This window comes from Catellatospora sichuanensis, from assembly GCF_007483665.1.
GTDB classification, from domain to species: domain Bacteria; phylum Actinomycetota; class Actinomycetes; order Mycobacteriales; family Micromonosporaceae; genus Catellatospora; species Catellatospora sichuanensis.
Map to the genome: position 1 here is coordinate 57672 of NZ_ML660186.1, position 56020 is coordinate 113691.

At 72.1% G+C, this 56020-nt stretch carries 58 protein-coding genes and 1 riboswitch (2 of these 59 only partly in view); of the genes, 33 read left to right on the top strand and 25 right to left on the bottom strand.

Translation table 11 applies throughout. The features are described 5' to 3' along the window. A protein-coding gene (locus FLL47_RS05940; RefSeq protein ID WP_144119424.1) for a DUF4870 domain-containing protein crosses the window boundary here: on the bottom strand, window positions 1-495 show its 5' portion. The gene continues 24 nt to the left of window position 1, outside the view; the window shows 495 of its 519 coding nt (coding positions 1-495); the start codon lies at window positions 493-495; its stop codon lies beyond the left edge, outside the window. Between the two features lie 229 nt (window positions 496-724). On the opposite strand from FLL47_RS05940, the gene hrcA reads away from it, so the two are divergent. The 3 genes from hrcA (at window position 725) to FLL47_RS05955 (ending at window position 3750) form a co-directional block, all read left to right on the top strand. Further along, the gene (gene hrcA, locus FLL47_RS05945; RefSeq protein WP_144119425.1) at window positions 725-1747 is read left to right on the top strand and encodes a heat-inducible transcriptional repressor HrcA; all 1023 of its coding nucleotides are present in this window, start codon (window positions 725-727) and stop codon (window positions 1745-1747) included. 42 nt (window positions 1748-1789) lie between these two features. Continuing rightward, window positions 1790-2920, top strand: coding sequence for a molecular chaperone DnaJ (gene dnaJ / locus FLL47_RS05950; RefSeq protein WP_144119426.1), 1131 nt, complete (start codon window positions 1790-1792; stop codon window positions 2918-2920). A gap of 95 nt (window positions 2921-3015) precedes the next feature. Continuing rightward, entirely contained in the window at window positions 3016-3750 is a 735-nt protein-coding gene (locus FLL47_RS05955; RefSeq protein WP_144119427.1) for a 16S rRNA (uracil(1498)-N(3))-methyltransferase, read from the top strand. Between the two features lie 319 nt (window positions 3751-4069). On the opposite strand, the gene FLL47_RS05960 is transcribed toward FLL47_RS05955, so the two are convergent. Further along, the gene (locus FLL47_RS05960) at window positions 4070-4834 is read right to left on the bottom strand and encodes an SDR family NAD(P)-dependent oxidoreductase (protein WP_144119428.1); all 765 of its coding nucleotides are present in this window, start codon (window positions 4832-4834) and stop codon (window positions 4070-4072) included. Between the two features lie 24 nt (window positions 4835-4858). Between FLL47_RS05960 and FLL47_RS05965 the strand changes: the two genes are divergently transcribed. From FLL47_RS05965 to FLL47_RS05990, 6 genes are all read left to right on the top strand, one after another. Then, window positions 4859-5212, top strand: coding sequence for a histidine triad nucleotide-binding protein (locus tag FLL47_RS05965; protein WP_144119429.1), 354 nt, complete (start codon window positions 4859-4861; stop codon window positions 5210-5212). A 10-nt stretch (window positions 5213-5222) separates the two neighbouring features. Further along, window positions 5223-6599, top strand: a complete 1377-nt coding sequence (locus tag FLL47_RS05970) for a serine hydrolase domain-containing protein (RefSeq protein WP_144119430.1) — start codon at window positions 5223-5225, stop codon at window positions 6597-6599. A 146-nt stretch (window positions 6600-6745) separates the two neighbouring features. Then, window positions 6746-7789, top strand: a complete 1044-nt coding sequence (locus FLL47_RS05975; protein ID WP_144119431.1) for a PhoH family protein — start codon at window positions 6746-6748, stop codon at window positions 7787-7789. A gap of 16 nt (window positions 7790-7805) precedes the next feature. Continuing rightward, a complete protein-coding gene (ybeY, locus tag FLL47_RS05980) occupies window positions 7806-8357 on the top strand; it encodes an rRNA maturation RNase YbeY (protein ID WP_144119432.1) in 552 nt (183 codons plus the stop codon). 55 nt (window positions 8358-8412) lie between these two features. Then, complete coding sequence (locus tag FLL47_RS05985) at window positions 8413-9729, top strand: CNNM domain-containing protein (protein WP_144119433.1); 1317 nt, start codon at window positions 8413-8415, stop codon at window positions 9727-9729. Then, entirely contained in the window at window positions 9722-10075 is a 354-nt protein-coding gene (locus FLL47_RS05990) for a cytidine deaminase (protein WP_144119434.1), read from the top strand. The genes FLL47_RS05985 and FLL47_RS05990 overlap by 8 nt, the downstream gene beginning before the upstream one ends. 83 nt (window positions 10076-10158) lie before the next feature. Here FLL47_RS05990 and FLL47_RS05995 read toward each other — a convergent pair whose 3' ends face one another. Genes FLL47_RS05995 through FLL47_RS06005 form a run of 3 tightly spaced genes read right to left on the bottom strand, consistent with a single transcriptional unit; the run spans window position 10159 to window position 13177 of the window. Continuing rightward, window positions 10159-10968 (bottom strand): sugar phosphate isomerase/epimerase family protein, encoded by an 810-nt coding sequence (locus FLL47_RS05995; protein WP_144119435.1) that lies wholly within the window; start codon window positions 10966-10968, stop codon window positions 10159-10161. Continuing rightward, window positions 10965-12035, bottom strand: coding sequence for a dihydrodipicolinate synthase family protein (locus FLL47_RS06000; RefSeq protein ID WP_144119436.1), 1071 nt, complete (start codon window positions 12033-12035; stop codon window positions 10965-10967). The genes FLL47_RS05995 and FLL47_RS06000 overlap by 4 nt, the downstream gene beginning before the upstream one ends. Further along, window positions 12032-13177 carry a Gfo/Idh/MocA family protein gene (locus tag FLL47_RS06005; protein WP_144119437.1) on the bottom strand — a complete coding sequence of 382 codons (1146 nt, stop codon included), beginning with the start codon at window positions 13175-13177 and terminating at the stop codon, window positions 12032-12034. The genes FLL47_RS06000 and FLL47_RS06005 overlap by 4 nt, the downstream gene beginning before the upstream one ends. A 137-nt stretch (window positions 13178-13314) precedes the next feature. On the opposite strand from FLL47_RS06005, the gene FLL47_RS06010 reads away from it, so the two are divergent. After that, a complete protein-coding gene (locus tag FLL47_RS06010; protein WP_144119438.1) occupies window positions 13315-14340 on the top strand; it encodes a LacI family DNA-binding transcriptional regulator in 1026 nt (341 codons plus the stop codon). A gap of 93 nt (window positions 14341-14433) precedes the next feature. After that, window positions 14434-15756 carry a hypothetical protein gene (locus FLL47_RS06015; protein ID WP_144119439.1) on the top strand — a complete coding sequence of 441 codons (1323 nt, stop codon included), beginning with the start codon at window positions 14434-14436 and terminating at the stop codon, window positions 15754-15756. A gap of 131 nt (window positions 15757-15887) precedes the next feature. Here the strand turns inward: FLL47_RS06015 and FLL47_RS06020 are convergent, their stop codons facing one another. The 4 genes from FLL47_RS06020 to FLL47_RS06035 form a co-directional block, all read right to left on the bottom strand. Then, the gene (locus FLL47_RS06020; protein ID WP_144119440.1) at window positions 15888-17177 is read right to left on the bottom strand and encodes a delta-60 repeat domain-containing protein; all 1290 of its coding nucleotides are present in this window, start codon (window positions 17175-17177) and stop codon (window positions 15888-15890) included. A 69-nt stretch (window positions 17178-17246) separates the two neighbouring features. Next, window positions 17247-17633, bottom strand: a complete 387-nt coding sequence (locus FLL47_RS06025; protein ID WP_144119441.1) for a type II toxin-antitoxin system VapC family toxin — start codon at window positions 17631-17633, stop codon at window positions 17247-17249. After that, entirely contained in the window at window positions 17630-17818 is a 189-nt protein-coding gene (locus tag FLL47_RS06030; RefSeq protein ID WP_144119442.1) for a hypothetical protein, read from the bottom strand. Before FLL47_RS06030 ends, FLL47_RS06025 begins: the two co-directional genes overlap by 4 nt. Window positions 17819-17865: 47 nt before the next feature. Beyond that, window positions 17866-18699 (bottom strand): phosphoribosylaminoimidazolesuccinocarboxamide synthase, encoded by an 834-nt coding sequence (locus FLL47_RS06035; protein ID WP_144119443.1) that lies wholly within the window; start codon window positions 18697-18699, stop codon window positions 17866-17868. Window positions 18700-18810: 111 nt separating this feature from the next. Between FLL47_RS06035 and FLL47_RS06040 the strand changes: the two genes are divergently transcribed. The 4 genes from FLL47_RS06040 (at window position 18811) to FLL47_RS06055 (ending at window position 22672) form a co-directional block, all read left to right on the top strand. Further along, window positions 18811-20028 carry an ImmA/IrrE family metallo-endopeptidase gene (locus FLL47_RS06040; RefSeq protein WP_144119444.1) on the top strand — a complete coding sequence of 406 codons (1218 nt, stop codon included), beginning with the start codon at window positions 18811-18813 and terminating at the stop codon, window positions 20026-20028. A 15-nt stretch (window positions 20029-20043) separates the two neighbouring features. Beyond that, window positions 20044-20931 carry a GTPase Era gene (gene era / locus FLL47_RS06045; RefSeq protein ID WP_144119445.1) on the top strand — a complete coding sequence of 296 codons (888 nt, stop codon included), beginning with the start codon at window positions 20044-20046 and terminating at the stop codon, window positions 20929-20931. Between the two features lie 141 nt (window positions 20932-21072). Further along, on the top strand, window positions 21073-21828 hold the full coding sequence (recO, locus tag FLL47_RS06050) for a DNA repair protein RecO (RefSeq protein ID WP_144119446.1): 756 nt from the start codon (window positions 21073-21075) through the stop codon (window positions 21826-21828). 34 nt (window positions 21829-21862) lie between these two features. Continuing rightward, entirely contained in the window at window positions 21863-22672 is an 810-nt protein-coding gene (locus tag FLL47_RS06055; protein ID WP_144119447.1) for an isoprenyl transferase, read from the top strand. A 142-nt stretch (window positions 22673-22814) separates the two neighbouring features. On the opposite strand, the gene FLL47_RS06060 is transcribed toward FLL47_RS06055, so the two are convergent. The 3 genes from FLL47_RS06060 to FLL47_RS06070 form a co-directional block, all read right to left on the bottom strand. Beyond that, window positions 22815-23606: an energy-coupling factor transporter transmembrane component T family protein gene (locus FLL47_RS06060; RefSeq protein ID WP_246157593.1), complete on the bottom strand. Its 792-nt coding sequence runs from the start codon at window positions 23604-23606 to the stop codon at window positions 22815-22817. Between the two features lie 376 nt (window positions 23607-23982). Beyond that, the gene (locus tag FLL47_RS06065) at window positions 23983-25320 is read right to left on the bottom strand and encodes an ABC transporter ATP-binding protein (RefSeq protein ID WP_144119448.1); all 1338 of its coding nucleotides are present in this window, start codon (window positions 25318-25320) and stop codon (window positions 23983-23985) included. Further along, window positions 25320-25904 carry an ECF transporter S component gene (locus FLL47_RS06070; RefSeq protein WP_144119449.1) on the bottom strand — a complete coding sequence of 195 codons (585 nt, stop codon included), beginning with the start codon at window positions 25902-25904 and terminating at the stop codon, window positions 25320-25322. Before FLL47_RS06070 ends, FLL47_RS06065 begins: the two co-directional genes overlap by 1 nt. 98 nt (window positions 25905-26002) lie before the next feature. Beyond that, a riboswitch (TPP riboswitch) is annotated at window positions 26003-26108 on the bottom strand. A 109-nt stretch (window positions 26109-26217) separates the two neighbouring features. Between FLL47_RS06070 and FLL47_RS06075 the strand changes: the two genes are divergently transcribed. The 3 genes from FLL47_RS06075 to FLL47_RS06085 all read left to right on the top strand — a co-directional run bounded on the left by FLL47_RS06075 (window position 26218) and on the right by FLL47_RS06085 (window position 30131). Further along, window positions 26218-27246 carry a permease gene (locus FLL47_RS06075; RefSeq protein WP_222105985.1) on the top strand — a complete coding sequence of 343 codons (1029 nt, stop codon included), beginning with the start codon at window positions 26218-26220 and terminating at the stop codon, window positions 27244-27246. After that, the gene (locus FLL47_RS06080) at window positions 27243-28079 is read left to right on the top strand and encodes a TIGR03943 family putative permease subunit (protein ID WP_144119450.1); all 837 of its coding nucleotides are present in this window, start codon (window positions 27243-27245) and stop codon (window positions 28077-28079) included. Before FLL47_RS06075 ends, FLL47_RS06080 begins: the two co-directional genes overlap by 4 nt. Before the next feature lie 153 nt (window positions 28080-28232). Then, window positions 28233-30131 carry an acyl-CoA dehydrogenase family protein gene (locus FLL47_RS06085; protein WP_144119451.1) on the top strand — a complete coding sequence of 633 codons (1899 nt, stop codon included), beginning with the start codon at window positions 28233-28235 and terminating at the stop codon, window positions 30129-30131. A 189-nt stretch (window positions 30132-30320) separates the two neighbouring features. On the opposite strand, the gene FLL47_RS06090 is transcribed toward FLL47_RS06085, so the two are convergent. The 7 genes from FLL47_RS06090 to FLL47_RS06120 all read right to left on the bottom strand — a co-directional run bounded on the left by FLL47_RS06090 (window position 30321) and on the right by FLL47_RS06120 (window position 34947). Continuing rightward, complete coding sequence (locus tag FLL47_RS06090) at window positions 30321-30932, bottom strand: hypothetical protein (protein ID WP_144119452.1); 612 nt, start codon at window positions 30930-30932, stop codon at window positions 30321-30323. A gap of 43 nt (window positions 30933-30975) precedes the next feature. Further along, window positions 30976-31386: a Fur family transcriptional regulator gene (locus FLL47_RS06095; RefSeq protein WP_120316472.1), complete on the bottom strand. Its 411-nt coding sequence runs from the start codon at window positions 31384-31386 to the stop codon at window positions 30976-30978. A 164-nt stretch (window positions 31387-31550) separates the two neighbouring features. After that, window positions 31551-31889, bottom strand: coding sequence for an ArsR/SmtB family transcription factor (locus tag FLL47_RS06100; protein WP_144119453.1), 339 nt, complete (start codon window positions 31887-31889; stop codon window positions 31551-31553). After that, window positions 31886-32755, bottom strand: a complete 870-nt coding sequence (locus FLL47_RS06105) for a metal ABC transporter permease (protein WP_144119651.1) — start codon at window positions 32753-32755, stop codon at window positions 31886-31888. The genes FLL47_RS06100 and FLL47_RS06105 overlap by 4 nt, the downstream gene beginning before the upstream one ends. Window positions 32756-32766: 11 nt before the next feature. Further along, on the bottom strand, window positions 32767-33528 hold the full coding sequence (locus FLL47_RS06110; RefSeq protein WP_144119454.1) for a metal ABC transporter ATP-binding protein: 762 nt from the start codon (window positions 33526-33528) through the stop codon (window positions 32767-32769). A gap of 58 nt (window positions 33529-33586) precedes the next feature. Continuing rightward, complete coding sequence (locus tag FLL47_RS06115) at window positions 33587-34510, bottom strand: metal ABC transporter substrate-binding protein (RefSeq protein WP_144119455.1); 924 nt, start codon at window positions 34508-34510, stop codon at window positions 33587-33589. 173 nt (window positions 34511-34683) lie between these two features. Continuing rightward, window positions 34684-34947 carry a DUF6703 family protein gene (locus tag FLL47_RS06120; protein ID WP_144119456.1) on the bottom strand — a complete coding sequence of 88 codons (264 nt, stop codon included), beginning with the start codon at window positions 34945-34947 and terminating at the stop codon, window positions 34684-34686. A gap of 86 nt (window positions 34948-35033) precedes the next feature. Between FLL47_RS06120 and FLL47_RS06125 the strand changes: the two genes are divergently transcribed. The 11 genes from FLL47_RS06125 (at window position 35034) to FLL47_RS06170 (ending at window position 45718) form a co-directional block, all read left to right on the top strand. Further along, window positions 35034-35357 (top strand): antibiotic biosynthesis monooxygenase family protein, encoded by a 324-nt coding sequence (locus tag FLL47_RS06125; protein ID WP_144119457.1) that lies wholly within the window; start codon window positions 35034-35036, stop codon window positions 35355-35357. A 94-nt stretch (window positions 35358-35451) separates the two neighbouring features. Continuing rightward, window positions 35452-35955, top strand: coding sequence for a hypothetical protein (locus tag FLL47_RS06130; protein ID WP_144119458.1), 504 nt, complete (start codon window positions 35452-35454; stop codon window positions 35953-35955). 174 nt (window positions 35956-36129) lie between these two features. After that, entirely contained in the window at window positions 36130-37509 is a 1380-nt protein-coding gene (locus FLL47_RS06135) for a glycine--tRNA ligase (protein ID WP_144119459.1), read from the top strand. 111 nt (window positions 37510-37620) lie between these two features. Continuing rightward, window positions 37621-38580 carry an endonuclease/exonuclease/phosphatase family protein gene (locus FLL47_RS06140; RefSeq protein WP_246157595.1) on the top strand — a complete coding sequence of 320 codons (960 nt, stop codon included), beginning with the start codon at window positions 37621-37623 and terminating at the stop codon, window positions 38578-38580. Between the two features lie 221 nt (window positions 38581-38801). Continuing rightward, the gene (locus FLL47_RS06145; RefSeq protein WP_144119460.1) at window positions 38802-39620 is read left to right on the top strand and encodes a SigB/SigF/SigG family RNA polymerase sigma factor; all 819 of its coding nucleotides are present in this window, start codon (window positions 38802-38804) and stop codon (window positions 39618-39620) included. A 55-nt stretch (window positions 39621-39675) separates the two neighbouring features. Further along, entirely contained in the window at window positions 39676-39819 is a 144-nt protein-coding gene (locus FLL47_RS42715; protein ID WP_186315580.1) for a GPGG-motif small membrane protein, read from the top strand. A 131-nt stretch (window positions 39820-39950) separates the two neighbouring features. Then, the gene (locus FLL47_RS06150) at window positions 39951-41018 is read left to right on the top strand and encodes an NADH:flavin oxidoreductase/NADH oxidase (RefSeq protein ID WP_144119461.1); all 1068 of its coding nucleotides are present in this window, start codon (window positions 39951-39953) and stop codon (window positions 41016-41018) included. A 202-nt stretch (window positions 41019-41220) separates the two neighbouring features. Beyond that, window positions 41221-41943 carry an alpha/beta fold hydrolase gene (locus FLL47_RS06155; RefSeq protein ID WP_144119462.1) on the top strand — a complete coding sequence of 241 codons (723 nt, stop codon included), beginning with the start codon at window positions 41221-41223 and terminating at the stop codon, window positions 41941-41943. A gap of 180 nt (window positions 41944-42123) precedes the next feature. Then, a complete protein-coding gene (locus tag FLL47_RS06160; protein ID WP_246157597.1) occupies window positions 42124-42639 on the top strand; it encodes a GNAT family N-acetyltransferase in 516 nt (171 codons plus the stop codon). Window positions 42640-42860: 221 nt separating this feature from the next. After that, the gene (locus FLL47_RS06165) at window positions 42861-45206 is read left to right on the top strand and encodes a polyprenyl synthetase family protein (RefSeq protein WP_144119463.1); all 2346 of its coding nucleotides are present in this window, start codon (window positions 42861-42863) and stop codon (window positions 45204-45206) included. A 98-nt stretch (window positions 45207-45304) separates the two neighbouring features. Next, a complete protein-coding gene (locus FLL47_RS06170) occupies window positions 45305-45718 on the top strand; it encodes a DoxX family protein (protein ID WP_144119464.1) in 414 nt (137 codons plus the stop codon). A 209-nt stretch (window positions 45719-45927) separates the two neighbouring features. On the opposite strand, the gene dusB is transcribed toward FLL47_RS06170, so the two are convergent. The 3 genes from dusB to FLL47_RS06185 form a co-directional block, all read right to left on the bottom strand. After that, window positions 45928-47040, bottom strand: a complete 1113-nt coding sequence (gene dusB, locus FLL47_RS06175) for a tRNA dihydrouridine synthase DusB (RefSeq protein ID WP_144119654.1) — start codon at window positions 47038-47040, stop codon at window positions 45928-45930. Window positions 47041-47220: 180 nt separating this feature from the next. Continuing rightward, entirely contained in the window at window positions 47221-47493 is a 273-nt protein-coding gene (locus FLL47_RS06180) for a DUF6158 family protein (protein ID WP_222105986.1), read from the bottom strand. Between the two features lie 73 nt (window positions 47494-47566). Next, window positions 47567-48241, bottom strand: a complete 675-nt coding sequence (locus tag FLL47_RS06185) for a hypothetical protein (protein WP_144119465.1) — start codon at window positions 48239-48241, stop codon at window positions 47567-47569. A gap of 118 nt (window positions 48242-48359) precedes the next feature. On the opposite strand from FLL47_RS06185, the gene FLL47_RS06190 reads away from it, so the two are divergent. After that, a complete protein-coding gene (locus FLL47_RS06190; protein WP_246157598.1) occupies window positions 48360-49712 on the top strand; it encodes an FAD-dependent oxidoreductase in 1353 nt (450 codons plus the stop codon). Between the two features lie 115 nt (window positions 49713-49827). On the opposite strand, the gene FLL47_RS06195 is transcribed toward FLL47_RS06190, so the two are convergent. Next, the gene (locus FLL47_RS06195; RefSeq protein WP_144119466.1) at window positions 49828-50787 is read right to left on the bottom strand and encodes a TIGR03557 family F420-dependent LLM class oxidoreductase; all 960 of its coding nucleotides are present in this window, start codon (window positions 50785-50787) and stop codon (window positions 49828-49830) included. A 57-nt stretch (window positions 50788-50844) separates the two neighbouring features. Between FLL47_RS06195 and FLL47_RS06200 the strand changes: the two genes are divergently transcribed. Continuing rightward, window positions 50845-52980 (top strand): RecQ family ATP-dependent DNA helicase, encoded by a 2136-nt coding sequence (locus FLL47_RS06200; RefSeq protein ID WP_144119467.1) that lies wholly within the window; start codon window positions 50845-50847, stop codon window positions 52978-52980. A 103-nt stretch (window positions 52981-53083) separates the two neighbouring features. Here the strand turns inward: FLL47_RS06200 and FLL47_RS06205 are convergent, their stop codons facing one another. Next, complete coding sequence (locus FLL47_RS06205; protein WP_144119468.1) at window positions 53084-53359, bottom strand: dsRBD fold-containing protein; 276 nt, start codon at window positions 53357-53359, stop codon at window positions 53084-53086. 97 nt (window positions 53360-53456) lie between these two features. Here FLL47_RS06205 and FLL47_RS06210 point away from each other — a divergent pair, with 97 nt between their 5' ends. Beyond that, window positions 53457-54428, top strand: coding sequence for a quinone oxidoreductase family protein (locus FLL47_RS06210; RefSeq protein ID WP_144119469.1), 972 nt, complete (start codon window positions 53457-53459; stop codon window positions 54426-54428). A 1-nt stretch (window position 54429) separates the two neighbouring features. Here the strand turns inward: FLL47_RS06210 and FLL47_RS06215 are convergent, their stop codons facing one another. Continuing rightward, a complete protein-coding gene (locus FLL47_RS06215) occupies window positions 54430-55143 on the bottom strand; it encodes a carbohydrate-binding protein (RefSeq protein WP_144119470.1) in 714 nt (237 codons plus the stop codon). 206 nt (window positions 55144-55349) lie between these two features. Between FLL47_RS06215 and FLL47_RS06220 the strand changes: the two genes are divergently transcribed. Further along, window positions 55350-56020: the 5' portion of a YncE family protein gene (locus tag FLL47_RS06220; RefSeq protein ID WP_144119471.1), read on the top strand. It continues 553 nt past the right edge of the window; 671 of the gene's 1224 nt are visible here — the first part of the coding sequence; its start codon is at window positions 55350-55352; the stop codon falls past the right edge of the window.

Here is a 56020-nt window from a genome sequence, read left to right on the forward strand (position 1 = left end):
CATCGGGTACGTGTAGAACTGGCCCTCGTTGGCCTTGATGCCGGCCAGGATGCCGAAGATCACGCCGACCGCGGTCGCGGCGAGCGCGATGAAGATCGGGATGATGAGGCAGCTGAGGATCCAGCAGACGATCGAGACGATCGAGATGCCGATCTGGAAGTTCAGCGCCTCGACCGCGTGCGCGCGGGTCGCGGGCGACTTCGGGCCCTGCACGAGCAGCGCGATCAGCGGGGCGACCCAGCCGCCGCCGCCCGCGCCGAGCAGCGCGCCGGCCGCGCCGCCGAAGTGGGCGACCAGGGCCCAGGTCTTGTCGTCGTTGTTGGCGAAACCGGCCGGCGCGACGTTGCCGACGACCGGCGGCGGGGTGTAGCCGCCGGGGGCGGACGGCGGGGGGGACGAGGGGGCCGACGGCGGCGCTGCCGGGGCCGGCGGCTCGTAGGAGGGTGCGGAAGGAACCGGCGGCTCGGAGGAGCCGGGCGGGGTGGGTTCACTCATGCCCGCCAGGCTAGGTCTGTGGATCAATCGGCGCCAGTCAACACCCGTGACCGATAGGCGACACTGTGCGAACCGAATGGACGAGTTTACCGGGCATCCACTTTGCCGATGGTTGCGACCACTGTCGGGATCGGTGCAGTGTCGACCCCGTCACCACGCCTATGCCGTCCGGGTGACGGCCCACGTAGACTGGCACTCGCTGACGACGAGTGCCAGCCGGGAGGTGCGTATGGGTCTGGATGACCGCAAGCTCGAAGTGCTGCGTGCCATCGTCGAGGACTACGTCGCGACGCAGGAGCCCGTCGGGAGCAAGGCACTGGTCGAACGGCACGCGCTGGGCGTGTCGTCGGCGACCGTGCGCAACGACATGGCCGTCCTCGAGGAGGAGGGCTACATCCGGCAGCCGCACACCTCGGCCGGCCGGGTGCCGACCGATCGCGGCTACCGCCTGTTCGTCGACCGGCTGTCGCGCGTCAAGCCGCTCTCCCCGGCGGAGCGCCGGGCGATCGAGCGCTTCCTGGTCGGCGCGGTCGACCTCGACGACGTCGTGCACCGCGCGGTGCGGCTGCTGGCGCAGCTGACCCGCCAGGTCGCCGTCGTGCAGTACCCGAGCCTGACCCGCTCCGCCGTACGCCACCTGGAGCTGGTCCCGGTCTCCACCACCCGGCTGCTGCTCGTCATGATCACCGACACCGGGCGGGTGGAGCAGCGGGTCGTCGAGATGCCCGGCCCGGTCGAGCCGGAAGAGATCACCGAGCTGCGCCGCACCCTCAACGCGACCCTGGTCGGCGTGAAGCTGGTGGACACCCCGCCGCTGGTGCAGGGCCTGGTGGAGCGGGCCGAGCCGCAGGCGAAGGCAACCATGAGCACGTTGGTCAGCGTCCTGCTGGAGACCCTCGTCGAGCGGCACGAGGAGCGCCTCGCGCTGGCCGGCACGTCGAACCTGGCCCGGATGGGCCCGCTGGACCTGACCACCGGCGCGCTGCGCCCCATCCTGGAGGCGCTCGAGGAGGAGGTCATCCTGCTCAAGCTCTTCGACGAGGTGAAGTCGGGCGCGGCCCGGGTGCGCATCGGCGACGAGAACGAGGTCGTCGACCTGCGGGCCACCTCGGTGGTCAGCACGGGCTACGGCCCGGGCGCGACCGTCGTGGGCGGGATGGGCATCGTCGGCCCGACCCGCATGGACTATCCCGGCACCATCGCCACCGTTCGCGCCGTCGCGCGTTACGTCGGCGAGATGCTGGGACATTGATTCCGAATTTCCTGTTGTTGCTGAACGAGGCTTGAGGACAGCGTGGCCAAGGACTACTACGGCATTCTCGGCGTTCCCAAGGACGCCGACGCCGACGACATCAAGCGGGCTTACCGCAAGCTGGCCCGTCAGTATCACCCGGACGTCAATCCGGACCCGGCCGCGTCGGAGAAGTTCAAGGACATCAACAACGCGTACGAGGTCCTCTCCGACGACCAGAAGCGCCGCATGGTCGACCTGGGCGGCGACCCGCTCGCGCCGGGCGGAGGCGGCGCGGGTCCGGGCGGTCCCGGCGGCGGCCCGTTCGTCGGCTTCCAGGACATCATGGACGCCTTCTTCGGCGGCAGCGGCTCGCGCGGCCCGCGCCCGCGCACCCGGCCCGGCGCCGACGCGATCCTGCGGCTGGACCTCGACCTGTTCGAGACCGCGTTCGGCGTCGAGGCGCCGATCACCGTGGACACCGCGGTGCTGTGCACCACCTGTTCCGGCGCCGGCACCGCCGCGGGTACCCACCCGCAGACCTGCGACACCTGCGGCGGGCGCGGCGAGGTGCAGTCGGTGCAGCGCACCTTCCTGGGCCAGGTCGTGTCGTCGCGTCCGTGCAACGCCTGCCAGGGTTTCGGCACCACGCTGCCGCACCCGTGCCCGACCTGTGCCGGCGACGGCCGCGTGCGCACCCGGCGCAGCCTGACCGTGAAGATCCCGGCCGGGGTCGAGGACGGCATGCGCATCCGGCTGGCCAACCAGGGCGAGGTCGGCCCCGGCGGCGGCCCGTCCGGCGACCTGTACGTGGAGATCCACGAGCGGGCTCACGACGTGTACGCGCGCAAGGGCGACGACCTGCACTGCAAGGTCACCGTCCCGATGACCGCCGCCGCACTGGGCACCCGCCTCACCATCAAGACCCTGGACTCCGAAGAGCAGGTCGAGGTCAAGCCCGGCACCCAGCCCAACTCGACCCTGCGCATCCGCGCCAAGGGCGTGCCGCACCTGCGCGGCGCCGGGCGCGGCGACCTCTTCGTCCACCTCGACGTCCGCACCCCCACCCGCCTCGACGGCGAGCAGGAGCGCATGCTCCGCGAATTCGCCCGCCTGCGCGGCGAGGAGGTCGCCGAACTCTCCAAACAGGGCGGCTTCTTCTCCCGGGTCCGCGACGCCTTCAACGGCCACTGAGGGTTTCTGTTTCCCGCGTTGATCATGAACTTATGGCACGGGTCGACGGCGTGTCGGTGCCATAAGTTCATGATCACCAGTGGAGGGTGTCTGCCGTGAGCGCGCCGCTGTTCCTTGTAGACGACCTGCCCTCGGGGCGCCGTTACACGCTCGGCGGGGCGGAGGGCCACCACGCCGCGACCGTGCAGCGGTTGCGGGTGGGCGAGGCGCTGCTGCTCGCCGACGGGCGGGGCGGCGTGGCGTCCGCGGTGGTCCAGGCCGTCGGCAAAGGCACGCTCGACGTCACGGTCAACGAGCTGCGGTACGCCCACGCGCCCGACCCGCGCCTGATCGTCGCCCAGGGCATCGCCAAAGGTGACCGGGGCGAGCTGGCCGTGCAGGCGATGACCGAGGTCGGCGTGGACGAGATCCTGCCCTGGGCCGCGGCCCGCAGCGTCGCCCAGTGGCGCGGCGACCGGGGCGCGAAGTCCCGCGAGAAGTGGGCCGCGGTGGCCCGCGAGGCCGCCAAGCAGGCCCGCCGCACCTGGCTGCCCGTCGTCGGCGGCGACCCCGACCTGTCCACGAAGCAGCTCACCCAGCGCCTCTCCGCCGCCTCTGCCGCGTTCGTGCTGCACGAGGAGGCGACCGAGCGGCTGTCCCAGGTCGAGCTGCCCGCCGTCGGGGAGATCGTGCTGGTCGTCGGGCCCGAGGGCGGCATCGACGACGCCGAACTGAAGGCGTTCACCGCGGCCGGCGCGGTCGCGGTGTGCCTGGGCGAGAACGTGCTGCGTACCTCGACCGCCGGCGTCGCCGCCCTCAGCGTCCTCGCCACCCGCCTGAACCGCTGGTGATCCACCCGCTTTCCGGATGAGAGATCGCTGTTTCATGCCGGAAGGTCAGGTCTCGGCACACCAAGTGACACGAAACGGCGATCTTCGTGCCGGGTCGGCGGCGAGACCTGTAGCCCGTCGGCGACTTTGCTCTGCACCCATTCCCTTGCTCTGCACCCATTCCCTTGCTCTGCACCCACCGGCGCAACGGCAGGTTCCGGTGCGACTCGAGCGTCAGGCGCAGCGCGCTCGCCGCGGGTCGCGACTCTGAAGGAGTTGCGGCCTCGCGCATGGGCTGAGGCCGCGAGTCGTCAAGAGTTGCGGCAAGGGCGGGGCGGGGTCAGCGCAGGTGGGAGGCGCCGTTGAGGTCGAGGACGGCGCCGGAGGCCCATTCGGCGGCGGGGTCGGCGAGCCAGAGGACGGCGGCGGCGATCTCCTCGGGGCGGGCGACCCGGCCGAACGGGCTCTGGGCGGCGTGCTCGGCCCCGCGGGGGACCTTGTAGGAGGCGTTGGTCTCGTCCTCGAGCACGTATCCGGGCGCGACGGTGGCGACGGCGATGCGGTACGGGGCCAGCGCGACCGCGAGGGACTGGCCCATCGCGTGCAGGCCCGCCTTGGCGGCGCCGTACGCGGGCTGGCCGGGCTCGCCGCGGTAGGCCCCGCGGGAGCCGACGTTGACGATCCGGGCGGGCGGCGAACCGGGTGGGCGGCCCAGCATGTGCCGGACCGCGCACCAGGTGACGTTCGCGGGGCCGGTCAGGTTCACCGCGAGCGTGCGCGCCCACAGCTCCTGCCACTCCTGGTAGGAGACCCCGGTGATCGGGTGCGGGTACGCCTGCCCGGCGTTGTTGACGAGCACGTCGAGCCCGCCCAGCGCCTCGGCGGCGGCGTCGACCATCCGGGCGACGGCGTCAGGGTCGGCCAGGTCCGCCTGTACGACCGCATGCCCTTCGCCGGGCAGTTCGGCCCGCAGCGACTCGGCGAGGTCGGCGGAGTCGCGGTGGTGGATCGCGACCCGGTCACCGCGGGCCGCGAACGCGGCGGCGACGGCCCGGCCGACGCCGCGCGACGCTCCGGTCACCAGCACCGCACGTGGCTTTGACATGAGGGTGAGCCTACGATCTGTCTCGTGACCGTTGCCGACTGCCTGTTCTGCCGCATCGTGGCGGGGGAGATCCCCGCGACGGTGGTCGCCGAGACGGAGCGCACCCTCGCGTTCCGTGACATCGCCCCGAAGGCCCCCACGCACGTGCTGGTGATCCCCAAGGAGCACTACGCGGACGTCGCGTCGCTGGCCACGGACGATCCGGCGCTGGCCGGCGAGGTGCTGGGCACCGTGGCCGACGTGGCCACCGCCGAGGGCCTGGCCGGCGAGGGTTTCCGCGTGATCTTCAATACCGGTGCGTCGGTGGGGCAGACCGTGTTCCACGCGCACGCCCACGTGCTCGGCGGTGTGGAGATGGACGGCGACCTCACCGGGTAGTCTCGCCGCCGTGGCTGACCTGAACCGCACTCTCGAACGCCTGGTCCGCGCCGTACAGGCCGAGGCCCGGGTGCCCGCCCTCAGCGTGGCGCTGCGCCGCGACGACCGTCCGTTGTGGACCTTCCAGGTGGGCGGGTCCGGCAATCCCGGCGCGCCCCTGGATGCCGACACCCCGTTCCGCATCGGGTCGATCACGAAGACCTTCACCGCGGTGCTGGTGCTGCAGTGCCGCGACGCGGGCCTGCTCGACCTCGACGACCCGATCGGCGGGCACCTCGACGTGCCCGCGCACGGCGAGCTGACGATCCGCCGGCTGCTGTCGCACACCGCGGGCCTGCAGCGCGAGCCGGTCGGCGACGTGTGGGACACCCTGTCTCCGCCGGACCTGCCCGGCCTGCTCGAGGACCTGGCCCGCACCGAGGCGATCCACCCCCCGGCACGCCGCTTCCACTACTCCAACCTGGGCTTCGCGCTGCTCGGCCACCTGGCCGCGCGGCGGCTCGGCGGCGACTGGTGGGACCTGGTCGACGACCGGATCTGCCGCCCGCTGGGGTTGCGCGACACCACGTACGGCGCACCGGCGCACGCCGCGACCGGTTATCTCGTCGACGAGTACTCCGACCATGCCCGGCCGGAGCCGCCGACCGACTTCGGCGCGGTCGGCCCGGCCGCGCAGCTGTGGAGCACCGCCGCCGACCAGGCCCGCTGGGCGGCGTTCCTGACCGACCCGGGCTCGGTGGACCCGGCCGGCACGGTGCTGGCGGCGGACACGCTGGCGGAGGCGCGCTGGCCGCTGACGCCGCGCAACGAGACGCTCTGGGGCTCCGGCGTCGGCCTGGGCCTGATGCTGTGGCCCCGCGAGGGCCGCGTGCTGCACGTGGGCCACAACGGCGCGATGCCCGGCTTCCTGGCCGCCGCCTGCGGCCGGCACGGCGGTCCGGGCAATCCCGGGGGTATGGCCGCAGCCGTGCTGGCCTCCTCGGGCACCGCCTCGGCGATCATCGACCTGCCGCACCGGCTGATCGAGGAGTCGCTGGCCGCCGACCCGGTCGACGTCGCGCCGTGGACCCCGGCCGAGCCCGCCCCCGAGCACCTGCGCAGCGTGCTGGGCCGCTGGTGGGGCGAGGGCTACGAGTACGTGTTCCGCTGGGCCGACGGCGTACTGACCGGCCGCGGCGCGGACGACCCGGTCGACGCGCCCCCGGCGGTCTTCGGGGCGCTGCCCGGCGAGCCGGACGTGCTGCGTACCGTCTCGGGCCGGGAGGTGGGCGAGCGGCTGCGGCTGACCCGCGACACGTCCGGCGAAGTGGTCCGGATGCACTGGGCGACCTACCGCTTCACCCGCCGCCAGGAGACCTTCGACGGGGTTTGGGTCAGCCGTCCCTGAGGTATGCCCCGCATGCCGAACCCACCACGCCGTCTTAACCACTGGCGGCGATGGTGGGATCGGTGACTACGATAGGACCAGCGGGCGGCGACCTGAGCCGGTCCGGTGAGCACAGAGAGCGGGTGCGGAAGGCCGTCGGCCACCTTATGAGCGTTGGTTCCTCTCCGAACGCGGTGCAGACGAAGATCACCGTGTCTGACCCGAGTGTCATGGTCCAGTTGCTGGGCACCGGCGACCGCGTGCTCAAACTCATCGAGAAGGCCCTGTCCAGCGACATCCTGGTCCGGGGCAACGAGATCACCATCACCGGCCCGGCGGCCGAGAACGCGCTTGCCGAGCGCGTCTTCGGTGAGCTGCTGGAACTTATCGAGAAGGGCGAGACGCTGACCGAGGACGCCGTCCGACGCACCGTCGGCATGCTGACCGATGAGGGCACCACCGAACGCCCGGCCGAGGTGCTCACCCTCAACATCCTCTCCCGCCGCGGGCGCACCATCCGCCCCAAGACCCTCGGCCAGAAGAAGTACGTGGACGCGATCGACGCGAACACGATCGTCTTCGGCATCGGGCCCGCCGGCACCGGTAAGACCTACCTGGCCATGGCCAAGGCGGTCCAGGCGCTGCAGGCCAAGGAGGTCACCCGGATCGTCCTGACCCGGCCCGCGGTCGAGGCGGGCGAGCGGCTGGGCTTCCTGCCCGGCACGCTCAACGAGAAGATCGACCCGTACCTGCGCCCGCTCTACGACGCGTTGCACGACATGATGGACCCCGAGTCGATCCCGCGCCTGATGACGCAGGGCACGATCGAGGTGGCTCCGCTGGCGTACATGCGCGGCCGCACCCTCAACGACGCCTTCATCATCCTGGACGAGGCCCAGAACACCACGCCCGAGCAGATGAAGATGTTCCTGACCCGGCTCGGCTTCAACTCCAAGGTCGTCGTCACCGGTGACGTCACGCAGGTCGACCTGCCCGGTGACCAGCGCAGCGGCCTGCGGGTCGTGCAGGAGATCCTGGACGGTCTGGACGACGTGCACTTCTCCCGGCTCACCAGCGCCGACGTCGTGCGGCACCGGCTGGTCGGGGAGATCGTCGACGCATACGAAAAGTGGGACGAGAACCAGCAGCGCGAGTCGCTGCCGGCGAACGTTCACCCCGTGCCGCGGCGCGGTGCGGGGCGACGCCGCTGACGACTAGGGAATCAGAGTGTCTATCGAGATCGCCAACGAGTCCGGGTTCGACGTCGACGCTGACAACATCGTCGCCGTCGCCCGGCACGCCCTGGTCCAGATGGGGGTCAACCCGCTCGCCGAGCTGTCGGTGCTGCTGGTCGACTCCGACTACATGGCGGAGCTGAACCACCGCTGGATGGACAAGGACGGCCCCACGGACGTGCTGGCCTTCCCGATGGACGAGGACACCATCGACCACGGCCCGTCGGAGTCCTCCGGCGGGCAGCCGTCGCTGCTCGGCGACATCGTGCTGTGCCCGGAGGTGGCGGCGTCGCAGGCGGCGCGGTACGGCTCCGCGGATCCCCGCATGCGCACCGGTGATAGCGTGCCGGAGGCGCCCGCCCCCGGGCTGCACGGCGACTACAGCACCGCGGACGAGCTGAGCATGCTCACCATCCACGGCGTGCTGCATCTGCTCGGCTACGACCACGCCGAGCCGGAGGAGGAGCGGGAGATGTTCGCCCTGCAGGGCAAACTCCTGGACAGCTGGCAGGCTCGAACAGCGGGCGGGGCGAGCGGATCATGAATCCTGCCCATACCGACCCGGCTCCGCTGACGGCTCGTCCCGGCGGGGCAGTGCGGTGACCGAGCTGGGCAGCCTGCCCGACGTGCCGCTGCTGTGGTCGGCGGCCGGTCTGGTGGTGCTGGCGGGGCTGTTCGCGATGACCGAATCGGCCCTCGCCGTGATCTCTCCCGCCCGCGCGGCGGAGCTGAACCGCGAAGGGCTGCGGGGCGCGGCGGCGCTGCAGGCGGTGGCGGCCGACGCGGTGCGCCACATCAACCTGCTCCTGCTGTTGCGGCTGCTGTGCGAGCTGACCGCCACCACGCTGGTGGCCCTGGTCGCCGTCGACACGTTCGGACCCGGCTGGACGGCCGCGCTGGTCACCGCCGGTGCGATGAGCGTGATCAGCTTCGTGGTGGTGGGCGTGGCCCCGCGCACCATCGGCCGCCAGCACGCGTACGAGGTGGGTCGGTACACCGCCCCCGTGCTGCGCTGGCTGGGCCGGGTGCTCGGCCCGCTGGCCAGCCTGCTGATCATCATCGGTAACGCGGTCACCCCCGGCAAGGGCTTCCGCGAGGGGCCGTTCGCCAGCACCCAGGTCGAGCTGCGCGAGCTGGTCGACCTCGCCGAGCAGCGCGGCGTCGTCGAGCACGGCGAGCGCGAGATGATCCACTCCGTGTTCGCGCTGGGCGACACCATCGCCCGCGAGGTCATGGTGCCCCGCACCGAGATGGTGTGGGTCGAATCGAGCAAGACCGCCGAGCAGGCGCTCGCGCTGGCCCTGCGCTCGGGCTTCTCCCGGGTGCCGGTCATCGGCGAGTCCGTCGACGACGTGCTGGGCGTGGTCTACCTCAAGGACATGGCCCGCCAGGTGCAGGAGGGCGGCGCCGAGACGCCGGTCGAGCACCTGATGCGGGTGGCGGCGTTCGTGCCGGAGTTCAAGCCCGTCGACGACCTGCTGTCGGAGATGCAGGCGGCCCGCACCCACCTCGCCATCGTCATCGACGAGTACGGCGGCACCGCCGGCCTGATCACCATCGAGGACATCCTCGAGGAGATCGTCGGCGAGATCACCGACGAGTACGACGTCGAGCGTCCCCCGGTCGAGCGGCTGGCGGACGGCGCGGTGCGGGTGACCGGGCGGCTGCCGATCGAGGACCTCGGCGAGCTGTTCGACGTCGAGCTGCCCGCCGACGAGGTGGAGACCGTCGCCGGGCTGCTCGCCCAGGCGCTGGGCAGGGTGCCGATCCCCGGCGCGCGGGTGTCCGTGGGCGGGCTGACCCTGGTCGCCGAGGGCACCACCGGCCGGCGTAACCACATCGACACGGTGCTGGTGAAGCGGGAGGAGCCCGCCGACCAGACCACCTCCTCCGAAAGGCACATGGCAGATGTCTGACGTCACCCTCGAATCCGTCTCGGCCGAGGACCGCAAGCTGCTCACCATGGCCCGCTCGGCCCGCGCCCGGATCGGCGCGATCGAGGGCGCGGCGGTGCGCGACGGCGACGGGCGCACGTACACCGGGGTCAGCATCAGCCTGCCGTCGTTCTCGGTGTCGGCGCTGCGGCTCGCGGTGGCCTCGGCGGTCGCCGCGGGTGCGAGCTCGCTGGAGGCGGCACTGGTGGTTACCGAGGCGTCGATGGTCGACGGGCAGGACCTGGCCGCCGTACGCGACGTGACCACCGGCATCCCGGTCTACCTGGCGACTCCCGACGGCAGCATCGCCGCGGCCGGCACGGCCTGATTCCGCGCCTGGTCACCGCCTCGCAGAGTTAAGAAGGGCACCTTCTACAACGCATAGCGTTGTGAAGGTGCCCTTCCTTCGCCTCAGACGGGGCCGAGGTGGGTGAGGTGGCGGTCGACGACGGTTTTGACGGTCTCCGCCGGATCCGTGTCCCAGATGGTCTGGTTGAAGATCTCGACCTCGACGTGGCCGGTGTAGCCGGCGCGCAGGACCGCGTCCGTGATCGGGGCGAAGTCGATGTGGCCGTCGCCGACGTGGCCGCGGCCGAGCAGCATGTCGGCGGGCAGCGGAACGACCCAGTCGCAGACCTGGTAGGCCGAGATGCGGCCCTCGGCGCGAGTGATCTGGGTGAACAGCTGCGGGTCCCACCACACGTGGTAGGTGTCGACCACGACGCCGACCTCGTGCGGGGCGAACGGCTCGGCCAGGTGCAGGGCCTGCCCGAGGGTGGAGACCACCGCACGATCGGCGCAGAACATCGGGTGCAGCGGCTCGATCGCCAGGCGTACGCCGTGGCTGCTCGCGTACGGCACCAGCTGCTCCAGGGCACGGGCCACGTTGGCGCGGGCCGCGGGCAGGTCCTTGGAACCCTCGGCCAGCCCGCCGACGACCAGCACCAGCTCGCCCGTGCCGAGCTCGGCCGCCTCCTCGATGGCGCGGCGGTTGTCCTCCAGCGCCTCGGCCGAGCCTGTCGTGACGAAGCCGCCCCGGCACAGGCTGGTGACGGTCAGCTCGTACTGGTCGAGCAGCCGCTTGGCGGCCTTCGCCCCGCCCGCCGCCTCGACCACGTCCCGCCACGGGCCGATGCCGGTGATGCCGTGCTCGGCACACAGCCGCGCAGCCTGCGCCAGCGTCGCCTTCTTGACGGTGGCGGTGTTCAGCGACAGCCTCATGCCGAGCCGTCCAGGAACTTCGCGAGCCGGTCCGCGGCCAGGTCGGGGTCGTCGAGCACGCCCGCCTCCCCGGCGAGGCGGTGCAGCTCCAGCAGGTGGTCGCGGGAGCGTGACTGCTCCTGCCCGCCCACCATGACGAACTGCTCCTGGTGGCCGTTGAGCCAGGCCAGGAACACGATGCCGGTCTTGTAGTGATAGGTCGGCGTGCCGAAGATGTGCTTGGCCAGCGGCACGGTCGGGTCGAGGATCGCGCGGAACCCGGCGGTGTCACCCGCGTCGAGCAGCTCCAGCGCCTTCGCGGCGGGGACCGCGATGGCGTCGAAGATGCCCAGCAGCGCGTCCGAGTAGCCGACCTCGTCGCCCGCGATGAGCTGCGGGTAGTTGAAGTCGTCGCCGGTGTAGAGGCGTACGCCGTCGGGCAGCCGCCGCCGGATCGCGACCTCGCGGGCCTCGTCCAGCAGCGAAACCTTGATGCCGTCGATCTTCGACGCGTTGGCGTGGATCAGCTCCAGCGCGCTCTCGGTCGCCGCGTCCAGGTCGGCCGCACCCCAGTAGCCCGCCAGCGCCGGGTCGAACATGTCGCCCAGCCAGTGCAGGATCACCGGCTGCTCGGCCTGCGCCAGCAGCTTGCCGTAGACGGCGTGGTAGTCGGCCGGACCGGTGGCGGCCGCGGCCAGCGCCCGCGACGCCATCAGGATGACCTTCGCACCGGCCTGCTGCACGACCTCGAGTTGCTCGGCGTACGCCGCCTCGATGCCGGCCAGGCTGTGCGCGCCCGGGGCGAGCTGGTCGGTGCCCGCGCCGCAGGCCAGCCGCCCGCCGACGGACTTGGCCTCGGCACCGCTGCGCCGGATCAGCTCCGTGGTGGCGGCCCAGTCCAGGCCCATGCCGCGCTGCGCGGTGTCCATCGCGTCGGCGATGCCCAGGCCCAGCGACCACAGGTGGTGCCGGAACGCCATGGTGGCGTCCCAGTCGACGACCGCCGGGCGGCCCGGCCCGTTGTCGGCGGCCGGATCGGCGACGACGTGCGCCGCCGCGTAGAAGACCCGGCTGCGTGCGCCGCTCACAGGTCACCCACCAGGATCTTGCGGCCCTCGCGGGCGGACTGCAGGCCCAGCTCGGCCAGCTGCACGCCGCGGGCGCCCGCGTAGAGGTCGTGCCCGTACGGCGCGTCGGCGACCACGTACGCCAGGAACTCCTCCCACTGCCGCTTGAAGCCGTTGTCGTAGGTGTCGTTCTCCGGCAGCTCGCTCCACTGGTCGCGGAAGTCGTGGCTGACCGGCAGGTCCGGGTTCCACACCGGCTTCGGGGTGGTGGCGCGGTGCTGGATGCGGCAGTTGCGCAGGCCGGCCACGGCGCTGCCCTCGGTGCCGTCGACGTGGAAGGTCACCAGCTCGGTGCGGTCGACCCGGGTGGTCCAGGAGCTGTTGACCGAGGCGACGATGCCGCCCTCCAGCTCCAGCACGGCGTACGCGGCGTCGTCGGCGGTGGCCGGGTAGGCGTTGCCCTGCTCGTCCCAGCGCTGCGGGATGTGCGTGGCCATCTGCGCGTAGACCGAGCGCACCGGGGCGATCACGTGGTCGAGCACGTAACGCCAGTGCGGGAACATGTCGAGGATGATGCCGCCGCCGTCCTCGGACCGGTAGTTCCAGCTCGGACGCTGCGCGGTCTGCCAGTCGCCCTCGAACACCCAGTAGCCGAACTCGACCCGCACCGACAGGATGCGGCCGAAGAAGCCCGACTCGACCAGGCGGCGCAGCTTCAGCAGGCCGGGCAGGTAGAGCTTGTCGGCCACCACACCGTGCTTGATGCCCGCGGCCTGGGCCTCGTCGGCCAGCGCGACGGCGTCGGCCAGCGACTCGGCGGTCGGCTTCTCGGTGTAGATGTGCTTGCCCGCGGCGATGGCCTGGCGCAGCGCGGCGACGCGGGCGGTGGTCACCTGCGCGTCGAAGTAGATCTCGTTGCTCTCGTCGGCCAGGGCCGCGGCCAGGTCGGTGGTGTAGCGGGTGAGCCCGTGCAGCTCGGCGAGCTGCTCGAGCTTCGCGGCGTTGCGGCCGACGAGCACCGGCTCCGGCCACACCACGGTGCCGTCGGCGAGGGTGAGGCCGCCCTGCTCCCGAATGGCGAGAATGGACCGCACCAGGTGCTGGCGGTAACCCATCCGGCCGGTGACACCGTTCATGACGATGCCGACAGTTCTGCGGTCCATGCTCGTACCTCTCGGTCTGGCAGGTCGTGACGCGGGCACGACCTGTCGGGATCGGGGGAGGCCGCCGCTCGGTGAGAGCCACGGCGAAGGGTGGGGGTGGAAAGCGCTTTCCGCCTGCGAGGCGGTACCCTACGCCCATGCCTCGAACCTCGTCAACCAGAGCGCCCGGTGGCGCCGTCACGCTGCAGCAGGTCGCCACGGTGGCCGGTGTCTCGCTGGCCACCGCGTCCCGCGTGCTGCACGGCAGCGGGGGGCGCAAGGTGGCCGAGGCACTGGCCGAGCGGGTGACCGCCGCCGCGGCCGAGCTGCGCTACGTGGCGCACGCTCCGGCGCAGTCGCTGGCCCGCTCCCGCAGCACCGTCGTGGGGGTGCTGGTGCACGACATCGCCGACCCCTACTTCGCCGCCATCGCGGCCGGCGCGATGGACGTGGCCCGCGAGTACGACCTGATGGTGCTGGTCGCCAACACCTTCCGCGACCCCGGACTGGAGCGCGACTACCTGGCCCGGCTGCGCGCGCAGCGGGCCCGCGCGGTGCTGCTGGCGGGCTCGGCGTTCGTGGGCGAGCCGTTCGCCGAGGAAGTGGCGGCGTTCGCCGAGTCGGGCGGGCGGGTCGCGGCGATCGGCGCGCACGGCACCGGCATCGACACCGTCGAACCCGACCAGTACGGCGGCGGCCGCCTCATCGCCGAGCACCTGGTGGGACTGGGCCACCGCGAGATCGGGGTGATCACCGGACCGGCCGGTCTGGCCACGGTCGCGCAGCGGCTGGCGGGTTTCACCTCCGTGGTGGCCGCACCCCGGCTGGGCCATGCCGACTTCACCCGCGAGGGTGGCCGCGCGGCGACCCACGAGCTGCTGGGCCGCCACCCCGAGCTGACCGCGATCTTCGCACTGAACGACCTGATGGCGGCCGGAGCGCTGGCCGCGCTGCGCGAGCTGGGCCGACCGGTGCCGGAGCAGCTCTCCGTGGCGGGCTTCGACGACCTGCCCGTCGCGACCGACGTCACCCCCGCGCTGACCACGGTGCGCCTGCAGTTGGCCGACATCGGGGCGCGGGCCATGCGCCTGCTGCTCGACGACGAGCCGGTCGGCCGTCTCGTGCCGGCCCCGGCCGAGCTGGTGGTACGCGACAGCACCGGGCAGGCCAGCACGCTGCACTGATCTCCCAATTTTCCCAAATAATATGATTAGTCCGGTTTGAGACGAATAACCATGGGTAGTCCCTGGGCTGCGTCGAGCTCAGTGGAGGTATGCATGCGACGTCTCAACTTCCGACTCATCCGGCCGGGAAACCGGCCACTCGCCGCCTGCGGGATGGCAGTGCTGACCTTCGGGATGGCGCTGGTGTTCGCGGGGACCGACTTCGGCGGGCGGCCCGCGAAAGCGTGGGCGAACGCGCCCGTCGACATCCTGCCGGCGAGCCTCGGCTTCACCGCCGCGGCGTTCGAGAACCACGTCTGTGATCCGGCCTTCGGTGGCGGACCGCTGTCGGATCAGGACGTATGGGTCTTCAAGCTGCCCGGCGACCACGCCAAGACGGGCGACTTCGTCAGCGTCACCGCCACGTTCACCGCCGCCGACGGCACCGAGACGACCGCGGTCGTCCCCGCCGAGGGCGGCGGCGTCGTGCTGCGGGCGAACACGAGCAAGGCCTGGGTGGCCCTGCCGCAGGGCTGGACCCTCACCGGGGCCAAGGCCGAGATCACCGGCACCGCGCCGCTGTTCGTGCTGGCCCGCACCTGCCCGGCAGAGGGCTCGGTCGTGCCGCCGGTCGCACCGGAACCGGACCCGTCGGCCAGCGCCGACCCGCACCCGTCGCACTCCGCGAACCCGGACCCGTCGGACACCCCGAACCCGGACCCGTCGGACACCGCGAACCCGGACCCGTCGGCTTCCGCGGTGCTCCTGCCGTCGGGTGCACCCGAACCCTCGGTTGCGCCGTCGGTGGCACCCGAGCCCTCGGTTGCGCCGTCGGTGGTACCCGAACCCTCGGTTGCGCCGTCGGTGGCACCCGAGCCCTCGGTCGCGCCGTCGGTGGCACCCGAGCCCTCGGTCGCGCCGTCGGTGGCACCCGAGCCCTCGGCGCCGCCGTCCGGTCGGGCGAGGCCCGCGCACGCCAACTCGTCGCTGGAACTGTCCCCGCCGCCCTCGGCGGAGCCGGTGGAGCCGCCGGTCGTGGACCCGTCAGCGCCGCCGTCCGACCCCATCGTGGACCCGTCGGCACCACCGTCCGACCCGATCGTGGATCCGTCTGCGCCGCCGTCCGACCCGATCGTGGATCCGTCGGCACCGCCGGTGGATCCGATCGTGGATCCGTCTGCGCCGCCGTCCGACCCGATCGTGGATCCGTCGGCACCGCCGGTGGATCCGATCGTGGATCCGTCTGCGCCGCCGTCCGACCCGATCGTGGATCCGTCCGCTCCGCCCGTCGACCCGATCGTCGACCCGTCGGCCGCGCCGGAGCCGTCTGATCCGCCGGTGACCCCGGGGCACCGGCCGCGTCCGGCCGAGCCCGGCCCGCACGTGGCGACCGCCCTCATCGGTCTCTGGGACGACCTGGTCAACTGGCTCCGCTGAGGCCTTGCGGCCTGAAGCCCGAAGCCCGAGGCGGCGGGCGATGAGGCACTGAGGCTCGAGGTCCCGTTTCCGCCGACCCACGCGGCGGAGACGGGACCTCGTCCTGTGTGGTGGTGCCGGTCCGGGGCGGCTCAGGCGGGCGCGGCGACCGGCGGGTACGGGAACAGGCCGATGCGGGCGTGGTACTCGCGGGCCAGTTCGTCGGTGTCGGAGCCGACCAGCAGGCCCTGCGGGCAGGTCACGAAGGCGCGTACGCCCTGGCCGCGGCTGCGGGTGGGGTTCCAGTCCAGGGCCCGGCCGGTCACCGGGTCGAGCGCGGCGATGCCGGGCCGGTCGACCGCGCCGGGGCCTTTCGTCTTCTGCCCGTACGTGTTGTCCTGCCAGAGCTGGTGCCCGCCGACGTAGACTGCCGGACCGGTGGCGGCCACGGCGTACAGGGAGTGGCCGCCGGTGTGGTTGATCCAGGTGGGATGGTGCTCGCCGGATCCGGCGGTCTCGAACCGCGCCGCGGCGGTGCAGGGCAGGTCCGGTCCGGAATCGTGGCCGGTGGTGACCACCACGAAGTAGGAGCCGTCGGGCGAGTGGTCGATGCCGCGTACGTAGCTGTCGAAGCGGGCGTCGCAGCGGTCGACGCCGTAGAAGCCGGTGGACCAGTCGTTCACCACGGCCTGCGGGCCGGTCACGTCGAGGCTGACCAGCTGCTGGCGGTCCAGGCCCTGGGCCCGGGTGAAGTTTCCGATCACGACGAGCCGGGTGCCGTCGGGGGACAGGCTCATCGCCTCGGCGCGGGGGTAGTTCTCGACCGCGTCGGAGAGCTCGGCGTCGAAGGCCTCGTCGAGCCGGCCGGACAGCGCGTCGACCCGGGCCAGCCCGGCGCGCGGCACGCCGCTGACGGAGCGGTAGTAGCCGCCGACGTAGAGCGCGCCGCCCGACACCGCCAGGGTGCGTACGTCACCGTCGACCGGCGCATAGAAGCCGCGGTGCAGCCAGCCGGTGGCCGGGTCGAGGCGGGCCAGCGAGCGGCGGCTCCGGCCATTGACCTTGGTGAAGTCGCCGCCCACCAGGAGGCTGCCGTCGGGGCCTTCGGCGAGCGCGTACACGGGCCCGTCCAGCTCCGGCGCGAAATCGGTGATCTGGCCGTCGGACAGGCGGAACGCCATCAGGTGGCGGCGGGTCACCGGGGCCCGGCGGCGCGCGTCGGTGGTGGCGCTGAAGTCACCGCCCACCACGACCGTGTCGCCGATCAGGGCCATGGCCCAGACCTGCCCGTCGGTGACGTGCGGGGTCCAGTCCACCGGGTCGGCGGAGACGACCCGGGGCACCGGCGGCCCCGCTCCCGCATCGGCGCCGGCCACCGCGGGTGCGGGGCCGCCGAGCAGGACGGAAGAGATGACAAGCGACACGCCGAGCAGAGAACGCATGTCTCTATGATCGGTGTGATATGGCGCTAATGTGAAGAAATCCGACAAAAGCCAAAAATAAGTTCGGGTTCACACCTCGCGCAGCAGGTCAGCCCCGAGGATCTTGCCCGCCAGTGCCGGTTCGGTGGTCATCAGCGGCACCCGCAGCACCGCCGCGAGCAGGCAGGCATGGGACAGGCCGAGGGTGCCGAGGTGGTGGGCCAGCCCGCCGACGGCTCGCGCGTCCCTCGCGCTCAGCGGGACGACCTCGACCTGCGGCAGCGTGCGCAGCACGTCCAGCATGGGCTCGTCGGCGCGGTCGGCCATCCAGTACGCCTCGCTGAGGCACAGGGCGGGCAGCAGCGCGCTGAACCCGCCCGCCTCCAGGCCCGCCAGTGCCGCGCTGACGGTCAGGCTGTCCGCGGCCACGTAACGCCGGATCGCGCCCGTGTCGAGGATGCGGCCCGCCGGCCTCACCGGGCCTTCCGCTGCAGCTGTGCCAGCACGGCCTCGTAGTTGGCCTCCTGCTCGGCGATCCACTCCGGATCGTTGCGGCGCTGCTCCTCCAGCTCCAGCTGGGCGCGGAACTCGTCGAGCAGCTCCTGCGGGATGTCCGGCAGGCCGAGCCGCCGCCGGGTCTCCAGGTAGGTCTCGCGCGCCATACCGCCAGGCTAGCTCGGCCGTCGTGAGCCGGGCAACGACCGTCGGGTCAGGACCAGGCCAGTCCGGTGAGCCGCTCGTACGCCTCGATGTAGCGGGCCCGGGTGGCCGCGATGACGTCCTCGGGCACCTCGGGCGCGGGAGCCGTCTTGTTCCAGCCGGTGCCGACCGCCCAGTCGCGTACGTACTGCTTGTCGAAGCTGGGCTGCACCCGGCCGGGGGCGTATCCGTCGGCGGGCCAGAAGCGCGAGGAGTCGGGGGTGAGCACCTCGTCGCCCAGCACCAGCGTGCCGTCGGCCGCCCAGCCCAGCTCGATCTTCGTGTCGGCCAGGATGATGCCGCGCTCGGCGGCGATGTCCCGGCCCCGGGCGTACACGGCGAGGGTGATGTCGCGCAGCCGCGCCGCGTCGTCCGCGCCGACCTTGTCCACGACCTCGGCATAGGTCATCGGCAGGTCCTTCTCGCCGACCGCGGCCTTGGTGCTCGGCGTGAATATCGGCTCGTCCAGCCGCGACGCCTCGGTCAGCCCCTCGGGCAGCACCACCCCCGACACCGACCCGCTCGCCCGGTACTCGGTGAGCCCGCCGCCGGTCAGGTAACCGCGCGCCACGCACTCCACCGGCACCATGCTCAGCGAGCGGCAGCGCACCGCGCGCCCGGCGAACTCGGCGGGCACGTCGTCACCGGAGATGACGTGGTTCGGCACGATGTCCTTGAGCTGCTCGAACCACCACAGCGAGAGCTGGGTCAGCACCCGGCCCTTGTCCGGCACCGGCGTCGGCATGATCACGTCGTAGACCGAGAGCCGGTCCGACGCGACCAGAACGATGTCCTCGCCGTCGCGGTATACGTCCCTGACCTTGCCTGAATGCAGCAGCTCCACGGAGATCACCGTACCGGAGCCGGGGTGCCCGGCCGCGAGCACGGGGCGGGCGTGTGTCAACCGGCCCGACGGCCGTTGCGATTATCGCGACCGCTTATTACGGTGATGGCCATGGATGAAGGCGTGATCGACCGCGTCCGTTCGGTGATCACCCGCGTCTCGTCCAGCCAGGCCGCTTTCAGTGAGCTGGTCGGCATCAGCGCCGACAAACTGTCCAAGTCGCTCAACGCCGTGCGCCGCTTCACCTCACTGGAGCTGGCGCTCATCGCCGACGCCGGCGACGTCAGCGTGGACTGGCTGCTCACCGGCCGTACCCGGGAGCCCGCCCTGCCCACCGAGGAGCCGAGCGCGGGTGACGAGATCCGTGCCCTGGTCGACCGCCACGCCGCTGCCTACGAGCGGCTGCGCCTGCTGGGCCGCCGCCCGCCGCTGCCACGCCTGCCCGAACCGCCCGCAGGGCCGCCCGGAGCCGTGGGCCGGGCGCTGGCCGAGCGAGCCGTCGCCGCGCTGCGCGAAGGCGGGGTGCCGCGCGTGGGCACGTTGTCCACCGCCGACCTGGCGGCCGCCATCGAGCAGGTCTTCGCCGTGGACGTGGCGATCATCGCGCTGCCCGGCGGTGCGGACGGCCTGGCCTGGCAGTCCGCACACGGGCGGCTTGTGCTGGGCAACACCACCAGCCAGTTCACCCGGCAGCGCTTCGCGCTCGCGCACGCCCTGGGTCACGTGCTGGCCGGGGACGCCGAGCAGCCGCTGCTCGACCAGCACCTCGCGCCGGGCCGCCAGCGCGCCGGGCTGGAGCAGCGTGCCGACGCCTTCGCCGCAGCGTTCCTGCTGCCCGCCGATGAGCTGCGCGCGGTGGCCGCGATGCCGGTCGCCGACGTCGCGTTCGCCGAACTGCGAGCCCCGACGCCGGTCGCCGACGCCGGGCTCGGCGAGTTGCAGACCCGGGCCTCGGTCAGCGACGCCGGGTTCGCCGAGCTGGTCGCGCTGTTCGGGGTCTCCGCAGGGGCGATGGCGGCCCGGCTGCGCGTGCTCGGACTGCTCGACGCAGACCGCCAGGCCGAGCTGGGCCCGTGGACGGCCGCCCGCTGCCATCAGGGACCCGCCGGGCGGGAGGCGCTGCTGGCCCGGATGGGCGCGGCGCAGGCCCCGCGGCTGCCCGCCCGGCTGGTGGGCGAGCTGTTCGGGGCGTACGCCGACGGGGCCACCACCCTGGTCCCGCTGGCCGACCTGCTGCAGACCCCGGTCGACGACCTGTTCGCCGCGCTCGTCGCCGAGCCGTCCGCCGCTCGCCGCGGGTACGCCGATGAGCCTGCCTTCCTGCCCTGACGGTAGGTTGAGCAGGTGGCGGATAACTCATACCGTGCCGGGTTCGCCTGTTTCGTCGGGCGTCCGAACGCGGGCAAGTCGACTCTGACGAACGCGATCATCGGGCAGAAGATCGCGATCACGTCGAACAAACCGCAGACCACGCGGCACATCATCCGCGCCGTGCTGCACCGCCCCGACGCGCAGCTGGTGCTGGTGGACACCCCCGGCCTGCACCGCCCGCGCACCCTGCTCGGCGAGCGCCTCAACGACCTGGTCCGGGCCACCTGGAGCGAGGTCGACGTGATCGGCCTGTGCATCCCGGCCAACGAGCCCGTCGGCAAGGGCGACACCTTCATCGCCGGGGAGATCGCCGCGCTCAAGGCGACCGTGGTCGCCGTGGTCACCAAGACGGACCTGGTGGACAAGGAGACCCTGGCCAAGCAGCTGCTCGCGGTCAACGCCCTCGGCGCGTTCGCCGATGTGGTGCCGGTCAGCGCGGTGGCCAACTCCCAGCTCGACATGCTGGTCGACGTGATGGTCGGGCACCTGCCGAAGTCCCCGCAGCTCTACCCGGACGACATGCTCACCGACGAGCCCGAGCACGTGCTGATCGCCGAGATGATCCGCGAGGCCGCGCTGGAGGGGGTACGCGACGAGCTGCCGCACTCGATCGCGGTGCTGATCCAGGAGATCATCCCCGAGGACAACCTGACCAAGGTGTACGCCGACATCTACATCGAGCGGCAGAGCCAGAAGGCGATCATGATCGGCGCCCGCGGCTCCCGCCTCAAGGAGGTCGGCACCAAGGCCCGCGTCGACATCCAGGAACTCCTCGGCACCAAGGTCTACCTCGACCTCCACGTCCGCGTCGCCAAAGACTGGCAACGCGACCCCCGCCAACTCCGCCGCCTCGGCTTCTAGCCCCACTCCTGCAGTCCCACCCCTGCCGCAACTCTTGAAGAGTCGCGGCATCGGAGGGCCTGGATGTGCGCAAGCCATCGAGAGTTGCGGCAGGAGGCCGGGCGGGCGGGGGCGTCGGCGGGGGCCGGTAGGGTCGTCGGCATGCCGGGTATGCGTCGACCGCTCTATCGCGATGACGCGCTTGTGCTGCGGGTGCAGAAGCTGGGTGAGGCCGACCGGATCGTCACGCTGCTGACCCGGCAGCACGGCCGGGTGCGCGCGGTCGCCAAGGGGGTACGCCGCACCACGTCGCGCTTCGGCGCGCGCCTGGAACCGTTCGGGCACGTCGACGTGCAGTGCAGCGAGGGCAGCTCGCTGGACACCGTCACCCAGGTCGAGGGCCGTGACCTGTTCGGCCGCCGTTTCCTGACCGACTACCCGCGCTACACCGCGGCCAGCGCGATCGTGGAGCTGGCCGAACGGCTGACGCCGGTCGAGCGGGAGCCCGCGCTGCGGCTCTACCAGCTCACCCTCGGCGCGCTGCGGGCGCTGTCCGCGGGGGAGCGGCCCAGCTCGCTGGTGCTCGACGCCTACCTGCTGCGGGCCATGGCGCAGGCCGGCTGGGCCCCGGCGCTGCGCGACTGCGCGGTGTGCGGGGAGGCGGGGCCGCACCGGGCGTTCTCCGTACCCGCCGGGGGTGTCACCTGCCTGAACTGCCGCCCGCCCGGCGCCGCCCATCCCGACCCGGCCACCCTCGACCTGATGTTCGCCCTACTCGAGGGCGACTGGCCCGCGGCGGAGCGTGCCGAGCCCCCGGTGCAGCGCGAGTGTGCAGGTTTCGTGGCGGCGCATTTGCAGTGGCACCTGGAACGGCAGCTACGCTCTCTGCCGTTGGTTGATCGCCGGGAACCGGGCTGAGCCCGCTCCCGCACCCGAACAGGGGAAACGCAACGTGATCCGAACCCGGCGCGAGCCCAAGCCGCCGTCGCTCCACCCGTCCGGCGCGACCCCGCCCAAGCTGCCCGGCGACGCGCTGCCCAAGCACGTCGCCATCGTCATGGACGGCAACGGGCGCTGGGCCAAGGAACGCGGCCTGCCCCGCACCGAGGGCCACAAGCGCGGCGAGTTCTCCCTGTTCGACACGATCGAGGGGGCGCTGGAGATCGGCGTGCCCTACCTGTCGGTGTACGCCTTCTCCACGGAGAACTGGAAGCGCTCGCCGGAGGAGGTCCGCTTCCTGATGGGCTTCAACCGCGACGTCATCCGCCGCCGCCGCGACATGCTCAACGACCTGGGCGTACGCATCGTGTGGTCGGGCCGGCGCGGGCGGCTGTGGAAGAGCGTCATCGACGAGCTGGAGACGGCCGAGCAGATGAGTCGCGGCAACAGCAAGCTCACCCTGCAGTTCTGCGTGAACTACGGCGGCCAGGCCGAGATCGCCGACGCCGCGACCGCGATCGCCCGGGACGTGGCCACGGGCCGCCTGAAGGCCGACAAGGTCAACGAGAAGACCATCGCGAAGTACCTCTACCACCCCGAGGTGCCGGACGTGGACCTGTTCCTGCGCCCGTCGGGGGAGCAGCGCACCAGCAACTTCCTGCTCTGGCAGTCCGCGTACGCCGAGCACGTCTACCTGGACACGCTGTGGCCCGACTTCGACCGCCGCCACCTGTGGTACGCCTGCGAGCTGTATGCCCAGCGCGACCGCCGCTTCGGCGGCGCCCTGCCCAACCCGGTCGCCCCGCCCGCCCCCACCGCCTGACCCCCGCGCTGCCCACCCTTGATCGTTCGACTTGCCTGGCACCTGTGCGTATCAAGACCGCGCTTTCCCACAGGTGCCGGGCAAGTCGAACGACCTTGTGGCCGGGTCGCCGCGACCTTGCGGTCGGGTGACCTCGCGGCGGTCAGCGGTGGGCGATGAGCTGGATCAGCGCGGCGAGGACCGCACCTGCCGCGACGAGCAGCCAGTCCGCGGGGCGCCAGGGCATCGGGCGCGCCACCGTGCGGGGCAGGCCGGAGTCGAAGCCGCGGGCGTCCATCGCCACGGCCAGCCGGGTGCCCCGCCGGATCGCTCCGACCAGCAGGCCGAACGCCGTACTGGCGAACAGCGTGAACCAGCGCACCGGGTTGCGCCCGGCGTCGAGGCCGCGGGCCCGCCGTGCCATCGCGATCATCCGCCACTCGTCGCCGAGCAGCCCGACGAGCCGGAATGCGGCCAGTGCGCCGATCGCGAAGCGCGGCGAGACGCGGGCGTGCTGGATCAGCGAGTCGGCCAGGTCGGTCGGGTCGGTGGTGCTGAACACCAGGATGCTGGGCAGTGCGATGGCCAGCAGGCGCAACGCCAGGGACAGGGCGTTGCCCAGCACCGTCGAGGTGATCACGACCGGCCCGAAGTCCACCAGTACGGTGCCCGACCGGTCCGCCGCGAACAGCGCCAGCGACAGCACCACCGTCGCCGCGCCGAGCAGCGCAGGCCAGCCTCGCCGCAGCAGCCCCCACGGCGTGATCCCGAACAGCGGCGCGGCCAGGAACGTCACCGTCAGCGCGAAGCCCAGCGCCGCGACCTCCCGTGTGAACAGCGCGGCGGTGGTGAACAGCGCCAGCGCGACGATCTTGGCCACGGGTGCCCGCCGCGCCAGTGGCGCGAACCCTGCCGGCGGCACGGTGCTGGACATGGCGATCCCCGGTCCGGTCATGACGTCCCTCCGGACGGGCTCCGGCCGGGCGCGGTGCGCGCGCGGGCCGATGTGCGAGCGCGGCCGGGCCGCATGGTCGGTGTCAGCGGATGTATGCCGTCCGCGGCTGCTCGTTTCGGGACGCTTTCGCGTCCCGAAACGAGCACGCCGCGGCGGCATGTGGGTTCGCGGCGGCATGTGGGTTCGCGGCGGCATGTGGGTTCGCGGCGGCATGTGGGTTCGCGGCGGCATGTGGGTTCGCGGCGGCATGTGGGTTCGTGGCGGCATGTGGGTTCGTGGCGGCATGTGGGTTCGTGGCGGCATGTGGGTTCGTGGCGGCATGTGGGTTCGTGGCGGCACGTGGGTTCGTGGCGGCACGGGCGGTCTTGGGCGCGCATCACGGCTGGCCGAGGTCGAGGGTGCGGTCGGCGAGCGCGGTCACGACGTCCGGGTCGTGGGTGACGGTGACGATGCCATGGCCGTCGTCGCGCAGCGCGGCCAGCATGTCGACCAGCTCGATCCAGGTGCGCCGGTCCTGGCCGAAGGTGGGCTCGTCCAGGATCAGCAGCCGGGGCCGGGCGGCCAGCGCGGTGGCCACGGACAGCCGGCGGGCCTCGCCCCCGGAGAGCGTGAACGGATTCGCCCCGGCCAGGTGGTCCAGCCGCAGCCGCGTCAGCAGTTCGTCGACCCGGCCCGCGGGTGTGCCGCCCAGCGCCAGTTCCTCGCGCACGGTGGCGGCGACGAACTGCTGTTCCGGGTTCTGGAACACCGAGCCGATCCGGTCCGCCAGGGCGCGGGCCCGCCACCGGTGCGGCGGCCCGTCGGGGCTGCGCACCTCGCCTCCGGCGGGCTTGAGCAGGCCGCCCAGGGCGAGCGCGAGCGTCGACTTGCCGCAGCCGTTGGGTCCCGTCACTGCGAGCGCTTCCCCGGCGCGGACCGTGACGTCGGGGTAGGACAGGTGGCGTACCCGCAGGTCGTGAGTCGAGAGCAGCACGTCGCCGGGCGGGTTCGCGGCGGGGCGGGCGGGCGCGGGGTGGCCGGGCACCCAGACCCCGGCGGCGGCCAGCTCCGCGCCGAGTGGGCCGGTCAGCAGGCGGGGTGGCACGTCGTCGCGTACGCCGCCGCCCGGCTCCAGCACCACCACCCGGGTGACCAGGTCCAGCACTTCGGCGATGCGGTGCTCGATGAGCACCACGGTGGTGTCGGCGTCGACGGCGTCACGCAGCGCCCTGCGGACCAGGGCGGCACCGGCCGGGTCGAGGTTGGCCGTGGGCTCGTCGAGCAGCAACAGCTCGGGGCGTGGGGCGAGCGCGCCGGCCAGCACCAGCCGCTGCTGTTCGCCGCCGGACAGGGCGTCGGTGGCCCGGTCGCGCTCGTAGCCGAAACCGACCTGGCTCAGCACCTCGTCCACACGGGGCCAGACGCGCTCGACGGGCCAGCCGAGGTTCTCCAGGCCGAACGCGACCTCGTCGCCGGCCCGCGACATCACCAGCTGCGACTGCGGGTCCTGGAACACGATGCCGACATGGTCCGCGTCGATCTTCCGTACGCCCTCGGCCTCGCCGGAGTCCTCGGGCAGCAGCCCGGCCAGCGCGTGCAGCAGCGTGGACTTGCCCGCGCCCGAGGGGCCGAGCAGCAGCACCCGCTCGCCGCGCTCGACGCGCAGGTCGAGCCCGCGCACCGCCCATGCGCGGCGGCCGGCGTGCCGCCACCCGTACCCCTCGAGCGTGATCATCAGACCAGGTCGCGGCTGCGGCCGGACGGGAACCGGTCGAGCACGCCGGTGCCGGCCAGAGCCCTGGTCAGGAAGTACCCGCCGACGCCGGCGAACAGCAGCGTGCTGGCGACGACGATGGCGACATAGGCGATCTTCCAGCTGAACTGCCAGTCGCCGTAGTAGTAGAACAGGTCGAGCCCGGCCGCCGTGGCGCCCGCGAACGTGGCCGCGAGCAGCGACTGGCCGAGGTTCCACCGGCGGTAGCCGCCGAGCAGGAAGCCGAGCTCGCCGGCCGCGCCCTGGGCCAGGCCGTACCACAGCACGGAGATGCCCCACGAGGTGCCGAGCAGTGCCGACACGATCGCGGCGACCAGCTCGGTGTAGATGGCGGCGCCGGGCTTGCGGATGATGAGCGGGGCCAGCACGGCGGGCAGCAGCCATACGCCGTAGATGGCGGCCGCGGCCGGCGGGAACGTCGAGCCGAAGATAGCCCCGGCCGGGCCGTTCCAGAGCAGGCCCCAGGCCCAGAAGACGACGCCGAAGGCGACGGCGAGGATCGAGGCGACGACGATGTCGACGGTCCGCCAGCGATAGTTGTTCATGAATAACTCCTGGTCCGTTGAGGGGACGAACGAGGAGAAGTGCACACGTTCGCGTCCGTGACATCCCATTTGGGGGTATCACGAAAGCAGACGTGGCGGTGAGGTGTTGACCGAACTCCCTGCGCTGGCATTACCCAGATCAGGTTCGAGGGTCTGCGGCCGTATGCCGCACTCTCAGCGCTGTGCGCTCCCCTGTCGTTACTTGTTCATATGAGGCCGCTGGACAGCGGCGCTTGTGCCGGAAAGGCTAACACCGAACCCGCGCCCGGTAACCTGTGCCGGTCGGCACACCCCGATACCGCGAAGGATCCGCGTGACCTCCGTCGATCAGCGCCCGCCCGCGGCGCCCCCGTCGTCGCCCGCCGGGCGTCCGGCCCGCAAGCCGCTGCTGGGGGGCCGAATCGGCTCCGTCGAGGTGCTCGCGGTGCTGCTCATCGCGCTGCTCATCTTCCGCGAGCCGATCGCCGCGGCGATCTCCACGCCGCTGCTGCAGACCTGGACCACCGTGTTCGTATCGGTGCTGGTGCAGGCGATGCCGTTCCTGGTGTTCGGGGTGGCGCTGTCGGCGGTCATCGCGGTGTTCGTGCCGCGCTCGTTCTGGTCCAGGGCGCTGCCGAAGCACCCGGCCCTCGCCGTGCCGGTGGCCAGCTGCGCGGGCGTGGTGCTGCCCGGCTGCGAGTGCGGCTCGGTGCCGATCGCGGGCTCGCTGATCCGCCGCGGGGTGACGCCCGCGGCGGCGCTGGCGTTCCTGCTGGCGGCGCCCGCGATCAACCCCATCGTGCTGACCGCCACCGCGGTCGCGTTCCCGAACAACCCGGAGATGGTGGTCGGCCGCGGCGTGGCCAGCATCATCGTGGCGATGGTGATGGGCTGGCTCTGGCTGCGGCTGGGCAAGCAGGACTGGATCAGGCTGCCGCACCGGCCCGAGTTGGACGACCTGTCCCGCTGGCGGGCTTTCTGGGCGGCCTGCCGCCACGACATCGTGCACGCGGGCGGCTTCCTGGTGCTGGGCGCGATGGCCGCGGCCACCATCAACGTGCTGGTGCCCGAGTCGGTGCTGCAGGCCGTGGCCGACCAGCCGGTGCTGTCCGTGCTGGCGCTCGCGGCGCTGGCCGTGCTGCTGTCCATCTGCTCCGAGGCCGACGCGTTCGTCGCGGCGTCGCTGAGCCAGTTCTCGCTCACCGCGCGGCTGGCGTTCCTGGTCGTCGGCCCGATGGTCGACCTGAAGCTGATCTCCATGCAGGCCGGGGTGTTCGGCCGCCGCTTCGCCATGCGCTTCGCCCCGACCACGTTCGTGATGGCTGTGCTGGTCGCCGCCGGAGTCGGGACGGTGCTGCTGTGAACCGTCAGGCCCAGGGCGTGGTGATGCTGCTGCTCGGCGGCGCGATCCTCAAGGCGAGCCTCACCGACATGTACCTGCGCTACGTCAAGGCGGGCCTGCAGCCGTTCCTCATCGGCGCGGGCGCGCTGCTGGTGATCGCGGCCGTGATGACCCTCTGGTACGACCTGCGCCATGGCACGACCGTCGACACCGAGTGCGCCGACCACCCCGAGTCCGTCGGCGCAGGCCGGGGCGGCCTCGCCCACGACCACGGTCATGACCATGCGGACAGCGGTCCGGGCGGCGGGCATGGCGATCACGACCACGGCGGCGACGGCCACGGGCACGGTGCGCACCGCGAGCCGCGGGTCGGCTGGCTGCTGATCTTGCCGGTGCTGGGCCTGCTGCTGGTGGCCCCGCCCGCGCTCGGTTCGTACGCCGCCGGTCAGGCGGGCTCGGCGCTCTCCGCGCAGCAGGTCTCCGACTTCCCGGCGCTGCCCGACGGGGACCCCGCCGAGATCAGCGTGCTCGACTACGCCACCCGGGCGATCTTCGACAAGGGACTGTCCATCGGCGACCGCAGGGTTCGGGTGAGCGGCTTCCTGTCCGACAACTCCGACGGTGGCCAGCTGCTCACCCGCATGATCCTGTCCTGCTGTGCGGCCGACGCCCGCCCGATCAAGGTCGGCATGAGCGGCAGCGTGCCGACGGGCCTGCCCGCCGACAGCTGGGTGGAGATCACCGGTAAGTACACCGAGCAGCAGGGCGCGGACCCGGTCAACGGGGAGAGCATCCCGTTCATCGAGGTGCTGGAGTGGCGTGCGATCCAGGCTCCTGCGGAGCAGTACGAATAGCCGTTGTCCATCGGTTTGCCAACTGCTACCGCTCGGTAGTACTGCGGAGTAGCGTGATTTCAGGGCGCAAACCACCGAACACGGCTCGCCGCGGCGCGCTCATGAGGCCCGCCCGGCGATCCCGCGTTCGACCGGACGACAGGGGTGTCGACGATGACGACGGTGCAGCGTGAGGTGTCCGCGGAGCAGGCCCGGCAGGTGGCGGAGGCCGCCCGGGAGAGCGAGTGGCGCAAACCCAGTTTCGGCAAGCAGCTGTTCCTGGGCCGGTTGCGGATGGACCTGATCCACCCGTGGCCGCAGCCCGCCCCGAACCCCGACGCCGAGCAGTTCCTGGCCAAGCTCGGGGAGTACGTCGGCACCGAGGTCGACGGGGCCGCCATCGAGCGCGACGCCCGCATCCCGGACGAGGTCTTCCACGGGCTGGCCGAACTCGGCGCCTTCGGCATGAAGATCGATCCCGCGTACGGCGGCCTCGGCCTGTCCCACCTGGACTACTGCCGTGCGCTGACGCTGGCCGGCTCGGTCAGCCCGGCCATCGGCGCGCTGCTGTCGGCGCACCAGTCCATCGGCGTGCCGCAGCCGCTCAAGCTGTTCGGCACCAAGGAGCAGAAGCAGCGCTTCCTGCCGCGGCTGGCCGCGGGCGAGGTGTCGGCGTTCCTGCTCACCGAGCCCGACGTCGGCTCCGACCCGGCCCGTATGGGCGCCACGGCGACCCCGGTCGAGGGCGGCTACCGCCTGAACGGGGTCAAACTGTGGGCCACCAACGGCACCGTGGCGACGCTGCTCGTGGTCATGGCGATGGTGCCGAAGGGGGAGGGCCGCCGCGGGGGCATCACCGCGTTCGTCGTGGAGGGCGACGCCGAGGGCGTCACCGTCGAGCGGCGCAACGCCTTCCTCGGCCTGCGCGGCCTGGAGAACAGCGTCACCCGATTCCACGACGTCTTCGTGCCGGCCGAGAACGTCATCGGCGGCGAGGGCCAGGGCCTGAAGATCGCGCTGAGCACCTTGAACACCGGGCGGCTCTCGCTGCCCGCGATGTGCGTCGGCGCGGCGAAGTGGTGCCTCGCCGTCGCCCGAGGCTGGTCCCAGCAGCGTGTGCAGTGGGGACGGCCGGTCGGGCAGCACGAGGCCGTCGCCACCAAGATCGCGTTCATCGCGGCCACGGCGTACGGCATGGAGTCCATGCTCGACCTTTGCTGCATGCTCGCCGACGACGACCGCAACGACTTCCGGATCGAGGCCGCGCTGGTCAAACTGTACGGCTCTGAGCTGGCCTGGCAGGTCGCCGACGAGCTGGTGCAGATCCGGGGCGGGCGCGGCTACGAGAGCGCCGACTCCCTCGCCGCCCGCGGCGAGAAGGCGATCGGCGTCGAGCAGATCCTGCGCGACCTGCGCATCAACCGCATCTTCGAAGGCTCCACCGAGATCATGCACCTGTTCATCGCCCGCGAGGCGGTGGACCAGCACCTGTCCGTGGCCGGGGCGCTGATCGACCCGAAGTCGTCCGCCGGGGCCAAGGGCAAGGCGCTGCTGCGCGCCACCGGCTTCTACGCCCGCTGGCTGCCCACCCTGGCCGTCGGCCGGGGCACCTTCGGCGGCTACCGCAAGTTCGGCCCGCTCGCCAAGCACGTGCGCTACGCCGAGCGCGCCGCGCGCCGCCTGGCCCGCAACACGTTCCAGGGCATGGCCCGCTGGCAGGGCAAGCTGGAGCACCGGCAGGCCTTCCTCGGCCGCGTCGTCGACATCGGCGCCGAACTGTTCGCCATCGCCGCGGTCTGCTCCCGCGCCACCGCCGCCGGCCGCCCCGAGGAGCTCGAACTGGCCGACCTGTTCTGCCACCAGGCCCGCGGCCGCATCGTCATCCTCGAACACGCCCTCTGGAACAACACCGACGCCGCCGACGTGGCCCTGGCCCGCAAGGTCCTCGCCGGCGCCCACACCACCCTGGAACAGGGCATCATCCCCCCACCCGAGCCGGGCGAATGGGTCTCCACCTGGACCCCCGGCCCGTCCACCGCCGCCGACGCCCGCCGTCGCATCCCACCCCGCTAGAAGGAAGGGCACCTTCACATCGCTATGCGTAGAGGAAGGTGCCCTTCTTAACAGCGACCGGCCAGGTCTCCAGCGGGATCGCTGTCTCGTGTCAGAACCTGTGGTCAGACCGCACTTTCTGACACGAGACAGCGATCATCACCGCGAGCCGCGAGCCGCGAGCCGCGAGCCGCGAGCCGGGCCGGGCGGTCATCGCCGTGGGCTGCCGCGTAGGCCGAGGCGGCGTAGCTCGAGCGCGGCGAGCTGCTCCACCGCCTCCGGGTCACCGGTACGCCAGCCCGCGACCACGCCGCTGTCCAGCGAAGCGAGCCGCCGCAGCGGCGCCGTGGCCAGCGCCCGCAGCGCGAGCAGCTCACCCCCGCCCGGATATCGGCGCACCTTCGCGGCGACGCTGGCCGCCCGGATCCACGACAGCCGCAACGGCAGCCACAGCGCCAGCGCCATCAGCACCGGGATGCCCGCGGTGAGCCAGGCCAGCACCGTCGCCAGGTTGGCGACGGCCTCCTGCTGGTCGCGCCCGGCCTCGGCGATGGAGTTCGCGGCGTTGGCGGCGCTGCCGAACGGCGCGCCCACCTCGTCACCGACCAGCGGGATGCGCCCCGCGCGCGCCTTGGCCTCCACCATGTCGGCGGCCAGGTTCGTGCCGGCGCTCTCCAGCTTCTGACCGGGCACCGCCAGCTTCTGGACCAGGTCGTACAGCGTGATCGCGGCCCAGATCCAGACTGCGCTCCAGACCAGGGCGGTCATATCGGCGATGATCTGCCGGGTGAACCGCCACGGCTTCTCCGCATAGAGCTTCATGAGAGCATTCTGATCGACCGGGGCGATCGATAAACGCCCCGCGTCAAGCCCGTGTCGTCGCGCAGCCCTGACAGGTCCCGAAAATCTCCAGCGTATGGCTGACGTCGACGAACCCGTGCTGCGCCGCGACCCGGTCCGCCCAGGACTCCACGGCCGGTCCGGCCACCTCGACGGTACGGCCGCAGGTGCGGCAAACCAGGTGGTGGTGGTGCCCGTTGGAGCAGCGCCGGAACAGCTGCTCGCCGCCCGGCGGGCGCATCACGTCGATGTCGCCGGCGTCGGCCAGCGCCTGCAGCGTGCGATACACGGTGGTCAGACCGACCCGCTCGCCCCGGTCGCGCAGCATGGCGTGCAGCTCCTGCGCGCTGTGGAAGCCCTCCACCTCGGACAGCAGCGTCGCCACCGCGGACCGCTGGCGCGTGTTGCGGGCCGCGGTGCCCTGTGGGCTGGTCATGCCTTCTCCTCGCTGCGCTCGTCGCCGGCATGACTGCCGAGCCCGCCGATTCGCTCGCGCTGCTCGCTCATGCCTTCTCCTCGCTGCGCTCGTCGGCAGCATGCCCGCGGAGCCCGCTGATTCGCTCGCGACGCTCGCTCATGCCTTCTCCTCGCTGCTTTCGGTCACGGGCGCTGCTCCGCGGCGTGCGTGACGGCGTCGGCCACGATGTGCGCGACGTGCTCGTCCACCAAGGAGTATGCGATCTCGCGGCCGTGCCGTTCGGCGCGGACCACGCCGGCCGCCCGCAGCACCCGCAGGTGCTGGGAGACCAGCGGCTGGGCCACCCGCAGCCGCTCCACCAGCTCGTGCACGTGGCGTTCGCCGTTCGTCGCCAGCTCGGTCACGATCGCGATCCGTACGGGCGCGGCGAGCGCCCGCAGCAGCTCTCCGGCGCGGACGTAGGACTGCGTCTGGCTCACATCGACCACCGTAGCCCCGCGCGTCGGTGCATACCCAATCATGAGTCGAGGACGCACTCGGGCGGCTCGCAAACCGCGGCAGGGCCGGTGTCGGCGCGCCGTCGCCGGCGCAGCGCCGTGCCTACGGCCGCGACCAGGATGAACAGTGCGATGGCGGCGAGCACGATGGTCGCGCCGGGCGCGGTGTCGTAGCCTGCGGAGACTCCGATGCCGGCTCCGGCGCTGATCACCCCGCCGAGCATGGCCAGGGTCATGGTGCCGCCGAAGCCGCGGGAGACCAGTTGCGCGGCCGCGACGGGCACCACCATCAGTGCGCTGACCAGCAGCAGGCCGACCGAGCGCATGGCGACGGTGACGGTGACCGCGGTCATCACGGCGAGCAGCAGGTTCAGCGCCCGCACCGGCAGGCCGGAGACCTTGGCGTACTCCTCGTCCTGGCAGATCGCGAAAAGCCAGGGCCGAAGTCCGACGGTGACCGCGAGCACGCACCCGCCGAGGATCGCGATCGTGGTCAGGTCCGTGGCGGAGGTGGTCAGCAGCGAGCCGAACAGGTACGACGTGAGGTTGGCGCTGCCCTTGCCGGGGGCGAGCCCGACCAGGAAGACGCCGCCCGCGATGCCGCCGTAGAACAGGATCGCCAGAGCTATGTCGCCGGAGGTGCGGCCGCGCTCGCGGATCAGCTCGACCGCGACGGCGCCCAGGGCCGACACGATGATCGCGGTGAGCACCGGCGAGGTGCCGGTGAGCAGGCCGACGCCGACGCCGGTCAGCGCGATGTGGCCGATGCCGTCGCCGATCAGCGACATGCGCCGCTGCACCAGGTAGATGCCCAGGGAGGGCGCGATCAGGCCGGTGATCAGGGCGCCCAGCAGCGCCCGCTGCATGAACGGCAGGGACATGATCTCGATGAGGTTCACGTTCATTCGCGTCCCCAGATGCTCGGCGGGTCCTGCGGGGCGTGCGGGTGCACGTGGTCGTGGCCGGGTTCGGCGTGGTGGCCGGCCGGGTGGGGCACCGCGCCGTCGTGCGCGATGACCCCGTCGTGCACGACCACCGCGCGGGTGATGATCGGCTGCAGCGGGCCCAGCTCGTGCGCGACCAGCAGCACCGTGCCGCCGTGCCGGACGAAGTCGCGCAGTGCCTGCGCGAACGCCTCCTGCGACTTGGCGTCCACGCCCGCCGTGGGCTCGTCGAGCACCAGCAGGTCCGGTTCCCCGGCCAGCGCCCGCGCGATCAGGGTGCGCTGCTGCTGGCCGCCGGACAGCGAGGCGACCGGGTCGTGCGTCCGGTCGGTCAGGTCGACCGCGGCGAGGGCCCGCGCGACGGCCTGCCGGTCACCGGCGCGCAGCAGGCCGGGAAAGCCGCGCCGGGCCAGTCGGCCGGAGGACACGACCTCGCCGACGGTGGCGGGCACGCCGCCGCCCGCGCCGAGCCGCTGCGGCACGTACCCGATGCGCTGCCAGTCGCGGAAGCGCCGCAGCGGGGCGCCGAACAGCTCGACCTGGCCCTCGGCCAGCGGGACCAGGCCGAGCCCGGCCCGGATCATCGTGGACTTGCCGCTGCCGTTGGCGCCCAGCACGGCGACCACCTCACCGCTGCGTACGGTGAGATTGACGTCGCGCAGCACCGGCCGGTCGTAGGCGACCGCACCGTGCCTGATCTCGAGAACCGGGGGGTTCACGCCTTCTCCTCGTCCCACTCGTCGGCGCCCTGCTCGGCCCGCGCCGTGCTGCGCGGGCTCACGAACAGCCCAACGCGGTGCGCAGCGTCGCGAGATTGGTCCGCATGACCGAGAAGTAGTCGCCCGTTCCGCCCTCGGCGAGACCCTCCAGCGGGTCGAGCACGGCGGTCTTCGCGCCGACCTGCTCGGCCAGCGTCTCGGCGACCTTCGGTGACACCAGCGTCTCGAAGAAGATCGTTGTCGCGCCGTACTTGCGCGCCTCCGCGGCGACGGCTGCGACCTGCTGCGGGGTGGGCTCGGTGTCCGGGGTCAGCCCCGACAGCGCGATCTGCTTGAGCTTGTACCGGTCGGCGAGGTAACCGAACGCGGCGTGGCTGGTCACGATCTCGCGCCGTTGGCAGTTCGCCAGCCCGTCGGTGAACTCGGCGTCGAGCTTGTTCAGCTCGGCGACCAGGGCGTTGCCGCGCTCGGCGTAGCCCGCCGCGTGCGCCGGGTCGCGTTCGGCGAGCTGGTGCGAGACGCTGCCGGCGATCGCGGCCAGGCGGGTCGGGTCCAGCCAGACGTGCGGGTCGGGGGCGTTGCCGCCCTCCTCGTTCGCGCCCTGGTGGTTGGGGCCGCCGGTGAGCGGGGTGACCGTGGCCACGTCGAACGCGCGATCCGCGGCGTTCTGCGCGACGGCTTCGTCGAGCTGCGGCTGGAAGCCCTTGAGGTAGACGACGAGCCCCGCGTTGGCGACCTGCGCGACCTGGGCGGGGGACAGCTCCATGTCGTGCGGTTCGGCGCCCGGCTGGGCCAGGTTGACCACGTCGACGTCGGGACCGCCGACCTTCTCGGAGACGAACTGCAGGGGGTAGAAGCCGGTGACGACGCTGAAACGGCCGGAGTTGTCGGCGGGGGAGTCGGAGCAGGCGGTGACGGTGCCCAAGGCCAGCAGCGCGGTGGCGCCGGCGACGGCGGCGCGCTGGAGAGATCGGCTCAGCATGGCGTCAACTCTCCCTGAAAATGAGAACGATTGTCAAAAACGCATAGGTGCATATCCCTGCACCCCACAGCAAAGGAAGGGCACCTTCTTAACGCTCTGCGTAGAGGAAGGGCACCTTCTTAACGGGGTCCGCGGCGCGCCACAGGTGGGAGGACCTGCGGCGGCGAGGCGGGTCAGAACAGGCGGGTGAGGGCGGCGGCGGCGAGCAGAGTGAGCACGACCACACGCAGGCCGCGGGTCGCCGGAGGCTGGACCGGCCAGGTGGTGACCAGCAGCGCGGCCAGCGCGGCGGCGAGCGCCAGCAGCAGGATCCCGCCGTACGGGTTCGGCAGCACCACGGCCGCGACGAGCAGCGCCAGCGTGCCCAGCAGCGCGATGGACTTGGGAACCCGGGCCAGCCGCCGAAACAGCGGGTTGCTCGCTACATCCTGGCGCACAGCTGCGGTCCTCTCCGGCAAACGTTAAGAAGGGCACCCTCTACCCCGTAAAACGATAAGAAGGTGCCCTTCCTTACTGTAGTGAGGTGCTGATGCTCAATCGATTCGTGATCGCCGCCAACGAGGAGGCGTTCGTCGAGCGCGCCCACGCGGCGCTGGCGGCCCTCGCGGCCCGGCCCGGCTACCTGCGGGGGGAGCTGACCCGGTCGCTGGACGAGCCGGAGCACTGGTGCCTGCTCACCGAGTGGGAGAGCGTCGGGGCGTACCGGCGGGCGCTGGGCGGTTTCGACGTGAAGATGACGGCCACGCCCCTGCTGGCCGAATCGCTGATGGAGCCGTGCGCGTTCGAGACGCTGGCGCAGGCCGAGCCCGGCGGCGAGGTGCAGACCCGCGCCAGCGATAGGGCGTGACCGGGTAGGCGGCGAGCAGGTCTGAGCGCTGTCGGCCAAGTCGGGTTTCGGGCGCGGCGGCGGAGGGTGGGGCGTACGCAATATGATCGCGGCCATGACCCACGCGCCCGCGCCCTCGCCCGTGCCACCCGGTCCGGGCGTCGCGCCGCCGTTCCCGGCCGCGCCCTCGGAGGGCGGCGGTACCCGTCTGGGCTGGGCGCTCGGCATCGCGGGCGGGCTGGTGGCGCTGTGCTGCGGCGGCGGCCTGGTGGCCGGGGTCGGTCTGGCCGTCACCGGGGTGCAGGCGATCAACGAGCGGGCCCACGTCGCGGTGGGGTCCTACCTCGACGCGCTGAAGGCCAAGAAGTACGACCGGGCCTACGAGCTGCTCTGCGAGGACGAGCAGCGGCGGCTGGACCTGGCGCGATTCACCAGCCGGGAGGAGTCCCGGCCGGAGCGCATCCAGACGTACGAGCTGGGCGAGGTCGAGCTGCAGGGGACCTCGGGAATCACCCTGCCGGTCACCGAGCGCTACGCCGACGGCGACACCGAGCAGGTCGTGTACCGCCTCGCGCAGGACCCGAAGACCACCGACCTGGAAGTCTGCGGGCGCGAGTAGCCGGGGTGTCGGCGCGGCGCACCGGCGGGCTCACCACGTTCCGTGTGCAGTAGCGTTTAACCGAATGCGGGTGACCAGAGGTGGCCCGTACCGTATCCACGTCGCGCGGATCTTCCGCCGACCCTCCGCCGACAGCCAGCCGGCGGCAACCTCCAACGGAATGGAGACCTGATCATGCCCGCGGACCGCATCGATTCCGTCGTCAGCCTGGCCAAGCGCCGGGGCTTCGTCTACCCGTCGAGTGAGATCTACGGTGGCACCCGCTCAGCCTGGGACTACGGTCCGCTGGGCGTGGAGCTCAAGGACAACGTACGGCGGCAGTGGTGGAAGACGATGGTCCAGCAGCGCGACGACATCGTCGGCCTGGACTCCGCGGTGATCCTGGCCCGCCAGGTGTGGGAGGCCTCCGGTCACATCGAGGCGTTCGTCGACCCGCTGACCGAGTGCACCAGCTGCCACAAGCGCTTCCGGGCCGACCACCTGGAGGAGGCGTTCCTGGAGAAGAAGCCCGGCGCCACCTTCGTGCTGTCCGAGCTGAACTGCCCCAACTGCGGCAACAAGGGCAGTTTCACCGAGCCGAAGATGTTCAACGGCCTGATGAAGACCTTCCTCGGCCCGGTCGAGAGCGCCGAGGGCGTGCACTACCTGCGGCCGGAGACGGCGCAGGGCATCTTCGTGAACTACGCCAACGTCGCCACCACCGCCCGCAAGAAGCCGCCGTTCGGCATCGCGCAGGTCGGCAAGAGCTTCCGCAACGAGATCACGCCGGGCAACTTCATCTTCCGGACCCGCGAGTTCGAGCAGATGGAGATGGAGTTCTTCGTCGAGCCGGGCACGGACGAGACGTGGCACGAGTACTGGCTGAACGAGCGCTGGAACTGGTACCTCGACCTGGGCATCTCGGCCGAGAACCTGCGCTTCTTCGAGCACCCGCAGGAGAAGCTGTCGCACTACTCCAAGCGCACCGTGGACATCGAGTACCGCTTCCGGTTCGGCGGCACCGAGTTCTCCGAGCTGGAGGGCATCGCCAACCGCACCGACTTCGACCTGAGCACGCACAGCAAGCACTCGGGCACCGACCTGTCGTACTTCGACCAGGAGAAGAACGAGCGCTGGGTGCCGTTCGTCATCGAGCCGGCGGCGGGTCTGACCCGCGCGGTGCTGGCGTTCATGCTCGAGGCGTACGACGAGGACGAGGCGCCCAACACCAAGGGCGGCGTGGACAAGCGCACCGTGATGCGCTTCGACAAGCGCCTGGCCCCGGTGAAGGTGGCCGTGCTCCCGCTGTCGCGCAACGAGCGGCTCTCGCCGAAGGCCCGTGAGCTGACCAAGGCGCTGAGCATGCGCTGGAACGTCGAGTTCGACGACGCCCAGGCGATCGGCCGCCGCTACCGCCGCCAGGACGAGATCGGCACGCCGTACTGCGTCACCGTCGACTTCGACACCTTGGAAGACAACGCGGTGACCGTACGTGATCGTGACTCGATGGTGCAGGAGCGCGTCTCGCTGGACCGGGTGGAGAGCTACCTGATCGAGCGCCTGCCCGGCTGCTGAACCCGCTGAGGTGGTGAGAGGTCCCCGAATCGGGTGGTTCGGGGACTTCTCATCCCGGCACTGCGACGTTTGCCGAGTTTGATTCGGGTCCTCCCCGGTAACATACGGACAGTGACCACCATCGAGCTGAAGAAGACGCCCGGAGGCCCGGCCGAGCCGCCGCCCCGGCGCCCGGCGTGGCGGGCGGGGCTGGTCATCGCGGCCGCCCTGCTGCTGGCGGCCGTACTGGTAGGTCACCGGCTCGTGCCCAACGTGCACGGCATCGGCAGCGTGCTCGACACCATCGCCCCGTTGTTCGGCCTGGCCGTGCCGGTGCTGGCCGTCGCCGCGCTGCTGGCCCGCTCGGGCAAGGCGCTCTTGGCGGTGCTGCTGCCCGCGGTGATCTGGGCGGCGATGTTCGGCCGCGCCCTGCTGCCGCCGCCGGGCGGCCCGGTGCAGCTGCAGGTGGTAACCCAGAACCTGTACGCGGACAACCCCGACCCGCAGACCACGGTGCGGGCGCTCGCCGACGGCGGTCCCGACCTGATCGCGCTGCAGGAGGCCTCCGGCGGCACCATCGAGACGGTCGCCGAGCAGCTCGCGAAGACCTACCCGCACTACGCGGTCCGGTCGACGGTGGGCCTGCTCAGCAAGTATCCGATCGTGGACGTCGTCGGCGTCGACACCGGTCTGGAATGGACCCGGGCGCTGCGCGCGGTCGTGCAGGCCCCGCAGGGCGACGTCGCGGTGTATGTCGTGCACCTCGGCTCGGCGCGGATCAACGACACGGCGACCCGCGATCACACCATCGAGATGCTGGCCCAGGCGGTCCGGGCGGACAAGGCGCAGCGGGTCCTGGTGCTGGGCGATCTCAACACCGCCGCCACCGACCGGGCCATCGCGCCGCTGTCCGCGCTGCTGGACGACGCGCAGGCCGAGGCCGGCTGGGGCTACGGCTTCACGTGGCCGTCCTCGCTGCCGGTGATGCGGCCCGATCACGTGCTGTACCGGGGACTGACCGCGACGCAGGCCGGGGTGCTGCGTACCCCCGGCACCGACCATCGGGCCGTGACCTCGGGTTTCTCCTTCTGACTCCACCGGCCATGCACCCGTAACGTGTACGTTCCTCTTCTTGGACTAGTACTTTCGGGCAACCCCTTGGTAAGGTCTCAGTGCTCGGCTTGCCGAGTCGGCTGCCAAGCCGTCCATCAGCGCTCAAGAAACGGGTGCTGTGTCCGTCACAGGCGAACCGTGTCCGAGGACGACCCCCGTCGCCCCGGAACACACGCGGTTCACTGCGCCGGAGGCCTGCAATGACTGCAACACTCGTTCGCGAGACCGTCGTGTCCGCGTCCCCCTCGTCCCTGACCGACACCCTCGACGCGACTGCCGGCGATGTTCTGCTGCGCCGTCTCGGTGAGCTGAGCGAGCAAGACCCCGCACATGAGGACGTGCGGCAGGAGGCCATCTGTGCCTGGCTGCCGCTGGCCGAACGCCTGGCCCGCCGCTTCCGCCATCGCGGCGTGGATGGCGACGACCTCGTGCAGGTGGCGACCATCGGCCTGATCCAGGCCGTGGACCGTTTCGACCCCTCCCGCGGCAGTGCTTTCGTGCACTTCGCGGTGCCGACCATCGTCGGCGAACTCAAGCGCTACTTCCGTGACCGGGGCTGGAGCATGCGGGTCAGTCGCCGCATGCAGGAGCTGTACCTGGACATCAACCGGGTGTCCCCGCAGCTCTGCCAGGACCTGGGCCGGTGGCCGACCGCCGACGACCTCGCCGCGCATCTCAACGTCACCGTCGAAGACGTGGTGGCCGGGATGCACTGCGCGCAGGCGTACCGCATCAACTCCCTCAACGTCGCGGTGAGCGGCGAGGACGGCGATGTGGAGCTCGGCGAGCTGATCGGGGAGACCGACACCGTGCTGGAGTCCATTCCGGACGTGCACGCGGTCCGGCAGTACGTCAAGGAACTGCCGGAACGTGAGCAGAAGATCCTCATGCTGCGCTTCGTTCAGGGCCACAACCAGGCCCAGATCGCGGAGCAGATCGGGGTCTCCCAGATGCACGTGTCGCGTCTGCTCAGCCGGTGCCTCGCGCAGCTGCGCGAGCGCATGCTGGCTGAGGACTGAATCAGCAACGGGCAGTAGCGGTTTCGTCACCGAGTTCGTGGGGCAGGAAGGAACCATGGAGCTTTTACTGTGGATCCTCGCCGTGGTCCTGGTCGTTTCCGGGATCGTCTCGCTGGCACGACGCCAGATCCTGTGGGGCATCGTGCTGATCGTCATCGGTCTGCTGGTCGGACCGGGGGGCGTGAGCATGTTCTCGTAGAACATCCACGCAAGGAAGCCGAAGGGCCGGGAAGACCATGGTCTCCCCGGCCCTTCACCATGTGCGGACCGAGCCGGCGGGTGCGACCCGCATCACAGGACGACACCCGCGGCCGACCGTACTGTTGCGCCGTGACGGTACTCGGCCAGCCCCTCGAACTGCGCAGCGTGACGCTGCCCAACCGCATCGCGATGTCGCCGATGTGCCAGTACTCGGCCGGGCCGGACGGCCTGCCCACCGACTGGCATCTGACCCACCTGGGCGCTCGCGCGGTCGGCGGGGCCGGGCTGGTCATGGCCGAGGCCAGCGCCGTGCTGCCGGAGGGCCGGATCTCGCCCCGCGACGCCGGCATCTGGTCACCGGCGCATGTGGACGCCTGGCGGCCGGTCACCGCATTCGTGGCCGCGCACGGCGCGGTGCCCGCGATCCAGCTCGCCCACGCCGGGTTCAAGGCGTCCACCTGGTGGCCGTTCGCGCAGGAGCGGGGCGGAGTGCCCGACGCCGACGGCGGCTGGCAGCCGGTCGGGCCGGGCGCAGAGCCGTTCGTGCCGGCGTACCGCACGCCCCGGGCCCTCGACGAGGCCGGCATCGCCGCGGTGATCGCCGCATTCGCACAGGCCGCGGTGTACGCGGTCGACGCCGGTTTCCAGGCCGTGGAGATCCATGCGGCGCACGGCTACCTGCTCCACGAGTTCTACTCGCCGCTGACCAACCAGCGCACCGACGGCTGGGGCGGCGACCGCGCCGCGCGCATGCGCCTGGCCGTGGCGGTCGCGACGGCGGTACGCGACGCCGTCGGCCCCGACGTGCCGGTGCTGGCCCGGGTCTCCGCGACCGACTGGGTCGACGGCGGCTGGGACGTCACCGACACCGTCGCCCTGGCCCGCGAGCTGGCCGCGGCCGGGGTCGACCTGATCGACTGCTCCTCGGGCGGTGCCGCCCCGCACGCCGACATCCCGGTCGGCCCCGGCTACCAGGCCCCGCTGGCGGAGCAGGTGCGCCGCGACGCCGGGGTGCCCACCGGCGCGGTCGGCCTGATCACCGAACCCGAGCAGGCCGAGCGCATCGTCGAGGACGGTCAGGCCGATCTCGTGCTGATCGGGCGGGAACTGCTGCGCGACCCGTATTGGCCGCGCCGGGCGCTGGCCAAGCTCGGCGGGCAGCCGCACTGGCCGGACCAGTACGCCCGCGCCTTCTGACGACCGTCGGCCCGCAGCCGGGTCGCGACCGCGCTCAGGTGGCCGGAACGCCGCCGTCAGCGCCGTCCTGGTTCCTGTGCTCGCCTTCGGCAGATCAGGGCAAGGACGGAGTGGCCGCCCAACCTCGGGCCGGCGGTATTGCCAGGCGCGAGCCGGATGCCGGGGCTGCGCTGTGTCGGTGCGCCCGCCTAGCGTGGCGGGCATGACGACATTCGTACTCGTGCCCGGAATGTGGCTCGGCGCGTGGGCCTGGCGCGACGTGGCGTCGCGGCTGGCCGAAGCAGGCCACGATCCGCGACCGGTGACGCTGACGGGCGTCGCCGAGCGGGCCGCCGAGGTGACGCCGCAGACCGACCTGGACACCCACGTCGCCGATGTCGTCGCGCTGGTCGAGGGCGCGGACCTGCGGGACGTGGTGCTGGTCGGGCACAGCTACGGCGGCATGGTGGTCTCCGTGGCGGCGGGACAGCTGGCCGCGCGGCTGCGCCGGGTGGTGTACATCGACAGCGGGCCGCTGCCCGAGGGCACGTCGCAGTTCGACACGAACTCACCCGAGCAGCAGGAACGCATCCTCGCCGAGATCGGTGACGGCTTCCTGGCCCCCGTGCCGCCGTTCCTGCCGGACCCGGACGACCCGTCCCTGGCCGGCCTCGACGCCGACCTGCTCGCCCTGCTGCGCGAACGCGGCACCCCGCACCCGTTCGCCGCGGCCCGCCAGCCCGTCCACTACCACCCGGGCTCCTTCTCGGTGCCGTCCGCCCTGATCACCTGCGTGTTCCCGGCGGCCCAGGTGCACGAGATGATCGCCGCCGGCCACCCGTACTTTGCCCTGCTCGCCGAGGCCGACGTACTCGAACTCCCCACCGGCCACTGGCCCATGCTCAGCCGCCCCACCGACCTGGCCACCCTCCTCACCCCGCTATGAGCAAAGGAAGGGCACCTTCTTAACGCTCCACGTTATAGAAGGTGCCCTTCTTAACGGTTTACCGGGGTTGAGCTGCTCGGATGCGAGTGAATTCGGGTGCAGACCGGTGTCCGGCGGGGAACTGCGGCAGCCCGGCGGTGCGGAGACGTAGGTTGATCGCCGGACGAGGGGAGGCGGGCGGTGGACGATCGGATCGTGATTCGCCGGGCCGGGCCGGACGACATTCCGGCCGTGCTGGCGCTGATGGACGTGGCCGGGGACTGGCTCGTGGCGCAGGGGCGGCCCGGACAGTGGGGCACCGGGCGGCAGTCGGCGAACCCGCGGCGCCAGGCGCAGGCCCGGGACTGGGGCGAGGCCGACGGCTTCCACATCGCCGAGATCGACGGTGTCGTGGTGGGTGCGCTGGTGGTGGGCCTGCCTGCCGACTTCGCGCCGCAGCCGTCCGAACCGGACCTGTACGTGAACCTGCTGCTGGCCGACGTCCGCCGGCGCGGGCAGGGGATCGGCGCGCTGCTGCTCGACCACGCCCGCGAGCTCGCCCGCGCGACCGGGATCGGCCTGCTGCGACTGGACTGCTACGACGGCGACGACCGCAAGCTGGTGCGCTACTACGAAGGCCAGGGCTTCACCGCGACCGCTCCGCTGACGTTCGGAGCCTGGACCGGGCGGGTGATGGAGCAGTCACTGCACAGCTGAGGCCAGCCGGCGCACGGGTGACCGCGCGTCCATGCCTGATCCGTGGCTCAGCAACCGCGATATGCGCAGGCAGCGCCGCTGTCGCGTTTGGAAGGGCACCTTCTATAACGCGGAGCGTTAAGAAGGTGCCCTTCCTTGCTTCTGTCCGGGCGGGGGTTGGCGCGGGGGTGGGATCATGGGGCTGCGGGGTCGTCAGGGTCCGCGGGGAGGTGGTCAGCCTCATGAGTGTCGCTACGGAGCTGTTGGAGCCGTTTCCGTTCCGGCAGGAGGATCTCGAGCACCGCAGGCTCGAGGAGGGTGTGCGGCACACGCTGGCGCACTACGCCGGTTGGCGTGATGCGAACCCGGCAGCGATCGGGTCGCATGTGGAGCTGTACACCGAGCAGCTGCGGGCGATCGCCGGGCGGCACACGCCCGCGGCCGCGCTGCTGCGCGGGCTCTACGCGCCGCGCCGACGGCGGGAGCTGCGCGAGCAGGCGCTGCTGGAGCTGAACTACTTCGGCGTCTACAACCTCAGCGAGGTGCCCGACCCGGCCGACGTGGCCCGCGGCGAGGTGCTCGCGCGGGCACACGCCCGTACGGTGCGCGAGGTCGTCGAGGGCATCGAGCGCGGGCGGGGCGTGGCCGGGGTGGTGGAGTCGCTGGAGCGGCGCTTTCCGACGCTGCGCGGGGTCGCCGAGACGCGCTGGCTGGCCGAGCGGCTGGACCGGCTGCACCGCACCCTGCCGGAGACGGTCGTGCAGGCGGGGGCGATGGGCAAGGTGGTCCGCACGCTGGTGGGGGTGCTGGCCATCGGGGGGTACGACACCCGCGACGCGGGACGGGCCGCGGTGCGCGAACACCTCACCCGGATCCTGCCCGGCGCGTACGCGTACGGGGCCGCGTACGCGGTGATCGACGACAGCTTCCAGGACCTGCCCGGCGAGCACATGCTGCCGCGCGAGCGGGACCGGCTGCACCGGCTGATCCTGCACGGCCTGTCCACCGGCGGCGCGATCGACCCCGGCGACGTGCCCGACCATCCGCTCGCCGAGGAGATGCACGACCTGTACGGCATCGCGCTGCAGGTCTACCCGTTCGGCACGCACCGGCACCTCTACCACGCGGCCGAGTCGATGTACCTGGCCCAGCACCGCGACGCGGCCCGCCGCCCGGACGAGCTGCTGGAGGGCGGGCTGGAGTCGGCGTACCCGGACATCTTCCTCAAGGCCGGGCTGAGCCGGGTGGTGGCGAACATCCTCGGCCGCCGCAGCCTCGACGACGGCTTCTACGCCCGCTGCCTCAATACGATCTTCCTGAGCCAGTTCAAGGACGACCTCGCCGACCGCGAAGAGGACCGCAAGGCCGGGCGGATGACCCCGTTCACGCACCCCGGTGACGGCCGGACCAACCCGCTGCTCGACCTGTTCGCCTACGACGCGTACGTCGTGGACCAGGTGTACGGCGGCGACCCGGTCGCCCGCGACGCGCTGACCGGTGTCGGCGCGATCAAGCTGGCCACGCACCTGTGCGCGGATCCACCGGGCACGCTGCGGCTGCTCGACCAGTACCCGGTCACCCCGGAGATCGCCGTGTTCCTGCGTACCGCGGCCGGGGTGCCCCGGCGGGTGCTGCCCCAGCTGACCACCTCGGACCTGCGCCTCAAGCGGGAGGCGGCCGCGGTGATGGGGCGCCGCGACCCGAACAGCGTCGACGCGCGCACCTTCGTGCTCGACCGGCTGCCGCGCATCAACGAGATCGTGCACAACTGCCACGCCGAGGTCAACGCGGCCGAGCTGGCGCCGATCCTGGCGTACACGATGGACGGTCCCGCCAAGCGGCTGCGGCCCGCGCTGACCCTGATGCTGGCCGAAGGCCTGGGCGTACGCGGCGAGATGCCCGAGTCGCTGCTCGGCGCGATCGAGCTGTTCCACACCGCCAGCCTGATCTTCGACGACCTGCCCGCCCAGGACGACGCCACGCTGCGCCGGGGCCGCCCGGCCGCGCACACCGTGTTCGACGAGGGCAGCGTGCAGCTCGCCGCGATCTCGATGCTGTCCTCGGGCTTCGGCATGCTGGCCCGGCTCGACCGGCACTACCCGGCGCACCGGGTCACCGACGTCGTCGCGTACGTCGGCACGGTGCTCGGTCCGCAGCGGCTGTGCCGCGGCCAGTATCTCGACCTGCGCTACGCCCGCGACGCGTCGCCGGTCACCGGCGAGGACATCCTGGAGATGTACCGGCTGAAGACGTCGACCATGGTGGAGGCCGCGCTGGTGCCGCTGCTGATGCTGCTGGACCGGCCCCGGGTCGAGATCGAGCTGGTCACCCGGTATGCCGACCATGCGGGCATCGTGTTCCAGGCCCGCGACGACATCCTCGACGCGACCGCGTCCAGCGAGCAGCTCGGCAAGGACTCGGGCAACGACGTGGGCAAGGCCAACCTGGTCCGGGTGTACGGGCTCGCGCAGGCGCGGCGGCTCATGGAGCAGCACCGCGACGCCGCGGTGGACAGCTGCGCCGCGCTGCCCTTCGACACCCGCCTGCTGCAGGGCATCGTCGAGCACTTCGCCGCCCGCGGCCGGTGACACGGCGAAATCCGTCCCGCCCGGACCGATGAGTTCACCGCGCGGCATCCGTCTACACGGATGAACGCGATGACAGAACTTCGGGAAGGGAACCCGCTATGACCACGTACGCCGCCCCCGCCGTCCGCCCCCGCCGCGCCGTCCACATCGCCACGTGGACCGGGCAGGTGCTGCTCGGCCTGTTCTTCATCACCGTCGGGGCGACCAAGTATCTGCCCGCTTTCGAGGCGCCGGCGAGCTTCGGCGAGGTGGGCCTGGGGATGTGGTTCATCTACTTCGTCGGCGCCTGCGAGCTGGCCGGCGGTATCGGGCTGCTGATCCCCCGGCTGTCGGGGGTGGCGGCGATCGGCCTGGTCGGCCTGATGACCGGAGCGACGATCATGAACCTGTTCGTGCTGCCCGGCGCGGCGTCGAACGCGATCATGTCCGGTGCGCTGATCGTGGTCTTCGCGCTGATCGCGCGGGTCCGGGGTCCGTACACCCAGGCCCTGGTCCGCAGCTTCCGCCGCTGAGGGCGGCAGGGTTCACTGTGCGGCGTGGGGGGGTGGGGGGGGGGGGGGGGGGGGGGGGGGGGAGAGGCCCGGGGGGGGGGGGGGGGGGGCCCCCCCCGCGCCCCGCCCGCCCCCCCCCCCCCCCCCCCGCCGCAACGGTGGGTTCGCGCCGGCCCCCCGCTCCGACGGCAGACCCGCCGGCCCGCCGAAAGCGGGTCGGCGGTGGCGGGTCAGCCGCCGGAGTCGTCGTGTTCGGCGTCCTCGGGGACGGCTTGGGAGTCGCGGTCGTCGAGCCAGCCGTAGGGCAGCACCACCTTGGCGGGGGAGTTGGTGCGGCCGCGCGGCTGGCCCAGGTTGGCCACCGGGAACGGCGCGTCGTGGTCCAGCTTGCCGAGCAGGTCGTCCAGCTCCATCAGCGACGACGCCATGGCCATCGAGCGGCGCAGCTCCGACCCCGCCGGGAAGCCCTTGAGATACCACGCGACGTGCTTGCGGAAGTCGGTGACGGCTTCGCGTTCGGCGCCCCACCAGTGCACCAGCAGTTCGGCATGGCGGCGCATGACCTGTGCGACCTCACCCAGGTCGGGCATGACCCGCTCGGGGCGGCCGGCGAACGCGGCGGCCAGGTCGGCGAACAGCCACGGCCGGCCCAGGCAGCCCCGGCCCACCACGACGCCGTCGCAGCCGGTCTCGGCGACCATGCGCAGCGCGTCGTCGGCCTCCCAGATGTCGCCGTTGCCGAGCACCGGCACGTCCAGCGCCTGCTTGAGGGTCGCGATGGACTCCCAGTCGGCCTCGCCGGAGTAGCGCTGGGCGGCGGTGCGCGCGTGCAGGGCCACCCACTTCACGCCGGCCTCCTGCGCGATCAGCCCGGCCTCGACGTACGTCAGGTGGTCGTCGTCGATGCCCTTGCGCATCTTGATGGTGACCGGGATGCCGGCGGGCGCGGCCGCGTCCACGGCGGCCTTGATGATCGAGCCGAACAGGCGGCGCTTCCACGGGATCGCCGAGCCGCCGCCCTTGCTGGTGATCTTCTTGACGCTGCACCCGAAGTTGAGGTCGATGTGATCGGCGAGGTTCTCGTCCACCACCCGCCGCACCGCCTTGGCGGTGATCTCCGGGTCGACGCCGTAGAGCTGCATGCTGCGGGGGTGCTCGTCCGGACCGAACTCGATCATCTTGTCGGTCTTCGGGTTGCGCACCGCCAGCGCGACCGTGGTGATCATCTCGCACACGTAGATGCCGGCCCCCTGCTCGCGGCAGAGCTGCCGGAACGCGACATTGGTGATGCCCGCCATCGGCGCCAGCACCACCGGCGGATCGACGGGATACCGCCCCAACATCAACGTCGCAGTCACGCCCCCAAGAATCTCACGCCCACCCCCACCACCCCGACCCCCCGTAACCCACCCCACACCCCGTTGCCAGGGCCACCTGCAAGATCGCGACGATCTTGCGCGAACTGTTGACCTTATGACCGTTTTGCGCGTGTCGTCAGCGCAGTTTCCGCAAGATCGTCGCGATCATGCGGCCTGGTCGGGGCGTAGGCGGGCCGGGTCGATTTCGCGGGTGGGGTGGCGGCGGAGGTAGTCGGCCTCCAGCTCGATCATGCGTTCGGTGTGGTGGGCCAGGGACTGGTCGGAGCCGTGGCGCAGGGTGTCGTGGCGGGTGCGGTGGATCGCCGCCAGTTCGCGGAGCAGGTCTTCGTCGGGGAGGTCCCGGGCGGGTATGCCGCCGGCCGGCTCGGGCTGCTGCCAGGCGTAGACGACCTCCACCACTTCGTCGTAGTCGCGCATGGGGGAGGGTTACCCGGAGTTCGGGCAGTTCAACCGTCTCGCCCGGTTTCGTCGCAGTAGTGACGGGTAAGAGTCAGCGCTTGCCGCGCAGCACGGTCTGCACGGCTTGGGCCTCGTACGCGGCGTCGGCCGCCTCCTGGGTGAGCGCGTGCGAGGAGACGCGGGCCACCTCGGCGGTGCGCCGGGCGTGGCGGGCCCGGGAAGCGGCCACGTGGTAGAGCCGGGCCGCCTCGGCGTCCTCGGCGCGCAGCCGGGACAGCTCGTGCGAGCGGTCCTGGCGGGACTGGTCCCAACCGTCGACCTGCTGCCACACCGCGCGCAGCTGCTCCATGGACAGGTCGCCGCGCTTGTACGCGGCACGTGCGGCGCGGGAGACCTCGCGCAGGTTCTCCGCGGAGACCACGGCCTCGCTCGTCTCGGGCGGCAGTGCCTCGGTTGCCTCCTCCAGCACCTGTGCGGCCGCCAGGTGGGCCTGCCAGGCGGCGTCGCGCTCGGCCTCGGCGGCCGCCAGCTCGGCCGCGGTGCGTTCGGCGAGCAGCACCGCGGTGCGGGCCGCCTCGAGCACCTCGGCGGCGACCTCCTCCAGCTCGCGGGCCTCGGCGGTCAGCTTCGCGCGCGCGGTCGCGCTGAGCCGCCCTGGGCGCACGCCGTCGCGCCGGGACTGCGCCTGCGCCAGCAGCCCCAGGAAAAGCACCGCGAGCAGCGTGAACGGCAGCCCGCCGAGCAGGACCACGGCGGATGAGGACACACCAGCACCCTAGTATCGATCCTCGTTGATCGTTAGGGCTGGCGGAAAATCGTCACATCCGCCGCGTGAATCGCCACCCGGGTCGGCGAGGTCGGCGCGCGGCGTCGAAGATGGACGGATGACCGAGAGCGCCCCGAGCATGTCCGCGTCCACGGCCGTCGTGATCGGTGCCGGCATCGCGGGCCTGTGCGCCGCGCGGGTGCTGGCCGACCGGTACGCCCGGGTGGTCGTGCTGGACCGGGACCAGCTGCCGCCGTCGGCGGCGCCGCGCCGCGGCGTGCCGCAGGGCAACCATGGCGCGGTGTTGCTCGCGGCCGGGCAGCGGGCGCTCGGGGAACTGTTCGAGGGCCTGGTGGACGAGTTGGTCGGGGCGGGCGCGGTGCCGTTCGAGCCGGGCACCGAGATGATCTTCTACCGGTACGGCGGTGTCTGGGCGAAGTCGCCGACCGGGATCACCCTGATGTCGTTCAGCCGCCCGCTGCTGGAGCACACCGTGCGCGGCCGGGTGTCGGCGCTGCCCGGCGTCGAGATCCGGGCCGGGGTCGCGGTCGCCGGGCTGGCGGGCGCGGACGGCGTGGTCACCGGGGTGGTGCTGGACAGCGGCGAGACGCTGCCGTGCGCGCTGGTGGTCGACTGCTCGGGCCGGGGCAGCCGCTCCGACCGCTGGCTCGCCGAGCTGGGCCACGCCGCCCCGGCGGTCACCGAGATCAAGATCGGCGTCGGCTACACCACCCGCCTCTTCCAGCGCAAACCTGGCGACCTGAGCGACGCCACCGCGGTGTTCGTGCTGCCCGCCGCGCCGCGCGAGACCCGGGTGGGGCTGGCCCTGCCGATCGAGGACGATCGCTGGCTGATCTCGATGGGCGGCTGGCACGGCGACTTCCCGGCGCCGGGCGACCCGGACGCGTTCGCCGCGCACGCCCGCAGCCTGCCCCACCCCGGCATCGCGCAGCTCATCGACAAGTGCGAGCCGGTGACCGAGGCCGTCTCGTTCACCTTCCCGTCCAACCGCCGCCGCCACTTCGAGAACCTGCCCGCCCACCCGGCCGGCTACCTCGCCCTCGGTGACGCGATCTGCAGCTTCAACCCGATCTACGGCCAGGGCATGACCTGTGCCGCGCTGGAGGCCCAGGCCCTGGCCCGGCAGCTCGACGCGCACGGCCTGGCCGACGCCGCGCTCGCCGCCGACTATTACCAGGAGGCAGCTCACATCCTGACCACCCCCTGGGGCTTCGCCGCGGGCGGCGACTTCGCCTACCCGCAGACCCAGGGCGAGCGCCCGCGCGGTATCGCCCTGCGCAACCGCTACTCCCGTCGCATTCAACTCGCCGCCCAGGTCGACCCGGAGGTCCGGCGCATCTTCACCGCCGTCCAGCACCTGCTCACCCCGCCAGGCGTCCTCCGCAAACCTGCCATGGTCCTGCGCGTCCTGCGCCTCTCCCGCCGAGCCCCCGGCGCCCGCACCCGCTGACACCCCGCGGGGCGCACGCGGCAGTTTCGGGGAAACTGCGTCCATGGGCGAGGTCGTTGGTGCAGTTTCCCCGAAACTGCAGGCAGTGCAGCGCTCCGCGCAGGCGCGGAGCGGGTCAGGCCGCGCTGAGGGCGGGCAGGAGTTGCTTCTCGGCGAAATCGAGGAAGTCGGCCTGGCTGTCTCCGCCGATCTGGACCAGGGCCACTTCGGTGAACCCGGCGTCGGCGAACTTCCGCACCGCCGCGACGTGCTTGTCCAGGTCGGGGCCGCAGGAGATCTTCTCGGCGACCTGCTCCGGAGTCATCGAGGCGGTCGCCGCGGCGAACGAGCGCGGGTGCGGCATCTCGGCGTTGACCGCCCAGCCCAGGTCGAACCAGCGGAACTGGTCGTGGGCGATCCGGGCGCACTCGTCGGCGTCCGGACCCCAGCAGATCGCGACCTGGCCGTAGCGGGGCCCGGTGCCGCCGGCGCGCTCGTACTGCTCGATCAGCTCTGCTTTCGGCTCGGTCGCGATCAGCGCCGCGTCGTGGCGGGCGGCCAGCCGGATCGAGGACGGCCCGGAGACCGCGACGCCGATCGGCACCCGCTCGTCGGGCAGGTCCCACAGCCGCGCCTCGGGCACCTCGAAGTACTCGCCGAGGTGGTGCACGACCTCGCCGGCCAGCAGCGGGCCGATGATCTCCAGGGCCTCGGACAGCATCGCGTGGCGCTGCACCGCCTGCGGGTACGCCCCCACCACGTGCTCGTTGAGGTTCTCCCCGGCGCCCAGCCCGAGTGTGAACCGGCCCCGCGACATGACGCCCACGGTCGCCGCCATCTGCGCCACGACCGTCGGGTGATAACGCATGGTGGGGCAGGTGACGAAGGAGACCAGCGGGATCCGCTCGGTGGCGTGGGCGGCCGCACCCAGCACCGACCAGGCGAACGGGGCGTGCCCCTGCTCGGCCAGCCACGGGTAGTAGTGGTCGGAGCAGACCGCGAAGTCGAACCCGGCCGCCTCGGCGCGTACCGCGTCGTCGACCAGTTCCCGCGGCCCGCGCTGCTCGGTCATGAGCGTGTAACCGATGTTGGTCATTTGCCCTGATTACCCGCCAGCCGCCAGGCTGACACCCCCGGCTGGTAGAACTGCGGAATGGCTGACGACAGGACGGAACTGCGCGAACGTGCCGAAACGGTGTTGCGGCGGCTCGCGGGTGACCATGCCGAGCTGCGGCCGGACCAGTGGCGGGCGATCGAGGCGCTGGTCGCCGACGCCCGGCGGGTGCTGTGCGTGCAGCGCACCGGCTGGGGCAAGTCCGCGGTGTACTTCGTGGCCACCGCACTGCTGCGCGAGCGCGGCCACGGCCCGACGGTGATCGTGTCGCCGCTGCTGGCGCTGATGCGCAACCAGGTCGAGGCGGCGGCCCGGGCGGGCATCCACGCCCGCACCATCAACTCGGCCAACCTCGAAGACTGGGACCAGATCACCACCGAGATCGCGGGCGGCGCGGTGGACGTGCTGCTGATCAGCCCGGAGCGGCTCAACAACCCGGACTTCCGCGACAGCGTGCTGCCCCGGCTGGCCGCCACCACCGGCCTGCTCGTGGTCGACGAGGCGCACTGCGTCTCCGACTGGGGCCACGACTTCCGCCCCGACTACCGGCGGCTGCGCACCATGCTGGCCGAGCTGCCCGCGGGCACGCCGGTGCTGGCCACCACCGCCACCGCCAACGAGCGCGTCACCACCGACGTCGCCGAGCAGCTCGGCGGGGGCCAGCCGGCCGACCACGAGCCGCTGGTGCTGCGCGGCCCGCTGGACCGCGAGTCGCTGCGGCTGGCCGCGCTGGAGCTGCCCAGCCCGGCGCATCGCCTGGCCTGGCTCGCCGACCACCTGGACCAGATCCCCGGCTCCGGCATCATCTACACGCTGACCGTCGCCGCCGCCCAGGAGACCGCCCAGTTCCTGGCCACCCGCGGCTACGCCGTCGCCTCCTACACCGGCCAGGCCGAGGACGCCGACCGCCGCTCCGCCGAACAGGACCTGCTCGACAACAAGCTCAAGGCGCTGGTGGCCACCTCCGCCCTGGGCATGGGCTTCGACAAGCCCGACCTCGGCTTCGTGGTCCACCTGGGCGCGCCCGCCTCGCCGATCGCGTACTACCAGCAGGTCGGCCGCGCGGGTCGCGCCGTGGCCGGGGCCGACGTGATGCTGCTGCCCGGCCCCGAGGACGCCGCCATCTGGCGCTACTTCGCCTCCCTGGCCTTCCCGCCCGAGGACCAGGTCCGCCGCGTGCTCGACGTGCTCGACACGGCCGGCCGCCCGGTGTCCACCCAGGCCCTCGAGGTCCAGGTGGACCTACGCCGCAACCGCCTCGAAATGATGCTCAAGGTCCTGGACGTGGACGGCGCGGTAAAACGCGTACGCGGCGGCTGGGAGGCCACCGGCCAACCCTGGGCCTACGACACCGAGCGCTACACCCGCATCGCCAAGGCCCGGCAGTCCGAACAGGACTCCATGCGCGACTACACCACCACGACCCGCTGCCGCATGGAGTTCCTCCGGCACACCCTCGACGACCCCGAGGCGCGACGCTGCGGCCGCTGCGACAACTGCGCCGGCCCCGCGTACACCAAGGACGTCTCCGCCGAAGCCCTCGACGCCGCCCACACCTTCCTCGGCCGTCCCGGCGTCCAGATCGAACCCCGCAAGATGTGGCCCACCGGCCTCGCCGCCGCCGGCGTACCCCTGACGGGCAAGATCCCCCCAGCCGAACAGACCCTCCCCGGCCGCGCCGTCGGCCGCCTCTCCGACCTCGGCTGGGGCACCCGGCTCCGCGAACTCCTGGCCGAGGGCACCCCCGACACCACCCCACCCCAGGACCTGCTCGACGTGCTCGTCGAAGTCCTCAAGGACTGGTCCCACGGCACCGACCCCTGGCCCTCCCGCCCTGCCGCCGTAGTAGCCGTCAACTCCCGCACCCGCCCCCGCCTCATCACCGGCGTAGCCGAACACGTGGCCCGAGTAGGTCGGCTGGATCTCCTCGGCACTGTCGCGGGCGGCCCGCCCCCGGACCAGCCCCGCGCCAACAGCGCCCAGCGCGTCAAAGCCCTACACGACGCCTTCACGATTCCCGAGGACATGGCTGACAGACTCCGGAACCTGCCCGGCCCTGTCCTCCTCGTCGACGACCAGCTCGACTCAGGCTGGACCATGGCCGTCGTGGCCCGCCAGCTACTGCAAGCAGGCGCTCCCGGAGTACTCCCACTCGTCTTGGCCACCACGTCCTGACGCGAAGCGGAGCGGGGTGGTGCCCGGCGGAGCGTAAAAGGGCCGAAGGCCCCCAGCGCAGCCGGGCATCACCCCGCGGAGCGACCCACCGACAAAGCGGAAGCTAAACGACCGGATCACCCCCGTGCACATTCGTCTCGACCTCGTCCGCGGCAGCCTCCAACAACCGGTGCGCCAACCCTGACAACGCCCGCGCCCCCGCCATCTCCTCACCGATCGACGCCCGCGGCCGATCGACCGGATTGCGCCGGGCCTGCCCCTCAGCGGTCAGCAACCGCCCCGACGGCAGCCGCATGGACGCGATCGCCCTGGTCAGATCCGCGTCCTCCTCATACCGCAGCTCCACCATCAAGGTCTTGGTCATCGTCGCGGTGGTCATGACGCGCCTCCTCCCGTTCCTGCGATGCTGCTCTCATTGTCCCTCCGCAGGCGTGCCCCGACCCCCGCATCCGGCCCCGATGAGGCAGGCTCGGACCATGCAGGCTGTTCAGATCACGCAGTACGGCGGATCCGAGGTGCTCACCCCCGCCGACGTCGACCTGCCCGTGCCGGGTCCGGGTCAGGCGGTCGTCGAGATCGCCGCGGCGGGCGTCAACTTCATCGACGTGTACCACCGCATGGGCCGCTATCCGACGCCCCTGCCGTTCATCCCCGGGGTGGAGGCGGCGGGCCGGGTCGTCGCGCTGGGGCCGGACGTGGCCGGGGTGGCGATCGGCGACCGGGTCGGCTGGGCCATGACGCCCGGGGCGTACGCGCAGGCCGCGGCCGTGCCGGTGGACCGGCTGGTGCCGCTGCCCGACGGGGTGTCCGACGAGACCGCGGCGGCGGTGCTGCTGCAGGGCATGACCGCGCACTTCCTGACCCACGACGTGCATCCGGTGCGGGCCGGCGACACGGTGCTGGTGCACGCGGCGGCGGGCGGTATGGGTCTGCTGCTGACGCAGCTGGTCACGCACCTGGGCGGCCGGGTGGTCGGCACGGTGTCCACGGAGGCGAAGGAGCACCTGGCCCGGAACGCGGGCGCGGCCGAGGTCATCCGCTACGACCAGGTCGACGACCTGGCGGCGCAGGTGCGCGCGCTGACCGGCGGCGAGGGCGTGGCCGCGGTGTACGACGGGGTCGGCGCGTCCACGTTCGACGCGAGCCTGGCCTCGCTGCGCCGCCGCGGCGTGCTGGCCCTGTACGGCGCGGCCAGCGGCCCGGTGCCGCCGGTGGACCCGCTGCGGCTGATGCAGGCCGGTTCGGTGGTGCTGACCCGGCCGACGCTCGGCGACTTCGTGGTATCGCGGCAGGAGCTGCTGGAACGGGCCACGGACGTGCTGGGCCGGGTCGACGCGGGCACCCTGCACGTGTCCATCGGCGGCCGGTATCCGCTGGCCGAGGCGGCACGGGCGCACGATGACCTGACGTCGCGGCGCACCACGGGCAAGCTGCTGCTGATTCCGTGAGCTACTGCACGACCTCGAGGTAGTCGATGTTCGGGCCGCCCTCACCGCTGGTGGCGGTGGCCCGGACGGTGTTCGTGCCCGCGGTGAGGGTGACGGTGACGGTGACCGTGTTCCAGTCGTCCCAGGTGCGCATCGGGTCGAACCGCACGTCGCGGAGCACGGTGCCGCCGTTGACGCTGATTTCCATGGCGCGGTTGCAGCAGCTGGCGTTGGCGAAGCGCAGCCGCAGCGTGGCCCTCCCGGCCGTGCCCCGCACGCTCCACTGCAGGTATGCGCCGGAGGCGTTGTCGTAGTCCACGAAGCCCGAGCCGCTGTAGCCGCTGTGGTCGTTGGCGGTGCGGGCCTGGGAACGGCTCGCCGACTCGGCCTCGTAGCGCATGGTGCGCTGCTGCAGCCGGGCCGCCGGGGACGGGGAGGCAGCCGGTGCCGGCGCCGAGCCCCTGGTCGTCGAGGGCCGGGCGGCGGGCGTACGCGGTCCCGGGCTGTGCGCCGCCGGGGCGTCCGGGTAGATCGGCGCGGCGACGGGCTCGGCGCTCGGCTGGTCGTCCCACGGCAGCGCGTCGTTCCAGGTCGCCGGCCGGTGAATGGTGGTGAGGAGGAGCAGGATCAGCGCGGCGGTGAACACCCCGGCGGCCACCAGGGGCAGGACGCGCAACCGCTCCAGCAGCGGCACGCGAATCCGCCGCCGGCCCTCGTACCCGAAATCATCCTCCACCGCCGAATGCCCGCCGTCTCTCGTCTGCCGTCAGTCACGGTTACGAGCGTGAAACGTAGTGGGCGGGTGCGTGTCGCGCACCGGCCGCTCGGTCAGCAAATCCGGAGCCGACGGTCAACCCGACCAACCGGCGCGGCTTGGCATGCCACTCCATATCGATCGCGATCGTGCGGGAACCGGGGTGCGGTCCGGCGACTCGACCGGGCATGACGACGAGACGTGACGTGCTGGCCCTGTTCGGGGTGGGTGCGGCAACGGCGCTGGCGGGATGCCGTGCCGGGACGCCGACCGCGCCGACGGCCGCACCGGACCTGCTGCTGGTGCAGGCCGAGGGTGGACTGACCGTGCTGCGGCCGTCCGGGGTGGAGCGGATCGGGACCGGTCTGGCCACCCCGGACGGTGCGACCGTGTACGCGGTCGCCGCGGCGGGCGTGGACACCGAGCTGGCCGCGATCGATACCCGGACCGGGCGGCGCACCGCGGGGCCGCGGCTGGCCGGGGCGTGGGTGCCCCGGGTGGCCTCGGCGGACGGGCGGCTGGTGGTGCTGGCCGCACCGGGCTCCGGCGAGGCCACCCATGTGCCCTCGGGCCGGACGCGCACCCCGCTGGTGGTCGCGGACACGGCACGTGAGGTGGCCCGGCTGGAGCTGGCCGGCAACATCGTGCCCGACGCGCTGCCGACCGGCGGTGAGCGCCTGTACGTGCTGGACTGGCTGCCCGCCACCGCGCCGGACCGTTACCGGGTGCGCCAGGTCGACGTGGCCACCGGTCAGAGTTCGGGGCTGCTGACCCGGCTGAAGGCGGCGGTGCCGCCGGGAGCCGAGGAGGAGATGAGCGGCGAGGGGCGGATGGCGGTGTACGCGCCGAACCGGCAGGT

Bases quoted from the DNA above. Each gene is read 5' to 3' on its own strand.
- hrcA (WP_144119425.1), top strand. From the start codon at position 725: ATGGGTCTGGATGACCGCAAGCTCGAAGTGCTGCGTGCCATCGTCGAG.
- FLL47_RS05960 (WP_144119428.1), bottom strand. From the start codon at position 4,834: ATGTCAAAGCCACGTGCGGTGCTGGTGACCGGAGCGTCGCGCGGCGTC.
- FLL47_RS05975 (WP_144119431.1), top strand. From the start codon at position 6,746: ATGAGCGTTGGTTCCTCTCCGAACGCGGTGCAGACGAAGATCACCGTG.
- FLL47_RS05990 (WP_144119434.1), top strand. From the start codon at position 9,722: ATGTCTGACGTCACCCTCGAATCCGTCTCGGCCGAGGACCGCAAGCTG.
- FLL47_RS05995 (WP_144119435.1), bottom strand. From the start codon at position 10,968: ATGAGGCTGTCGCTGAACACCGCCACCGTCAAGAAGGCGACGCTGGCG.
- FLL47_RS06005 (WP_144119437.1), bottom strand. From the start codon at position 13,177: ATGGACCGCAGAACTGTCGGCATCGTCATGAACGGTGTCACCGGCCGG.
- FLL47_RS06010 (WP_144119438.1), top strand. From the start codon at position 13,315: ATGCCTCGAACCTCGTCAACCAGAGCGCCCGGTGGCGCCGTCACGCTG.
- FLL47_RS06015 (WP_144119439.1), top strand. From the start codon at position 14,434: ATGCGACGTCTCAACTTCCGACTCATCCGGCCGGGAAACCGGCCACTC.
- FLL47_RS06020 (WP_144119440.1), bottom strand. From the start codon at position 17,177: ATGCGTTCTCTGCTCGGCGTGTCGCTTGTCATCTCTTCCGTCCTGCTC.
- FLL47_RS06030 (WP_144119442.1), bottom strand. From the start codon at position 17,818: ATGGCGCGCGAGACCTACCTGGAGACCCGGCGGCGGCTCGGCCTGCCG.
- FLL47_RS06040 (WP_144119444.1), top strand. From the start codon at position 18,811: ATGGATGAAGGCGTGATCGACCGCGTCCGTTCGGTGATCACCCGCGTC.
- recO (WP_144119446.1), top strand. From the start codon at position 21,073: ATGCCGGGTATGCGTCGACCGCTCTATCGCGATGACGCGCTTGTGCTG.
- FLL47_RS06060 (WP_246157593.1), bottom strand. From the start codon at position 23,606: ATGACCGGACCGGGGATCGCCATGTCCAGCACCGTGCCGCCGGCAGGG.
- FLL47_RS06065 (WP_144119448.1), bottom strand. From the start codon at position 25,320: ATGATCACGCTCGAGGGGTACGGGTGGCGGCACGCCGGCCGCCGCGCA.
- FLL47_RS06070 (WP_144119449.1), bottom strand. From the start codon at position 25,904: ATGAACAACTATCGCTGGCGGACCGTCGACATCGTCGTCGCCTCGATC.
- FLL47_RS06085 (WP_144119451.1), top strand. From the start codon at position 28,233: ATGACGACGGTGCAGCGTGAGGTGTCCGCGGAGCAGGCCCGGCAGGTG.
- FLL47_RS06090 (WP_144119452.1), bottom strand. From the start codon at position 30,932: ATGAAGCTCTATGCGGAGAAGCCGTGGCGGTTCACCCGGCAGATCATC.
- FLL47_RS06095 (WP_120316472.1), bottom strand. From the start codon at position 31,386: ATGACCAGCCCACAGGGCACCGCGGCCCGCAACACGCGCCAGCGGTCC.
- FLL47_RS06100 (WP_144119453.1), bottom strand. From the start codon at position 31,889: ATGATTGGGTATGCACCGACGCGCGGGGCTACGGTGGTCGATGTGAGC.
- FLL47_RS06115 (WP_144119455.1), bottom strand. From the start codon at position 34,510: ATGCTGAGCCGATCTCTCCAGCGCGCCGCCGTCGCCGGCGCCACCGCG.
- FLL47_RS06130 (WP_144119458.1), top strand. From the start codon at position 35,452: ATGACCCACGCGCCCGCGCCCTCGCCCGTGCCACCCGGTCCGGGCGTC.
- FLL47_RS06135 (WP_144119459.1), top strand. From the start codon at position 36,130: ATGCCCGCGGACCGCATCGATTCCGTCGTCAGCCTGGCCAAGCGCCGG.
- FLL47_RS06145 (WP_144119460.1), top strand. From the start codon at position 38,802: ATGACTGCAACACTCGTTCGCGAGACCGTCGTGTCCGCGTCCCCCTCG.
- FLL47_RS42715 (WP_186315580.1), top strand. From the start codon at position 39,676: ATGGAGCTTTTACTGTGGATCCTCGCCGTGGTCCTGGTCGTTTCCGGG.
- FLL47_RS06155 (WP_144119462.1), top strand. From the start codon at position 41,221: ATGACGACATTCGTACTCGTGCCCGGAATGTGGCTCGGCGCGTGGGCC.
- FLL47_RS06165 (WP_144119463.1), top strand. From the start codon at position 42,861: ATGAGTGTCGCTACGGAGCTGTTGGAGCCGTTTCCGTTCCGGCAGGAG.
- FLL47_RS06170 (WP_144119464.1), top strand. From the start codon at position 45,305: ATGACCACGTACGCCGCCCCCGCCGTCCGCCCCCGCCGCGCCGTCCAC.
- dusB (WP_144119654.1), bottom strand. From the start codon at position 47,040: ATGTTGGGGCGGTATCCCGTCGATCCGCCGGTGGTGCTGGCGCCGATG.
- FLL47_RS06180 (WP_222105986.1), bottom strand. From the start codon at position 47,493: ATGCGCGACTACGACGAAGTGGTGGAGGTCGTCTACGCCTGGCAGCAG.
- FLL47_RS06190 (WP_246157598.1), top strand. From the start codon at position 48,360: ATGACCGAGAGCGCCCCGAGCATGTCCGCGTCCACGGCCGTCGTGATC.
- FLL47_RS06195 (WP_144119466.1), bottom strand. From the start codon at position 50,787: ATGACCAACATCGGTTACACGCTCATGACCGAGCAGCGCGGGCCGCGG.
- FLL47_RS06200 (WP_144119467.1), top strand. From the start codon at position 50,845: ATGGCTGACGACAGGACGGAACTGCGCGAACGTGCCGAAACGGTGTTG.
- FLL47_RS06205 (WP_144119468.1), bottom strand. From the start codon at position 53,359: ATGACCACCGCGACGATGACCAAGACCTTGATGGTGGAGCTGCGGTAT.
- FLL47_RS06210 (WP_144119469.1), top strand. From the start codon at position 53,457: ATGCAGGCTGTTCAGATCACGCAGTACGGCGGATCCGAGGTGCTCACC.